At 74.3% G+C, this 56750-nt stretch carries 50 protein-coding genes (2 of these 50 only partly in view); 30 read left to right on the top strand and 20 right to left on the bottom strand.

Annotated features, from left to right (window positions below):
* The 3 genes from ACFVS0_RS04620 to ACFVS0_RS04610 all read right to left on the bottom strand — a co-directional run.
* Positions 1-438, bottom strand: partial view of a hypothetical protein gene (locus tag ACFVS0_RS04620; protein WP_430548711.1) — the 5' portion only. Its footprint begins 204 nt before the window's first position; the window shows 438 of its 642 coding nt (coding positions 1-438); it begins with the start codon at positions 436-438; its stop codon lies off the left edge, out of view.
* A gap of 67 nt (positions 439-505) precedes the next feature.
* Positions 506-1048, bottom strand: a complete 543-nt coding sequence (locus tag ACFVS0_RS04615; RefSeq protein ID WP_430587296.1) for a sugar O-acetyltransferase — start codon at positions 1046-1048, stop codon at positions 506-508.
* A 36-nt stretch (positions 1049-1084) separates the two neighbouring features.
* The gene (locus ACFVS0_RS04610) at positions 1085-1747 is read right to left on the bottom strand and encodes a hypothetical protein (RefSeq protein WP_430587295.1); all 663 of its coding nucleotides are present in this window, start codon (positions 1745-1747) and stop codon (positions 1085-1087) included.
* Between the two features lie 89 nt (positions 1748-1836).
* Here ACFVS0_RS04610 and ACFVS0_RS04605 point away from each other — a divergent pair, with 89 nt between their 5' ends.
* The 3 genes from ACFVS0_RS04605 to ACFVS0_RS04595 all read left to right on the top strand — a co-directional run bounded on the left by ACFVS0_RS04605 (position 1837) and on the right by ACFVS0_RS04595 (position 5681).
* On the top strand, positions 1837-2289 hold the full coding sequence (locus tag ACFVS0_RS04605; RefSeq protein WP_430548714.1) for a MarR family winged helix-turn-helix transcriptional regulator: 453 nt from the start codon (positions 1837-1839) through the stop codon (positions 2287-2289).
* 102 nt (positions 2290-2391) lie between these two features.
* Positions 2392-4074 (top strand): hypothetical protein, encoded by a 1683-nt coding sequence (locus ACFVS0_RS04600; protein ID WP_430564153.1) that lies wholly within the window; start codon positions 2392-2394, stop codon positions 4072-4074.
* Positions 4075-4205: 131 nt separating this feature from the next.
* Complete coding sequence (locus tag ACFVS0_RS04595; protein WP_430587294.1) at positions 4206-5681, top strand: family 20 glycosylhydrolase; 1476 nt, start codon at positions 4206-4208, stop codon at positions 5679-5681.
* Positions 5682-5696: 15 nt separating this feature from the next.
* Here the strand turns inward: ACFVS0_RS04595 and ACFVS0_RS04590 are convergent, their stop codons facing one another.
* The 8 genes from ACFVS0_RS04590 to ACFVS0_RS04555 form a co-directional block, all read right to left on the bottom strand.
* The gene (locus ACFVS0_RS04590; RefSeq protein ID WP_430587293.1) at positions 5697-6362 is read right to left on the bottom strand and encodes a response regulator; all 666 of its coding nucleotides are present in this window, start codon (positions 6360-6362) and stop codon (positions 5697-5699) included.
* On the bottom strand, positions 6359-7552 hold the full coding sequence (locus ACFVS0_RS04585; RefSeq protein ID WP_430587292.1) for a sensor histidine kinase: 1194 nt from the start codon (positions 7550-7552) through the stop codon (positions 6359-6361). Before ACFVS0_RS04585 ends, ACFVS0_RS04590 begins: the two co-directional genes overlap by 4 nt.
* A 73-nt stretch (positions 7553-7625) precedes the next feature.
* The gene (locus ACFVS0_RS04580; protein WP_430587291.1) at positions 7626-8258 is read right to left on the bottom strand and encodes a hypothetical protein; all 633 of its coding nucleotides are present in this window, start codon (positions 8256-8258) and stop codon (positions 7626-7628) included.
* Positions 8255-9151, bottom strand: coding sequence for a hypothetical protein (locus ACFVS0_RS04575; protein WP_430587290.1), 897 nt, complete (start codon positions 9149-9151; stop codon positions 8255-8257). Before ACFVS0_RS04575 ends, ACFVS0_RS04580 begins: the two co-directional genes overlap by 4 nt.
* Positions 9151-9780, bottom strand: a complete 630-nt coding sequence (locus tag ACFVS0_RS04570) for a signal peptidase I (RefSeq protein WP_430548721.1) — start codon at positions 9778-9780, stop codon at positions 9151-9153. The genes ACFVS0_RS04575 and ACFVS0_RS04570 overlap by 1 nt, the downstream gene beginning before the upstream one ends.
* Positions 9777-10844 (bottom strand): hypothetical protein, encoded by a 1068-nt coding sequence (locus tag ACFVS0_RS04565; RefSeq protein ID WP_430587289.1) that lies wholly within the window; start codon positions 10842-10844, stop codon positions 9777-9779. The genes ACFVS0_RS04570 and ACFVS0_RS04565 overlap by 4 nt, the downstream gene beginning before the upstream one ends.
* Before the next feature lie 97 nt (positions 10845-10941).
* Positions 10942-11643 (bottom strand): SipW-dependent-type signal peptide-containing protein, encoded by a 702-nt coding sequence (locus ACFVS0_RS04560; protein ID WP_430587288.1) that lies wholly within the window; start codon positions 11641-11643, stop codon positions 10942-10944.
* Positions 11644-11823: 180 nt separating this feature from the next.
* Positions 11824-13629 carry a dolichyl-phosphate-mannose--protein mannosyltransferase gene (locus ACFVS0_RS04555; RefSeq protein ID WP_430587287.1) on the bottom strand — a complete coding sequence of 602 codons (1806 nt, stop codon included), beginning with the start codon at positions 13627-13629 and terminating at the stop codon, positions 11824-11826.
* A gap of 35 nt (positions 13630-13664) precedes the next feature.
* On the opposite strand from ACFVS0_RS04555, the gene rsmI reads away from it, so the two are divergent.
* Positions 13665-14570: a 16S rRNA (cytidine(1402)-2'-O)-methyltransferase gene (gene rsmI, locus ACFVS0_RS04550; RefSeq protein ID WP_430564144.1), complete on the top strand. Its 906-nt coding sequence runs from the start codon at positions 13665-13667 to the stop codon at positions 14568-14570.
* Between the two features lie 64 nt (positions 14571-14634).
* On the opposite strand, the gene ACFVS0_RS04545 is transcribed toward rsmI, so the two are convergent.
* The 3 genes from ACFVS0_RS04545 to ACFVS0_RS04535 form a co-directional block, all read right to left on the bottom strand.
* Positions 14635-15228, bottom strand: coding sequence for an isochorismatase family protein (locus ACFVS0_RS04545; RefSeq protein WP_430587286.1), 594 nt, complete (start codon positions 15226-15228; stop codon positions 14635-14637).
* Between the two features lie 30 nt (positions 15229-15258).
* Complete coding sequence (locus tag ACFVS0_RS04540) at positions 15259-15480, bottom strand: hypothetical protein (protein ID WP_430548730.1); 222 nt, start codon at positions 15478-15480, stop codon at positions 15259-15261.
* Positions 15481-15588: 108 nt separating this feature from the next.
* Positions 15589-15765: a hypothetical protein gene (locus ACFVS0_RS04535; RefSeq protein WP_430564142.1), complete on the bottom strand. Its 177-nt coding sequence runs from the start codon at positions 15763-15765 to the stop codon at positions 15589-15591.
* Between the two features lie 91 nt (positions 15766-15856).
* Between ACFVS0_RS04535 and ACFVS0_RS04530 the strand changes: the two genes are divergently transcribed.
* The 8 genes from ACFVS0_RS04530 (at position 15857) to ACFVS0_RS04495 (ending at position 26312) form a co-directional block, all read left to right on the top strand.
* Positions 15857-17119, top strand: coding sequence for a PQQ-dependent sugar dehydrogenase (locus ACFVS0_RS04530; protein ID WP_430587285.1), 1263 nt, complete (start codon positions 15857-15859; stop codon positions 17117-17119).
* Positions 17120-17196: 77 nt separating this feature from the next.
* On the top strand, positions 17197-18981 hold the full coding sequence (gene metG, locus ACFVS0_RS04525; protein ID WP_430548733.1) for a methionine--tRNA ligase: 1785 nt from the start codon (positions 17197-17199) through the stop codon (positions 18979-18981).
* Between the two features lies 1 nt (position 18982).
* Positions 18983-19897 (top strand): TatD family hydrolase, encoded by a 915-nt coding sequence (locus tag ACFVS0_RS04520; protein ID WP_430587284.1) that lies wholly within the window; start codon positions 18983-18985, stop codon positions 19895-19897.
* A gap of 169 nt (positions 19898-20066) precedes the next feature.
* The gene (locus ACFVS0_RS04515; RefSeq protein ID WP_430548735.1) at positions 20067-21188 is read left to right on the top strand and encodes a ubiquitin-like domain-containing protein; all 1122 of its coding nucleotides are present in this window, start codon (positions 20067-20069) and stop codon (positions 21186-21188) included.
* 220 nt (positions 21189-21408) lie between these two features.
* Positions 21409-22731 carry a transglycosylase family protein gene (locus ACFVS0_RS04510; protein WP_430548736.1) on the top strand — a complete coding sequence of 441 codons (1323 nt, stop codon included), beginning with the start codon at positions 21409-21411 and terminating at the stop codon, positions 22729-22731.
* A gap of 361 nt (positions 22732-23092) precedes the next feature.
* Positions 23093-24442 carry a G5 domain-containing protein gene (locus tag ACFVS0_RS04505; RefSeq protein ID WP_430587283.1) on the top strand — a complete coding sequence of 450 codons (1350 nt, stop codon included), beginning with the start codon at positions 23093-23095 and terminating at the stop codon, positions 24440-24442.
* 59 nt (positions 24443-24501) lie between these two features.
* Positions 24502-25374, top strand: coding sequence for a 16S rRNA (adenine(1518)-N(6)/adenine(1519)-N(6))-dimethyltransferase RsmA (gene rsmA / locus ACFVS0_RS04500; protein WP_430587282.1), 873 nt, complete (start codon positions 24502-24504; stop codon positions 25372-25374).
* The gene (locus tag ACFVS0_RS04495) at positions 25371-26312 is read left to right on the top strand and encodes a 4-(cytidine 5'-diphospho)-2-C-methyl-D-erythritol kinase (protein WP_430548739.1); all 942 of its coding nucleotides are present in this window, start codon (positions 25371-25373) and stop codon (positions 26310-26312) included. The genes rsmA and ACFVS0_RS04495 overlap by 4 nt, the downstream gene beginning before the upstream one ends.
* Positions 26313-26571: 259 nt before the next feature.
* Here the strand turns inward: ACFVS0_RS04495 and ACFVS0_RS04490 are convergent, their stop codons facing one another.
* Positions 26572-27567, bottom strand: coding sequence for an acetylxylan esterase (locus ACFVS0_RS04490; protein ID WP_430587281.1), 996 nt, complete (start codon positions 27565-27567; stop codon positions 26572-26574).
* A 148-nt stretch (positions 27568-27715) separates the two neighbouring features.
* Here ACFVS0_RS04490 and ACFVS0_RS04485 point away from each other — a divergent pair, with 148 nt between their 5' ends.
* The 16 genes from ACFVS0_RS04485 to ACFVS0_RS04410 all read left to right on the top strand — a co-directional run bounded on the left by ACFVS0_RS04485 (position 27716) and on the right by ACFVS0_RS04410 (position 48277).
* Positions 27716-28963 carry an ROK family protein gene (locus ACFVS0_RS04485; protein WP_430587280.1) on the top strand — a complete coding sequence of 416 codons (1248 nt, stop codon included), beginning with the start codon at positions 27716-27718 and terminating at the stop codon, positions 28961-28963.
* Between the two features lie 135 nt (positions 28964-29098).
* Positions 29099-30460 (top strand): ABC transporter substrate-binding protein, encoded by a 1362-nt coding sequence (locus ACFVS0_RS04480; protein ID WP_430548742.1) that lies wholly within the window; start codon positions 29099-29101, stop codon positions 30458-30460.
* Positions 30461-30464: 4 nt separating this feature from the next.
* A complete protein-coding gene (locus ACFVS0_RS04475) occupies positions 30465-31403 on the top strand; it encodes a carbohydrate ABC transporter permease (RefSeq protein WP_430584587.1) in 939 nt (312 codons plus the stop codon).
* Positions 31403-32323 carry a carbohydrate ABC transporter permease gene (locus ACFVS0_RS04470; protein ID WP_430548744.1) on the top strand — a complete coding sequence of 307 codons (921 nt, stop codon included), beginning with the start codon at positions 31403-31405 and terminating at the stop codon, positions 32321-32323. The genes ACFVS0_RS04475 and ACFVS0_RS04470 overlap by 1 nt, the downstream gene beginning before the upstream one ends.
* Positions 32324-32368: 45 nt before the next feature.
* Complete coding sequence (locus ACFVS0_RS04465) at positions 32369-35434, top strand: alpha-mannosidase (RefSeq protein ID WP_430587279.1); 3066 nt, start codon at positions 32369-32371, stop codon at positions 35432-35434.
* Between the two features lie 81 nt (positions 35435-35515).
* Positions 35516-37399: an ABC-F family ATP-binding cassette domain-containing protein gene (locus ACFVS0_RS04460; protein WP_430587278.1), complete on the top strand. Its 1884-nt coding sequence runs from the start codon at positions 35516-35518 to the stop codon at positions 37397-37399.
* A 7-nt stretch (positions 37400-37406) separates the two neighbouring features.
* Positions 37407-37862, top strand: a complete 456-nt coding sequence (locus ACFVS0_RS04455; protein ID WP_430587277.1) for an Lrp/AsnC family transcriptional regulator — start codon at positions 37407-37409, stop codon at positions 37860-37862.
* A 58-nt stretch (positions 37863-37920) separates the two neighbouring features.
* Positions 37921-39279: an L-lysine 6-transaminase gene (gene lat, locus ACFVS0_RS04450; protein WP_430587276.1), complete on the top strand. Its 1359-nt coding sequence runs from the start codon at positions 37921-37923 to the stop codon at positions 39277-39279.
* A gap of 178 nt (positions 39280-39457) precedes the next feature.
* The gene (locus ACFVS0_RS04445; RefSeq protein ID WP_430587275.1) at positions 39458-40042 is read left to right on the top strand and encodes a hypothetical protein; all 585 of its coding nucleotides are present in this window, start codon (positions 39458-39460) and stop codon (positions 40040-40042) included.
* Between the two features lie 662 nt (positions 40043-40704).
* Entirely contained in the window at positions 40705-42321 is a 1617-nt protein-coding gene (locus ACFVS0_RS04440) for an ABC transporter substrate-binding protein (RefSeq protein ID WP_430562434.1), read from the top strand.
* Between the two features lie 86 nt (positions 42322-42407).
* The gene (locus ACFVS0_RS04435) at positions 42408-43412 is read left to right on the top strand and encodes an ABC transporter permease (RefSeq protein WP_430562433.1); all 1005 of its coding nucleotides are present in this window, start codon (positions 42408-42410) and stop codon (positions 43410-43412) included.
* Positions 43405-44352, top strand: coding sequence for an ABC transporter permease (locus tag ACFVS0_RS04430; protein ID WP_430548765.1), 948 nt, complete (start codon positions 43405-43407; stop codon positions 44350-44352). The genes ACFVS0_RS04435 and ACFVS0_RS04430 overlap by 8 nt, the downstream gene beginning before the upstream one ends.
* Before the next feature lie 5 nt (positions 44353-44357).
* Entirely contained in the window at positions 44358-45410 is a 1053-nt protein-coding gene (locus tag ACFVS0_RS04425) for an ABC transporter ATP-binding protein (protein ID WP_430548766.1), read from the top strand.
* On the top strand, positions 45403-46650 hold the full coding sequence (locus ACFVS0_RS04420) for an ABC transporter ATP-binding protein (protein ID WP_430587274.1): 1248 nt from the start codon (positions 45403-45405) through the stop codon (positions 46648-46650). Before ACFVS0_RS04425 ends, ACFVS0_RS04420 begins: the two co-directional genes overlap by 8 nt.
* 2 nt (positions 46651-46652) lie before the next feature.
* On the top strand, positions 46653-47480 hold the full coding sequence (locus tag ACFVS0_RS04415) for a type 1 glutamine amidotransferase (RefSeq protein WP_430587273.1): 828 nt from the start codon (positions 46653-46655) through the stop codon (positions 47478-47480).
* Entirely contained in the window at positions 47480-48277 is a 798-nt protein-coding gene (locus ACFVS0_RS04410) for a serine hydrolase (protein ID WP_430584595.1), read from the top strand. The genes ACFVS0_RS04415 and ACFVS0_RS04410 overlap by 1 nt, the downstream gene beginning before the upstream one ends.
* Here ACFVS0_RS04410 and ACFVS0_RS04405 read toward each other — a convergent pair.
* The 3 genes from ACFVS0_RS04405 to ACFVS0_RS04395 form a co-directional block, all read right to left on the bottom strand.
* Positions 48255-49526 carry a CynX/NimT family MFS transporter gene (locus tag ACFVS0_RS04405; protein ID WP_430587272.1) on the bottom strand — a complete coding sequence of 424 codons (1272 nt, stop codon included), beginning with the start codon at positions 49524-49526 and terminating at the stop codon, positions 48255-48257. The genes ACFVS0_RS04410 and ACFVS0_RS04405 overlap by 23 nt on opposite strands.
* A 52-nt stretch (positions 49527-49578) precedes the next feature.
* The gene (locus ACFVS0_RS04400) at positions 49579-50082 is read right to left on the bottom strand and encodes a MarR family winged helix-turn-helix transcriptional regulator (protein WP_430587271.1); all 504 of its coding nucleotides are present in this window, start codon (positions 50080-50082) and stop codon (positions 49579-49581) included.
* Between the two features lie 92 nt (positions 50083-50174).
* Positions 50175-51707, bottom strand: coding sequence for an MFS transporter (locus ACFVS0_RS04395; protein ID WP_430587270.1), 1533 nt, complete (start codon positions 51705-51707; stop codon positions 50175-50177).
* Positions 51708-51831: 124 nt separating this feature from the next.
* On the opposite strand from ACFVS0_RS04395, the gene ACFVS0_RS04390 reads away from it, so the two are divergent.
* Positions 51832-52290: a MarR family winged helix-turn-helix transcriptional regulator gene (locus tag ACFVS0_RS04390; protein ID WP_430562429.1), complete on the top strand. Its 459-nt coding sequence runs from the start codon at positions 51832-51834 to the stop codon at positions 52288-52290.
* A gap of 52 nt (positions 52291-52342) precedes the next feature.
* Here the strand turns inward: ACFVS0_RS04390 and ACFVS0_RS04385 are convergent, their stop codons facing one another.
* Both ACFVS0_RS04385 and fdhD read right to left on the bottom strand, forming a co-directional pair.
* On the bottom strand, positions 52343-54670 hold the full coding sequence (locus ACFVS0_RS04385; RefSeq protein WP_430587269.1) for an FdhF/YdeP family oxidoreductase: 2328 nt from the start codon (positions 54668-54670) through the stop codon (positions 52343-52345).
* On the bottom strand, positions 54667-55539 hold the full coding sequence (fdhD, locus tag ACFVS0_RS04380) for a formate dehydrogenase accessory sulfurtransferase FdhD (RefSeq protein WP_430584598.1): 873 nt from the start codon (positions 55537-55539) through the stop codon (positions 54667-54669). The genes ACFVS0_RS04385 and fdhD overlap by 4 nt, the downstream gene beginning before the upstream one ends.
* A gap of 143 nt (positions 55540-55682) precedes the next feature.
* On the opposite strand from fdhD, the gene fdhA reads away from it, so the two are divergent.
* On the top strand, positions 55683-56750 hold the 5' portion of the coding sequence (gene fdhA, locus ACFVS0_RS04375; protein ID WP_430562426.1) for a formaldehyde dehydrogenase, glutathione-independent. It continues 156 nt past the right edge of the window; the window shows 1068 of its 1224 coding nt (coding positions 1-1068); its start codon is at positions 55683-55685; its stop codon lies off the right edge, out of view.

The raw sequence follows: 56750 nt of genomic DNA, 5'->3' as shown, positions 1-56750 counted from the left end.
CCCGCGGTCGCGGGTCGCGACGATCGCGCACGCCGACGAGACGAGGAACGCGACCGAGCCGTACGCGTCGGGCTTCCAGCCCGCGCCGAGCCGTCCCGGGTCCGCGACGGACGCGGCCAGGGCCGCGACCGTGCTCACGTTGAAGCACACCGTGCCGACGAGCTGGACCGCGGCGGCCCACCAGTCCCACCGGTCGGCGGGGTGCGTGCCCCTGCGGGGCGGGCGCCGGCCGCTGAGGCTCAGCTGCACGACGGCGGCGGCGGTGAAGAACACCGACCCGACGACGAACGTGACGCCCGCCCCGACCTCGCCGACCGCGTCGGCGTAGGGCGGGAGCGCCCCGACGAGGAAGCACAGCGACCCGACGGCGAAGCCCCACGCCTCGCGGCGCAGGCGCCGGCGCGAGGTGCTGTCGACGTCCTGGCCCGCCTCGGACACCTCTGCAGCGTAGGAACGGGGGCGGGCGGCCTCAACCGCCCGGCCGCTTTTCACCCCGGTGCGGTCCTCACCAGCGGCGGCGCACCGTCGCCTTGCCGCCGGTGACGAGGCTGCGGGCCGGCACGTCGTCGGCGACGACGGCCCCGGCGGCGATCACGGAGTCCCGGCCGATGGTCACGCCCGGCAGGACGGTGGCCCCGGCCCCGATCCACACGTTCTCCTCGACGACGACCGGGCCGCCGGTGAGCCACACCCTGCGGTCGTCGGTGTCGACCGGGTGGCCCACGGTGATGAACGTGACCTTCGGCGCCACCATGACGCGCTCGGCCAGCCGGATCCCGGCATAGTCGAGGAACGTGCAGTTCTGGTTGACGAACACCCGCTCGGCGAGGTCGAGGTTCAGCCCGTGGTCCGTGTAGAAGGGCGGGTAGATCGTCGTCCTCGACGGCGGCGGACGGCCGAGGATCTGCTCGAACAGCTCCGCCTTGCCCGCCTCGTCGTCGAACGGCAGCACGTTGAGGCGGGAGGTGAGCTCGGTGGCGCGCAGCACCCGCTCGGACATGGTGCGGAACTCGGGGCCGTGGATGCGCAGGAGGAGGTCGCTCGGCATCCCCCGATGGTGCCGGGCGGGTGCGACATCGCCTGCTCACGACCGTCGGGACCCGGGCGCCTCCCAGGGGAGCCGGGTGGTCACCGGCTCGGGCGCGGGCAGCGGCGCGCCGACCGTGCCACGAGCGGCCGGTCGCGGGGCTGCGCCGAGGCGGACGACGGCGGTGCGGTCGTCGATGCGGACGGCGGCGAAGGCGCCGTGCGCCGGCACCTCCGGCGGCACCGGGACGGCGTGCCGTCCGGCCGGCAGGTCCGCGTCGACGAGCGCCACGGCGTGGGGGACCGGGTCGGGCGGGACGGGCACGGCCCAGAGTGCCGTGGCCGTGACGTGCGCGGGGTCGGCCAGCGTGACGTGCAGCTCGCGGGCCTCGGCGTCGTGCTCGACGCCGGGCACCGGGCCGCCGACGATCTGCTCCACCTGGGCGGTGAGCAGCGGCGCCATGCCGCCGAGCCCGCTGTGGAACCGGACGTCGGGGTTGCGACGGAGCAGCTCCGCCTCCAGGAGCTCGCGCTGCCGAGGCGGCACCTGGCCGCCGAAGAGCACGAGGTCGAGGTCGCGGGAGTCGTAGTCCTCGAGCACCCGGTCGAACCGGTTGGTCGCGTTCGCCGCGATGCCGCGGGCGCGCAGCATCGCGACCGTCTCGGTGAGGGCTCGGGCGCTGCGGCCCACCACGAGGACCCGCGTCGTGCTGTCGCTCATCGTCCTGCTCCTTTGTTGGAACGTCCAAGATTGGTACAACCAACATACATCAACCGTGGGTCGTCCCAACATCCCGCTAGGCTCGGGGCATGCGCGAGCCACTCCCTCCCCGCCGCACGCCCGACCGGCAGAAGGATCGGCCGACGTGGCTGCTGGGGCGCGCCGCGGCGCGGTCGTCCGCCTTGCTCGCCGGCGCGTTCGCCGAGCACGGCGACGGTCTGCGTGGCTACCACTACCGGCTCCTGGCCGCGCTCGAGCAGTGGGGGCCGGAGAGTCAGGCCGACCTCGGGCGGGACACCGGCATCGACCGGAGCGACGTCACCGGCGCGCTCCGGGAGCTCGAGGACCGCGGCCTGGTGCGGCGGGAGGCGGACGCGACGAACCGGCGCCGCAAGATCGTGTCGGTCACGCCGTCCGGCCTCGCGGTGCTCCGGGAGCTCGACGGCGTCCTCGACGGCGTGCAGGAGGCGCTCCTCGCGCCGCTCTCCGCCGCCCAGCGGCGGCAGTACGCGGAGATCATGGTGCTGCTCGCCGGCTCCTGACCGGCGCGGCGTCCCGACCGTCCGGCGTGTCCTGCCGCGCGGGTGTGACGAGGTCGTGGAGGCCGTCGACCAGCGGTCGGTGGATGCGCAAAGATGAGGGGCGTGCCCCTCCGGAACGTCCGATTCGTCCTGCCCGTCGTCCTGACCGGTGCACTCGCCCTCACCGGCTGCGCGGCCTCGCCGCCCGGCGAGGCGGCGAGCCCGTCGACGGGCGCCCCGGCCGTCGCGGTGCGCGACCTGTCCACGCACACGGTGCTCCTCGACGCCGCCGACCCGGCCGATCTCGCGCTCACGACGAGCCAGACGGTCTTCGCGCGCTCGGAGGTCGTGGTCCTCGCCGACGCGGACGACGCGGGGGCGCGGGAGGCCCTGGCCGCCGCGGCGGTGGCCCTGCACGCCCCGGCCCTGCTGGCCGACGGCGCCGGGCCGGGCGTCACCGAGGAGATCGAGCGGCTCGGTGCGCGTGCGGCGGTCGTCGTCACGGGTGACCAGGCGGGACCGGGCGACGGCGACGCCGACGGCACGGACGCCTCGGAGGCTCCCGACGGTGACGCCGAGGCCGACCCGGGTGCGGCGGCGCGCCAGGTCGCGGACGCCGCGGGCGTCCAGGCGATCACGGTGAGCCCCGACGTCGTCGGCGGCGAGGACGGCGAGGAGGCCGAGGGCGACGGCGCGGGCCCGACGCTCGAGGACGACGACCTGGAGGATCTCGTCGATCGCCTCGACTCCCTGCTCGGCGGCGGCCCGGGGGCCTCCCCGTCCGCGTCGGGGGGGACCGAGGGTGCGCCGCGGCTGCTGCGCGAGGTGCTGGCGCTGGTCGACCCGCAGGAGGGGCAGGAGGCCGCGATCGCCTCGCTGCGTGCGGCGGGGGCCGTGACGACCGAGGTGCGCGGCGGTGACCTCGCGTCCCGGCGCGTCGTCGAGACCGTGGACCGGGCGCAGGCGCTCACCGTCGTGGGGGTGGGGCGGTCGTTCGGCGACGCCGGCACGTTCGCCTGGCGCGTGGCGGCCGCGGAGCGCGCCGCGCTGCTGCCCACCGGCTCGCAGCACCTGCTGCCGGCGCGGTATGTCGCCGTCGACGCGACGGTCTGGGACGACCCGGCCGCCGCCGTCGCCCGCGCACAGGCCGCGGCCGCCGCGTACGCGCCGGGCGAGGACGCGCCGGACGACGCTGCGGACGACCCCGTGGTCCCGACGCTCGTGCTGCCGGTCAGCGCGACCGCGAGCGGCCCGGGCGAGGACGGCGACTGGGTGACGCAGGAGGACGTGGAGTCCCTGCGCCCGCTGGTCGACGCGGCGCGGGACGCCGGGGTGTACGTGCTGCTCGACGTCGGCGCCGGCACCGCGCCGGTGGTCGAGCAGGTGCGGGCGGCCGAGGCGCTGCTGCGGACGCCCGGGGTGGGGGTCGCCCTGCACCCTGAGGCCCGGGTCGGCGACGGCGCCGCGACGACGTCCCACCAGATGACGGCGGCCGAGGTCGGCGAGGTGACCACCTACCTGGCCGACCTGGTGTCGCGGGAGGGCCTTCCGCCGGCCCTGCTGGTCGTGCACCAGACGCGACCGGAGTCCGTGCCCGACCGGTCCCTGCTGCGTTCGGTGCCCCAGGTGGAGACGCTCGTCCTCGCCGACCTGACCGGCGGCGCCACCACCGGGGAGTGGGTGTGGAACCAGGTGAGCGCCGACCTGCCCGACGGCGTGCACCTCGGGTGGTCGGGTCCGGCGTCCGGGGTGACGGGGCCGGTCGTGCCGTCCGATCCCGCGCCGGTGCTGATCGCCACCTCCTGACGGGCCGCGGTCGTCGCGCGGCGTCGTTGACAGGGGTTCGGCCGATTCGGCAGGATCGCTAACGTAACGTTTCGATCCTCCGTCGGCGCCGACCGGGTGCCGTCGGCCCGCGCCCCTGGAGACCGATCATCGTGCTGTCCCTGATCCCGTGGCCCACCGTCGTCGACGGGCAGGACGCCGCCCCGCTCGCCCTGGACGTCGCCCGTCTCGTCGTGCCGGACGACGCCCTCGCCGTCGTCGCGGCCGAGCAGCTCGAGGCGGTGGGCGTGCGTGTCGTCGATACGGCGCCGGGCCAGGAGCCCGCCGAGGCGGACGGCGCCACGCCTGTCGTGCTGCGGCTCGACGCCGCCGCCGGGCCCGAGGGCTCCGACAACCCCGAGCGGTACACGCTGCGGGTCACGACGGCGGGCGTCGAGGCCACCGCGCCCGAGCCGGTCGGCCTGCTGCACGCGGTGCGCACGCTGCGCCAGCTCGTCCCCGCCGCGGGCGAGGCGGGTGCTGCGCGCGAGGTCCCCGCCGTCGTCGTGCACGACGCCCCCCGGTACGGCTGGCGCGGGCTGTCGTTCGACGTCGTGCGGCACTGGTTCGGGCCCGAGGACATCCGCGCCGTCGTCGACCTGGTCGGCGCGTTCAAGCTGCGCGTGCTGCACCTGCACCTCACCGACGACCAGGGCTGGCGGATCGAGACGCCGTCGCGCCCCGAGCTGGAGAAGGCGTCCGACAGCCAGGTGGGGGGCGGCACGGCCGGGTTCCTCACGGTGGACGACTTCCGCGAGCTGCAGGAGTACGCGGCGGCGCGGTTCGTGACGATCGTGCCCGAGTTCGACATGCCCGGGCACATCAACGCGGCCACGCAGGTGTACGGGGCGCTGACGAAGGACGGCCTGCCCACCGAGCCGTACGACGGCATCGAGGTCGGCTTCTCCCGGCTCTGGTTCGACAACCCGGCCACCGAGCCGTTCCTGCGCGACGTCATCGGCGACGTCGCCGCCATGACGCGCGGCGACTGGGTGCACGTCGGCGGCGACGAGGTGCACACGATGGAGGTCGAGGAGTTCGCGAAGTTCGTCGAGCTCGCCGCCCGGATCGTGCGCGAGCACGGCAAGACGCCGATCTTCTGGCAGGAGGGCGCGCGCGGCCCCGTCGAGCCGGGCACGCTGCTGCAGTACTGGGAGCCGAAGGGCGAGGAGTTCGCGCGCTTCGTCGCGGCGGCGCAGGCGGGCGCGCGGTTCATCATGTCCCCCGGGAACCACGCCTACCTCGACATGAAGTACACGCCGGAGCACGAGCTCGGCCTGCACTGGGCGGGGTACGTCGAGCTGCGCGACTCCTACGACTGGGAGCCGACCGCCGTCATCGACGGGCTGCCCGCCGACGCCGTCGAGGGCGTCGAGGCCGCCGTCTGGACCGAGACGATCACCACCCGCGACGAGCTGTTCTCCATGCTGCTGCCGCGCCTCGGCGCCGTCGCCGAGGTCGCCTGGACCGCTCCCGAGCGCAAGGACTGGGACGGGTTCCGCGCCCGCACCGCGGCGCAGGCGCCCGCCTGGCGTGCCGGCGGGTGGGCGTTCCACCAGACCCCGCAGGTCGACTGGCCGACCGTCTGAGCGAGGGGAGCGCGGTCAGGCCCCGGGGCGCACGGACTGCCGGAGGAACTCGAGCACCGCGGCGACGCGGTTGTTGGCCCCGTCCGGCAGGTCCAGCCGCTTGTAGACGCTGGTGAGGTGGGCCTCGACCGCCTTCGGCGTGATGCCGAGCTCGGCGGCCACCCGGCCGTTCCCGCGTCCCTCCGCGACGAGCTGCAGCACCCGGAACTGCGCCACGGACAGCAGCGCCAGGGGCGTGTCCGACCGCGGCACCGAGCGGCTCACCAGGGCCGGGTCGATCACGACCCGGCCCTTCCCCACCGCGGTCACGGCCCGCACGAGCTCGCCGGGCTGGGCCGACGACCGCTTGGACAGGTAGCTCCACGCGGTCGGGGCGGCGGCGCTGATCGAGCGCACCAGGGCGAGGAGGTTGTGGCTGGACACGAGCAGGATCCGCAGCGCGGGGTCCCGCTCCTGGAGGGCACGCCCGAGGGCGATGCCGTTGCCGTCCTCGAGCTCGATGTCGAGGAGGGCGACGTCGGCCTCGGCCGGCCGGATGACGTCGAGCGCCGCGCGCTGGCCCGCCGCGTCGGCCACGACCTCGATGCCGGGCTGCCCGCGCAACAGGGCCAGGACCAGGCCGCGCACCATCGCCTCGTCCTCGACGACGGCCACGCGCAGCGTGCGGGGGGCGGCGCTCATCGTCGGCTCTCCGCCCCGGGCGACGCGACGACGAGCACCGGCAGCCTGGCGGCCAGCCTGGCCCCTCCCGCGGGTGACGGGCCGAGCGTGAGCTCCCCGCCCCGACCCTGCACCCGTGCCCGCAGGCGCGCGATCCCCGAGAGCTCCGGCTCGCCGTCGATCCCGACGCCGTCGTCGTCGACGGTGACGAGCGCGGTGCCCCAGCCGTCGGCGCTCTGGTCACCGCGGACCACGACGTCGATGACACCGGCCCGCCCGTGCCGCACGGCGTTGTTGACCCCCTCCTCGACGATGGAGAACAGCATCACCCGGTCCGCGGGGGGCAGGTCGTACCCGGCGAGCAGCGCGTCGGCGACGCCCTCGTAGCGCACGTCCATCCGGACCGTCGGCGGCAGCCGGTCCGCGAGGAGCAGCAGCGCCGCGGACAGGGCGAAGTCGCCCGCCAGGGGGTACAGGGTGTGGGCCACCGTGCGCACCTCGGACTCGCGGAACTCGTCCAGCGCCTCGGAGACCGCCTCGACGGAGCGCGCCGCGCTCTCCTGTCCGGCGCGCCGCAGCTCGTCGCGGACCGTCTCCAGCTCCCGGATCGCCAGGACGAGGCGCTGCTGCAGGCCCCCGTGCAGCTCCCGGGAGACCTCGCGCCGCACCCGCAGCTCCTCCTTCTCGGCCTCGATGCGCGCGAGCTCGGTGCGCTGCGTCTCCTCCAGGTGGCGACGCTCCTCGTCCCGGATGCGGCGACGGGTGCCCACGTAGTAGAGCGCGATCGAGATCGCGAAGGACGCCTCGAGGGTGGCCAGCACGGTCTCGACGACGAGGAACTCGGTGGACGCGCCCTGCGGCAGGCCGAGGTACACCGCTCCGGTGCGGGTGGCCCCGATCCCGAGGCTCAGGCCGACGACGAGGGCGATACGCGCCCCGCGCGACCAGTGCAGGATGTGCAGCCTGAGCAGCAGCGCCGCCGCGAGCGCGCTCGCGACGACGACTCCACCGACGAGGAGGGCGGTGACGCGGACGACGAACACTAGCTCGGGCTGCCCGAACACCGGCGCACCGGTGCTGTCGACGGGCGCGATGCCCTCCATCTCCCAGAGCGCGAGCTCGGCGGCCGGGACGACAGCGATCAGCGCGACGCCGGTCATCGCGATGAGCGCGAAGGCACGACGCTCGTCCCGCTCCGCGTCTCGGACCACCCCTCATCGTCGACAGGGGGGACGCCTTCAGGCAACCGGAGCGGCTGCCGTCCGTCCTGCGTGCACGGCCTGGTCAGGCGCGCACGGCGTGGATCACCAGGTTGTCCCGCGCGGCTCCGGTGCTGCCTGCGCGCTGCAGGCACGTGAGCACGACGAGGCGCGCCTCGCCGTCCGGGCGGTGGCCCCAGACGTCGGGGGAGGCCGCGGCGTCGGCCTTGCTCAGCACCTCGGTGCTCTCCACGAGGTAGGTGACGCCGTCGACCCGCAGCTCGTCACCGGGGGAGACCGTGACGACGGGGTCGTGCGCCCCCGGCTCGAAGAACGCGTTGCCGGGCGCGCGCCCGTCGCGCACGGCGTGCACGGCCACGAGCCGGGGCCGGCTGCCCTCGGCCGAGGTCCGCCCCGGGTCCCGGACCTCGAACGCCTCGGTGAGCGTGGGCGGGTCGAGCGCCCCGCCCGTGGCGGACATCGAGGTGAGGGGGACGTCGAGGTCCTGGGCCGGTGCCTGGAACCGGCCGCCCGTCGCGCGCAGGTCCGCGCCCGCGACGTCGGGCCGGGCGTCGAGGCGGACGCACCGGCCGTCGAGGTCGCGCTGGGCGGCGGCGCACGTGTCGCCGCCCTGCAGCCCGAGCCAGGTCACGGTCGCCGCGCCGCCGAGCGACAGCGCGAGGACCGCGACCAGCAGGGCCCGCACCCCTCGTCTCACTCGGGCACCTCGCGGGACGTCGCCCGGTGGCGGCGCAGGGCCCGGGCGGCGCCCGCCGCGGTGAGCGCGAGCAGCGCGCCCGCGAGGAGCAGCCAGGGCGGGTCGGCCGGGAGAGCGGCACCGCCCGTGCGGGCGACGAGCCCGCTGGTGCCGGCGTCGCCGGTGGCCGTGCGGGTCGTCCCGGTGCCGCCGGTGGCCGTGCTGCGGTCCGCGGTGCCCGACCCCGGTCCGTCGTCGCCGGGGACCGCGCGGGGACCGTCGTCGCCCGGTGCGTCCTCGCCCGGTGCGTCGGGGTCGGGGGTGTCGCCGAGGATGCGGAGCAGGAGGTCGAACGTGAAGACGCGCTCGCCCACGAAGGCGCGGTTGCCGCTCGTCGCCTCCACCGGGAAGGCGTAGTCGACGGGGATGTCGACGGTGGCGCCCCGGTCCAGGGCGACCTCGTGGATCACCGTCCGACGGCCCTCCAGCTGCGTGGCGGGGACCCCGTTGACGGTCAGGTCGTCGTAGAACGAGTCGTCGGCCCAGCTCGCGTCGCCGGCGTCGCGGAAGGCGACGGCGTCGACGACGCTCGCCGTGAGCGTGCCGGCGGTCGGACCGTCGTTGCGCACCCGCAGCACCGCCCGGCCGGAGTCGCCCGGGACGACGACGACCTCGCCGAGCAGCGAGCCGTCGACGAGGATCGCGTCGCCCGGCGTCACGGCGCCGGTCAGGCGGACGAGGGGCGTGCCGTCGGTGTCGTGCTCCGGGGTGACCGGGCTCGCCGCGTCCGCCCGCACGATCGTGGCCGGGGCGGTCGCGGAGGCCGCGACCACGGCGGAGGCCGACGGGGCGACGGCCCCGGTGGCGGCGAGCACCACGGCGAGGGCGAGGGCCCGGGTGCGGTTCCTGGTCATCACGATGCTCCCTGTTCTCGGTCGGTGGTCCGCTCCGCGCGACGGCGGGTGCCCCGCGAGCGGTCGGGCGTCACGACCGCGACGACGCCGTAGAGGATGAGGCCGACGGCGGCGACCTTCACCGCCGTGGGCGCCCACGACGCGTTCGTCACGTGGCCGACCAGCGGGATCGAGTACACGACGCGGCCCTGCACCTGGTCGGCGACGATCGGGTCGTCGTCGGCGCCGTTGGCGTCGCCGCGGGTGATGAAGCCGGCAGCCCCGTCGCCGCCCCACGTGATCCCGACGACCCGGTGGGTCACCAGGGTGGGGTCGCCGGAGACGGGCTGGAAGGTCAGGACGTCGCCCACCTGGACGTCCGCCGGGTCGACCGGGCGCACCACCACGACGTCGCCGGGGGAGAGCGCCGGCTCCATCGAGCCGGTCAGCACCGTGAGCGGGGTGGCGCCCATGGCCTTGGGGACGACCACGGCGGCCCCGGCCAGCGCGAGCAGGGCGACCATGACGGCGCCGAGCAGGACGGACGCGATCCTCCCGAGGACGCGCCGCGGGCGCCCGGCGGGGCGCGACCGGAGTGCGGGGGACGACGTCGTGCCGACGGCCGGGGCCTGCCCCGTGCTGGTGGTCATGACGTCCTCCCCTCGAGCCAGGCGCGCACGTCGTCCAGCGCGATCCCCTGGGCCTCGGCCCACTCCTCGACCTCGGCGGGAAGCTCGTCCGGGTCGACGGCGGCCTCGTCGAGACCGGCCCGGTCGAGCAGGTCGAGCAGGTCGTCGGCCCACTCGGGCTCCGGCTCGGCGTCAGCCTCGCCGGCGTCCGACGGTCCGTCGTCGGACGTCTCGGTGGGCTCGGGCTCGGTGGGCTCGGGCTCGGCGGGAGAGGTCTCCGCAGGCTCGGGCTCCGCGTCGGGTTCCGTGCTCGGCTCGGGTTCCGGGGCGGTGTCGTCCGGCGCCTCGGCCGGGTCGGCCTGCTCGGTGCCGGCCGTCGCGTCGGAGGAGTCGGGCTCGGCCTCGTCGTCCGACCGGGCGGCGTCGTCCTCCCGGGCGCGCGGGGCCGCGTCGACCTCGACCTCCAGGGAGCCGCTCACGACGGGGGGCGCGGGAACCGCCGCGGAGTCGCTCCACAGGCGCTCGCGGTCGTCCACCGACTCGCCCGCCCGGACCTGCCACAGGTCCGCGACGAGGTCGCCGTCCTCCAGCCGGAGGCCCTGGTAGGCGTTCCCCGCCCACTGGTCCATCGTCACGGTGAGCGTCACGGTGAGCGCGCCGGCGGCGTCGTGCGGGAGCTCGACGGGGACGTCGGGCGCGCCGTCGAAGCGGAACGCGCCCTCGGCGTCGAGCGTCCCGGTCGCCACCTCCACGCCGTCCTGCTCGACCACGGCCGAGATCTCGAGGACCTCGAGGAGCGTGCTGTCGCGCCAGGCGGGGACCGCGAGCCGCAGGACCGCGTCGAGGTTGTCCCCGCGCATCGCCGTGCCGAGGTCGTAGGCCGCCGTGAGCTCGCCGTTCGGCTCGATCGTGCCGGGGTCCGGGGACCCGTCCGCGGCGTCGAGCGTGACGTCGAGGTCGCCGGCCGCGAGGGTCGCGGCGGGGACGGGCGCCTCCGACCGCCAGGCCGCGGTGGTGGTGCCGGTCGACCCGAGGAGCAGGGCGCCGGCGAGGGCGCCGGCGGCGAGGCTGGCTGCGCGCTTCATGGGGAGCCTCCTTCAGAGGGTCTGCAGCGGGTGCCGCCGACGCGCTCCCGGGCCGCGGTGGTCGCCGGGCCCGGGAGGCGTCAGGTGGCGGGTGCCGTCAGCGGATCTGCTCCAGCATCACGTTCATGTCCTGCAGGACGGCTTCGGTGCCCGTCAGGTCCTGCCGGTCGATCGCGCGCGGCAGGTTCCCGAGGACGAACACCCGCAGCTCCTGCATGCCCGACCCCGGGAAGTGCAGGTCGGCGGCCTCGGACACGTCGTGGGCGCCGCTCACGACGTTCCCGTTCTGGTCGGTCACGAAGAACTTCAGGCCCAGCCCCTGGGCGAGCTCGCCGTCGAGGGAGGCGCCGTGGACGGAGAGCCGGGCCTCCATGTTGTCGCCCTCGGCGTAGGCCGTCACCCGCGTCTGCCCGAGGACGAAGTCGCCGGGCACCGCCTGCCACGTGCCGAGGTCGATCTGGTGACCGACGACCTGGCCCGTGGCGGAGCCGGTGGCGTCAGGGTCGAGGGTCTGGAACTCGGTCGTGACGCCGATCGGGAGCGACTGCTCCTGCCCGAGCCAGCTGACGTCCCAGCTCAGCGCCGGGCCGACCTCGCTCGTGAGGTCCTGGGCGTCGCCGCGATCGGGCGACACGTCGAACCACTGCGTCTCCTCCGCCTGCACCTTCAGGTGGCCGGCGCGGATGACGCCCCCGGCGACCTGTCCCTGGTCGTGCCAGAGGGCGAAGGTGCCCCCCGCGCCGAGCAGCAGAGCGGCACCTGCGACACCGGCGACGATCCCCTTGGTCCTCGTGTTCATGATGGCCTCACCCTTCGTGCGGTCGCGTTGCGTATCGCGCGAGGATGCTCGCCGTGGAGGTCTTCTCCGTCGTCCGGTGACTCGCCGTCGCAACGGTCCCCAGTCTTCGGCGGCGCACGGGAGTGGTCTGACCACTGCTAGGGGAAACCCCAGTGCGGGGGTGGGTGAGAGCCGGAACTCCTAGATCCAGGACTCCAGCCGCATGACGTTCTGCCAGTAGGAGTACGGCACCTGCATGCCCGTCCACAGCGGGTAGAAGATCGCCGACACGGCGAGGATCACCACGAGCACGGCGACGATCGTCGCCACGGCGAGCGAGCGCTCGCGCCGTCGTCCCTCCGTGCGCTCCAGCGCCACGACCATGGGGTAGACGAGCGTCAGCACCACGAACGGCGTGAAGACGATCGAGTAGAAGGTGAAGATCGTCCGGTCGCTGAACGGCGGCGCGTAGGCGAACCAGGGCAGCCAGCCGGCGGCGGTGCCGCTCAGGACGGCGAGGGCGCGCCAGTCGCGCAGCCGGATCCCCAGCCAGATCGTCGCGACGAGGGCGATCGCGCCGAGGAGCCACAGCAGCGGGTTCCCGAGCGACGTGACGGCGCGGGCGCACGCCTCCGCGGCGTCGGCGGGGCACGTGCCCTGGCCGGGGGCCTCCTTCTCCCAGAAGAACGACGTCGGCCGCCACTGCACGATCCAGCCCAGGGGGTGCGAGGCGTACGGGTGGTCGGAGGAGAGCCCGGTGTGGAAGTCCCACATCTGCTGGTGGTAGTGGAGCAGGCTGCGCAGCGGGTCGGGCAGCCAGGTGACGCCCTCGCCGGGGTGCTCCGCCGCCCACTGCCGCAGGTAGGCGCCCTGGTTCACGAACCACGACGACCACGACGCGACGTAGACCACGATCGCGGTGGGCACGATCGTGAGGAACGCGGGCACGGCGTCCACGACGAGGGAGTCCTCCCACCAGCGGCCGACGCCGGCGGCGCGGCGGGCCGCGAGGTCCCACAGCACGGTGAGGATGCCGAAGACGGCGACGAACCACAGGCCCGACCACTTGGTGCCGCAGGCGAGGCCGAGGCTGACGCCCGCGGCGAGGCGCCACCAGCGGAAGCCCAGCCGCGGACCGTAGCGCGCCACGGTGCCGCCGGCGTCGAGGATCTCGGCGACCCGGCCCGCGAGCCGGCGTCTGGCCTGCTCGCGGTCCATGACGAGGCAGCCGAACGCGATCAGCACCCAGAACATGAGGAACTGGTCGAGCAGGGCCGTGCGGGAGTGCACGATGGCCTCGCCGTCGACGGCGAGCAGCAGGCCCGCGACCACCCCCATCGTGGTCGACGAGAACAGCCGGCGGGCGATCCGGACCAGCAGGAACACGGCGAGGATCCCGACGACCGCGCTGGACAGCCGCCACGCGAAGGAGCTGGTGGCGCCGCCGCCCGCGTCCATGCCGAGCCAGATCATCCACTTGCCGATCGGCGGGTGGACGACGTAGGCGGCCTTGTCGAGGTAGGTGAGGACGTCGCCGGCCTCGAACGCCGGGTTCGGCTCGTCGGGCCACTGCGCCTCGAAACCGAGGCGGCCGAGGGTGAACGCGTCCTTGACGTAGTAGGTCTCGTCGAACACGAGCTTGTGCGGCTGCCCCAGCTGCCACAGCCGGGTGGCCGCCGCCAGCAGCGTGACGACGATCGTGCCGAACCAGCCCCAGAACCGGTCGCGGCGGCGCAGGTCGAGACGGACGCGCCGCGCGCCGAGCAGCCGATCCAGCAGCTTCGCCTGCGTGGTGCGACCGTCGCCGTCCGCGGGCATCGGGGACGGCGGCGCCGGGGTGCCGGGGAACGCCGGCGGCGGGGCCCCGTGCGCCGGGGGCTCCGGCGTGCCGTCGGCCGCGGGCGTCCCGTCCGGGGCCTCGGCCGCGCGGTGGCGCGCGTGGCTCGGTGGCGTGCCCGCGGGCGCGGGATCGCCGGTGGCGGTGGCGTCGGCGTCGGGGGCGGTCACCGGGTCATCGTAGGGGGCGTGCGACGCTGGTCACCATGACCCCCGAGCCCTCCGCCGCGCCGTCTCCCGACACCCGTCCAGCCCCGCACTCCGAGGCCGGGGCGGTCGTGCTCGCGGCGACGCCCATCGGGAACGCGGAGGATGCGTCGCCGCGGCTGCGCCGGCTGCTCGCGGAGGCCGACGTCGTCGCGGCCGAGGACACGCGCCGCCTGCACGCCCTGGCCGCGCGACTGGGCGTGACCGTGGCCGGGCGCGTGACGTCGTACCACGAGCACAACGAGGAGGCCCGCGCCGACGAGCTGCTCGACGTCGTCGCGGACGGCGGCACCGTGCTCGTGGTGTCGGACGCCGGCATGCCCGCGGTGTCCGACCCGGGCTACCGCGTCGTGGCCCGCGCCGTGGAGCGGGACCTGCGCGTGACGGCGGCCCCCGGTCCGTCGGCGGTGCTCACCGCGCTCGCCCTGTCCGGGCTGCCCACCGACCGGTTCACCTTCGAGGGGTTCGTGCCGCGCAAGGCGGGGGAGCGGTCGCGGTGGCTCGGCGCGCTCGCCGCGGAGCCGCGCACGATGGTCTTCTTCGAGGCGCCGCACCGGATCACCGACACGCTGCACGCCATGGCCGACGCGTTCGGCCCCGCCCGGCCCGCCGCCGTCTGCCGTGAGCTGACCAAGACGTACGAGGAGGTGCTCCGCGGCCCGCTCGCGGACGTCGTCGCCGAGGCCGACGCCCGCGCCGCGGGCGGCGAGGGGCTGCGCGGCGAGATCTGCGTCGTCGTCGGAGGCGCGCCCGCGGGTGCGGCTCCCAGCGTCGAGGACCTCGTGCCCGAGGTCCTGGCCCGCGTCCGCGCGGGGGAGCGGCTCAAGGCCGCCGTCGCCGACGTCGCCACCGCGGCCGGGGTGCCCAAGCGCGACCTCTACGCGGCCGCCCTCGCCGCGAAGTAGCTGCCGAGCATGCAGTTGCGCACGTCCTGAGCGCTCAGAACGTGCACGGGTGCATGTTCGGCCGTCAGGCGGCGGTCGAGGGGGTGAGCTCGACGCCGGCGGCGGCGAGCTCGGCGCGGGCCTGCTCGCCCTGCTCGGGGCTGACGGGGATGGTGAGGTCGGTGAGCACGCGCGTCGCCAGGCCCAGGCCGACGGCGTCGAGGGCGGTGCGCTTGACGCAGTGCGACTCGACGAGTCCGACGACGTCGACCGCCTCGACGCGGGCGTCGCGCAGCGCCTGCTCCAGCGTGCGGCCGTCGGCGTCCGTGCCCTCGAAGCCGGAGTAGCCGTGGGCGTACTGGCCCTTCTTCACGGACACGTCCGGGCGCAGGCCCGCGAGGGCGGGGTGCAGCTCGGCGTTCGGCGTGCCGGCGAGGCCGTGCGGCGGCCAGGAGTCGACGAAGTCGGGGTGGTCGCTGAAGTGGTCGCCCGGGTCCACGTGCCAGTCCTGCGTGGTCACGACGATCTCGTACCGGTCGCGGTGCGCGGCCGCGTAGGCCGCGACGTCCGCGGCGACCTGGTTCCCGCCGTCGACGGCGAGCTCGCCGCCCTCGCAGAACGTGGGCTGGACGTCGACGACGATCAGGGCGCGGACGGAGGCGGGCACGGCATCGCTCATGCCACCCAGCCTGCCACGGTGCGCGGCGGATCAGGGACCGTCGCCGCCGCCACCACCGCCGTCGAAGAATCCCCCGCCGTCCAGGTAGCCCATGCCGAACGCGTCCGCGGAGCGACGGTTGCGCATGTCCATCTTGTCGGGCTCGAGCCGGGGGTCCGCGGCCCAGGAGGGCGGGCGGCGCTCGGAGGGATCGAGGCGCGGCAGCTTCTCGCGGCGGTGGAACGTGGCCCTGAGCCTTGCGCTGAGATTCATGACGACCCCTCCGTCGGAACCGCAGTCCGAAAACCGTTCGTCAAGAGTAGGTCGCGAGTCGGTCGGGTGTCGACGACGGTCACCCGGGGCACCAGCGCCCGGGCCGCGTCAGCAGTAGCCGCCGCCCGCGGAGTCGGGGCAGTAGAGCGGCTGGACGGCCATGGTGCCGGCAGCGGGCCGTCCGCGCTCCTCCGCAACAGAGAGGGGCGGGAGGCCCGGCCGCGCGGCGGGACGGGTCCGGCCGCCACGACGGAACAGGCGTCGCAGGCGTTCGGTGATCGACATCGCAGTCCCCCTTGACCGGTTCTTGGGGGAGAGCATGCCAGTCCGGCGGCTCGGTGTCGACGGTGGCGGCCGCGCGCAGCAGGATGGGGTCATGAGGCGCCATCCGACCCGCCGCCCGGGGGCCGCCGCCCCCGTCGCGGCGCTCGTGCTCCTGCTCGCGGCCTGCGGCGGCCCGGGCGACGACCCGGACCCGGCGACGCGGTCGTCGTCCCCGGAACCGACGGCGAGCGACACCCCTGCGGGGACCTCCGCGGCACCGGCGGCCACGCCCGACGTCTCGGTCGAGACCGTCGTCGACGGTCTCGACGTGCCCTGGGGGCTCGCCGCGCTGCCGGACGGCGCGCTGCTGATCAGCCTGCGCGACGAGGCCCGCCTGGTGGTCGTGGACCCCGACGCCGGCACGACGACGGACGTCACCGGTCCCGGTGCGGACGCGCTCGCCGCGCAGACCACCCCCGACGGCGAGGGCGGGCTGCTCGGCGTCGCGCGCGACCCGGGCTCGGGCGACGTGTTCGTCTACCGCACCGGCGCCGACGACAACGCCGTGCTGCGCGGCGCGCTGGACGGGACGGAGCTCGGCGGGCTCACGACCGTCCTCGACGGGATCCCGCGCGCCGGGCACCACGACGGCGGCGGGCTGGCGTTCGGCCCCGACGGCTTCCTCTACGTCGGCACCGGTGACGCGGGGGACGGGGAGGCGTCCCAGGACGCCGCGTCGCTCGCGGGCAAGATCCTGCGCGTCACGACCGACGGGGATCCGGCGCCCGGCAACCCCGACCCCGGCTCGCCGGTCTGGACCTTCGGCCACCGCAACGTGCAGGGCCTCGGCTGGGACGCCTCGGGCCGGATGTTCGCGAGCGAGTTCGGGCAGAACACGTGGGACGAGCTCAACCAGATCGAGGCGGGCGGCAACTACGGCTGGCCCGACGTCGAGGGGCCGGGCCTCGAAGGGCAGCCGCAGGCGGGCGACGGCACCGTCGCGCCGGTCGCCTGGTGGCCCACCTCCGACGCGTCGCCGTCCGGCCTGGCCGTGACCGACGACGCCGTGTACCTCGCCGGGCTGCGCGGCGAGCGGCTGTGGCGCGTGCCCTTCGGGAGCACGGCCTCGGGAGCGGACGAGGAGGACCCGAGCCCGGGGGCGAGCAAGGGCGCGGTCGACGCCGACGGGAGCGCCCGACCGCTCGGGGAGCCCCAGGCCCTGCTCGCGGGCGAGCTGGGCCGGCTGCGCAACGTGGCGCCCGTCGAGCCCGGGGGTGGGGACGCCGGTGGCCTGTGGGTGCTGACCAACAACACCGACGGCCGCGGCTCGCCGCGGGACGGCGACGACCGCCTGGTGCGGGTCACCTTCGGCTGACGGGCGGAGGCAGCGGGCCGGAGCCGGGGTGCGGACGGCTCGGGACGCCCCGTCGCGCGGGCCCTAGAATCGCCCGCATGACCCACATCCTCTCGGCCGTGGCGTGGCCCTACGCCAACGGCCCGCGGCACATCGGCCACGTCGCCGGCTTCGGCGTTCCCTCCGACGTCTTCAGCCGGCACATGCGGATGGCGGGTCACGACGTGCTGATGGTCTCCGGCACGGACGAGCACGGGACGCCGATCCTCGTGCAGGCGGAGCAGGAGGGCGTGACGCCGCAGCAGCTCGCGGACCGCTACAACCGCGTCATCGTCGAGGACCTCACGTCGCTCGGGCTGTCCTACGACCTGTTCACCCGCACGACGACGCGCAACCACTACGCCGTCGTGCAGGAGATGTTCCGCACGGTGTACAAGAACGGCTACATGGTCGAGAAGACCACGATGGGCGCGATCTCCCCGTCCACCGGCCGCACGCTGCCCGACCGGTTCATCGAGGGCACGTGCCCCATCTGCGGGTACGACGGCGCGCGCGGCGACCAGTGCGACAACTGCGGCAACCAGCTCGACCCGATCGACCTGATCAACCCCCGCAGCCGCATCAACGGCGAGACGCCGAAGTTCGTCGAGTCGAACCACTTCTTCCTCGACCTGCCGGCGCTCGCGGACGCGCTGGGCGACTGGCTGCGCACCCGCACCGGCTGGCGCCCGAACGTGCTGAACTTCAGCCTCAACCTGCTCGACGACATCCGGCCGCGCGCCATGACGCGCGACATCGACTGGGGCATCCCGGTGCCGCTCGAGGGCTGGGAGGAGAACCCGACCAAGCGGCTGTACGTGTGGTTCGACGCCGTCATCGGGTACCTCTCGGCGTCGATCGAGTGGGCGCGGCGCACGGGCGACCCGGAGGCGTGGCGCGCGTTCTGGAACGAGGAGACGGCCCGCTCCTTCTACTTCATGGGCAAGGACAACATCACGTTCCACTCCCAGATCTGGCCGGCCGAGCTGCTGGCCTACGACGGGAAGGGCTCGCGCGGCGGTGCGCCGGGCCCGTACGGGACGCTGCAGCTGCCCACCGAGGTGGTCAGCTCGGAGTTCCTCAACGTCGAGGGGCAGAAGTTCTCCAGCTCGCGCGGCGTCGTCATCTACGTCCGCGACATGCTGGCGCGCTACCAGCCGGACGCGTTCCGCTACTACGTGGCGGCCGCGGGCCCGGAGAGCCAGGACGTCGACTTCACGTGGGACAGCTTCCTGCGCCGCACCAACGACGAGCTCGTGGCGGGCTGGGGCAACCTCGTGAACCGCACCGCGAGCATGGTGCACAAGAACTTCGGGCAGGTCCCGACGCCGGGCGAGCTGGCCGACGTCGACCGCGGCGTCCTCAAGTCGACGTCCGCGGCGTTCGGCACGGTCGGCGGGCTCATCGAGTCCAACCGGCAGCGGGCGGCGGTCGCGGAGGCCATGCGCGTGGTCGGCGACGTCAACCGGTACGTGTCGGAGACGGAGCCCTGGAAGCTCAAGACGGACCCGGACCGCCTCGCGACCGTGCTGCACACGGTCACGCAGGCCGTGAGCGACTGCAACACGCTGCTCAGCCCGTTCCTGCCGCACTCCGCCCAGCAGGTGCACGAGACCATGGGCGGCACCGGCACCTTCGCGCCCCAGCCGCGCATCGACGAGGTCACCGACCTCGACGACGAGACCCGGCAGTACCCGGTCATCACGGGCGACTACGACTTCCCCTCGTGGGAGTCGCGTCCCGTGACGCCGGGCACCGAGATCGCGAAGCCCACCCCCGTGTTCACCAAGCTCGACGACTCGATCGTCGAGGAGGAGCTCGAGCGGCTGCGCGAGAAGGCCTGAGGTGGGGCGCAAGCGCGAGCGCGGGTTCCCGGCGGAGCCCGCGCCCCTGCCGGTGCCCGTCGCCGACAACCACACGCACCTCGACGCGATCGCCGGGATCCTTCCCGACGGCGCGCCCGTCCCGACCGCTGCCGAGCACCTCGCCCGCGCGGCGGCGGCCGGCGTGGACCGGGTCGTGCAGGTGGGCTGCGACCTGCCGGGCATCGACTGGACCGTCGACCTGCTGGCGGCGGGTCACCCGGGCGTGCTCGCGGCCGTCGCGATCCACCCCAACGAGGCCGTGCTGCACGCCGGCGTCCGCGAGGTCGGCCCGGACGGGCTCGAGCCCGACCCGGCGCCCCACCACGGGGTGCCGCTCGACGATGCGCTCGACCGGGTCGCGGAGGTCGCGCGTTCGCACGATCGCGTGCGCGCGATCGGGGAGACGGGCATGGACCTGTTCCGCACCGGCCCCCTGGGCGAGGCCGTGCAGCGTAACGCGTTCCGCGCCCACGTCGCGCTGGCGAAGGAGCTCGGCCTGGCGCTGCAGATCCACGACCGCGACGCGCACGCGCAGGTGATCGACGTCCTGCTCGCCGACGGCGCCCCCGAGCGCACCGTCTTCCACTGCTACTCGGGCGACGAGGAGATGGCCGCGCTCGCGGCGGAGCACGGCTGGTTCCTCTCGTTCGCCGGCCCGGTGACGTACCCGAGGAACGACCACCTGCGGGCGGCGTTGCGCGCCGTGCCCCTCGAGCTGGTGCTGGTCGAGACGGACGCGCCGTACCTGCCGCCGCACCCGTACCGCGGGCAGCCGAACGCCCCGTACGTCGCGGCGCACACCGTGCGCGCGATGGCGGACGTCCTCGGGCGCCCGCTGGACGAGGTGTGCCGGACGCTCTCGGCGACGTCCGAGCGCGTGTACGGCGCGTGGTGAGCCCCCGGGTGAGCGGTTCGTGAGCGGTCGAGGGCTTCCCCCCTGGTCACGGTTCCGTTACGGTCTGGTGCTCGTGCGGAGGTCGAGGACGGAGCGCGCGTCGGACACGGCGACGGTCCCGTCGTCGACCCCACGCCGCGGGGCCCTCTCGGGCCCCGCGCGTCACGTCGTGCACGGCACGGTGGTCCTGGCGCTGGTGGGCGGCACGGTCGCGGTCACGCAGGTGCACAAGACGATGACGATCGACTACGACGGCCACGTCGCGACCGTCGGCTCCTACGGTGCGTCGGTGGCCGACGTGCTGCGCTACCACCACATCCCGCTCGGCCCGGACGACCTGGTGCAGCCCGCGGCGTCGTCGCCCGCGGCGGACGGCGGCCAGGTCGTGGTCCGCTCGAGCCGTGAGGTGACGGTCGAGATCGACGGGGAGGTCACCACCTTCCCGACGACGGCGCACACGGTCGGCGAGCTCCTGGCGGCGCTCGGCCCCCGGGGGTCGGACGCCGTGACGTCGGCGTCGCGCACCGCTCCGCTGGACCGGACCCCTGTGCGGGTGTCGACCACGAAGACCGTGCAGGTGGCGGTGGACGGCCTGGTGCTGCCGATCCGCACGGCGCAGTCGACGGTCCGCGACGTGCTCGCGACCGCGGGCATCACGCTCGGCGAGCACGACCGCACGTCCGTGCCGCTCGGCGCGGCGGCCGTCGACGGGATGGTCGTCATGGTGAGCCGCGGGAACACGGACGCCGACCGGAAGACCGAGGTCATCCCGTTCGAGACGGAGCGCGTCGAGTCCGACGAGCTGCCGAAGGGGTACGAGGTGGTGCGCACGGCCGGCGTGCCGGGGGAGCGCGTCACGACCTACGAGGTGCGCACCCTGGACGGCGCCGAGGTGGAGCGCACCGTGGTCGACCGCGAGGTCACGCGCAAGCCGGTGGACGAGGTCGTCGTGGTGGGCACGCTCGAGGTCTCCACGGCCAACCCCGACCCGGGTTCCGCGAAGGCGATCGGCAAGGCGATGGCCGCCGAGCGCGGCTGGGGCGCCGACCAGTACACCTGCCTCGAGAAGCTGTGGGACAAGGAGTCGGGCTGGCGCTGGAACGCCGAGAACCCGTCCAGCGGCGCGTACGGCATCCCGCAGTCCCTCCCCGGCTCGAAGATGGCGACCGCCGGGTCGGACTGGCGCACCAACCCGTCGACGCAGATCGAGTGGGGCCTGGGCTACATCTCCGGGCGGTACGGCACCCCCTGCGGGGCCTGGAGCCACTCCGTGTCGGTGGGCTGGTACTGACCGCTGCCGGTCGAGCCCGCCGACACCGGGGTCGTGGTCCCGACACGCTCGGGCGACGTGTGAGACAGGTCACCCCGGTCGTGGCGACTTATCGGACAGCAGGGGACAGACGCGGGCATCCGTACCATAACCAGGCTTGGCCGATGGTCACGATCCGGTTACGGTCTTCGGAGCCACCGGATCGACCACGACCCCGACAGCCAGTCGGGACCCCGCCGTCGTGACCGGACCGCACGACGACTGGACCTGTGTGAACCCCTCGAACGAGACTCCCCACTCCTCGGCCGAGTCGATGCCCGAGGCTGGGCCCGACGCAGCGGCCGCCTCCGCGACGACCGCCACGCGCCGTCGCCGTCGGCTCCCGCTCATCGCGGGTCTCGCCGCCGGCGCGCTCGTCGTCGCGGGCGGTGCGGCCACGGCCTACGAGAGCGCGCGCAAGAGCGTGACGCTCGACATCGACGGCGCGACGCGCACCGTCTCGACCTTCTCCGGCTCCGTCGCCGGCCTGCTGGACGCCCAGGGCGTCGAGGTGGGCGAGCGCGACGCCGTCACCCCGTCCGTCGACGCCGCCCTGCGCGACGGCTCGCAGGTCGTGGTCCGCTCCGGGCACGAGCTCACGGTGGACGTCGACGGCGAGCAGGACGACGTGTGGGTCACGGCGCTGGACGCCGAGGAGGCCCTGCGCGGCCTCGACGCCCGCGGCTCCGACGTCTCCCTCGTCGCCTCCCGCTCCGGCGACCGCGCGTCGCTGCCGCTGCAGCTCGACGCCGACCAGCCGGTCGCCGTCGTCGCGGACGGCACCACCACGGTGGTCGACGACGGCTCCGTCGGCCTGGAGGCGATCCTCCAGGGTCTCGGCCTGACCGCCGACGACGACGACCACGTCTTCGTCGAGCGTCAGACCGCCAAGACCGACGGCGACCCGGCGGTGCGCATCGTCATCGAGCGAGTCGAGACGAAGAAGGTCACCAAGAAGGTCGCGGTGGACCACAAGGCGCGTACCGAGAAGGACGCCGACCGCTTCGCCGACCTGGGCACCAAGGTCGCCCAGGAGGGCAAGGACGGCGAGCGCACCCTCACGTACCGCGTGACCACGGTCGACGGCGACGTCGTCGCCAAGAAGAAGCTCTCGGACAAGGTGACGACCAAGCCGGTCACGGAGGTCGTCGTCGAGGGCACCAAGGCGCGCCCGGAGCCGGAGCCCGAGCCGGAGCCGAAGGAGAGCTCCTCCGGCAGCTCGTCCTCGTCGTCGAGCTCCTCGGGCTCGTCGTCCGGTTCGACGTCGAAGGCCACCGGCTCGGCGCCCGCGGGGGTGTGGGCCGACCTCGCCCAGTGCGAGTCGGGCGGCAACCCGGCGACGAACACCGGGAACGGCTACTACGGCCTGTACCAGTTCTCCGCGCAGACCTGGCACGCGATGGGCGGCTCCGGTCTCCCGTCGGAGAACTCGGCCGCCGAGCAGACGCGCCTCGCCAAGAAGCTGCAGGCGCAGTCCGGCTGGGGCCAGTGGCCCGGGTGCGCGGCCAAGCTCGGCCTGCTCTGACCTGACGTCCGTCGGGCCTCGTGCCCGCCGGCGTCGACCGACCGCCCGGGACGGCACCGCCGTCCCGGGCGGTCGTGCGTCGGGGCCCTGCGCGCGCCGGGCGGGCTGTGGGTCTCGTCACGACGCCGCCGACAGATTAGGTCTCCGATAACGAATCGGTTACGGTCGGGTGTCCCGCGTGCGAGCCGTGCTCGACAGGTGTATGTGACGCGGGCCCTGAACCGCCGGATCGGTGGGTCGGAACTCGGCGCCCTCGGGCGCGGGGGCCGGGAGCGAGGCGCGAGCGCGCCGCCCCGGTGCGTGACGGGCCGCCGGCCCGCCCCCGACCACCGTGCCCGGACAGCACGACGACTGGACTCTCGTGACCCGCTCCCCCCAGACCTCTCCCGTGCCCGCCGTGCCGGACGCCGACACCGTCGCGCCCTCCACGACCCGCCCCCGCCGCCGCTGGCCGTTCCTGGCCGCCGCGACCGTCGCCGCGGTCGCCGTCGCCGGTGGCGCCGTCGCCTACGCCGACGCCCGCAAGACCGTCACGCTCGACGTGGACGGCGACGTGAAGACCGTGACGTCCTACTCCGGCTCCGTCGACGACCTGCTCACCTCCCAGGGTGTCGTCGTCGGCGACCGCGACCTCGTGACCCCGGCGGCCGGCGCCACGCTCGAGGACGGCTCCGACGTCGTCGTGCGCTCCGGCAAGGAGCTCAGCCTGCAGGTGGACGGCAAGGACACCGACGCCTGGGTCACCGCGCTCGACGCCGACGAGGCGCTCGACAGCCTCACCGCTCGCGGCGGCGACGTGCGCATCGTCGCCTCCCGTGACGGCGAGCGCGCCTCGCTGCCGGTGGACGTCGACACGGACGGCCCGGTGGCCGTGGTGCACGACGGCACGACCGACGTGGTCGAGGACGCGGAGGACGTCGAGGCCGTGCTGGCCGAGGCCGACGTGGAGCTCGGGAAGAACGACCGGGTGCACGTCACCGACGCCGCCAACGCCGAGGTGAAGAAGCACGTCGCCGCGGCCGTCGCGGACCAGCAGAAGCAGGCCGAGAAGCAGGCCACGAAGGACGGCGCGCAGACCGAGCAGGTCGCCGCCGAGGCCGCTGCCCCCGCGCCGCAGGTGGCCGTCGTCGTGCAGCGCGTCGAGACCAAGAAGGTCACGACCACCAAGGCCGTCGACCACAAGACGACGACCAAGAAGTCCGGCGACCGGTACTCCGACGTCGACGCGAAGGTCGTGAAGAAGGGCAAGGACGGCGAGCGCACGATCGTCCACCGGGTCACGACGGTCGACGGCAAGGTCGTGAAGAAGACCAAGGTCTCGGACGAGGTCACCACCAAGCCCGTGACCCGCGTGCTGGTGAAGGGCACCAAGGAGCGCCCGGAGCCCGAGCCGAAGACGCCGTCCTACTCCGGCTCGACCCGGTCGATCGGCAAGCAGATGGCCGCGGCGCGCGGCTGGTCCGGCGAGCAGTGGTCCTGCCTCGAGTCGCTCTGGACCAAGGAGTCGGGGTGGAACGCCTCGGCGGCCAACCCGTCGTCCGGCGCGTACGGCATCCCGCAGTCGCTGCCGGGCTCGAAGATGGCGTCGGCCGGCTCCGACTGGCAGACCAACCCCGCCACGCAGATCGAGTGGGGTCTCGGCTACATCGCCGACGTCTACGGCACGCCGTGCGGCGCGTGGGGCCACTCGCAGTCGGTGGGCTGGTACTGAGCCGGCTCCCCGGCCGTCCCTGAGTCGTCGGCCGCGGGCCGACGAATAGACTCGCCCCCATGACGAACACCCCTGGCGCCCTGCTCGGCCCTGCGGAGATCCGCGAGCTGGCAGGGCGCCTCGGCGTCCGCCCCACCAAGCAGCTCGGGCAGAACTTCGTGCACGACGGCGGCACGGTGCGCAAGATCGTGCGCGCCGCCGGTCTGCAGCCGGGGGAGCGCGTCGTCGAGATCGGCCCCGGGCTGGGGTCGCTGACCCTCGGGCTGCTGGAGGCCGGAGCGTCCGTCGTCGCGGTCGAGATCGACCCGGTGCTGGCGGGCCAGATCGTCGAGACCGTGCACCGGCACGCGCCCGGCGCCGACTTCGAGGTGGTGCCCGCCGACGCGCTCGAGGTCACCGAGCTGCCGGGGGAGCCGCCGACGGCGCTCGTCGCGAACCTCCCGTACAACGTCGCCGTCCCGGTGCTGCTCACGTTCCTGCAGCGGTTCCCGAGCCTGGAGCGCGTGCTCGTCATGGTCCAGGCCGAGGTGGCCGACCGCCTCGCGGCGGGGCCCGGGTCGCGGACCTACGGGGTGCCGTCGGTCAAGGCGGCCTGGTACGCCGACACGCGCCGGTCGCTCAACGTCAGCCGGCACGTGTTCTGGCCGGAGCCCAACGTGGACTCCGCTCTCGTGGCGCTGGAGAAGCGCGAGCCCCCTGTCACGACCGCGACGCGCGAGCAGGTCTTCGCCGTCGTCGACGCCGCGTTCGCCCAGCGTCGCAAGACGCTGCGCGCCGCCCTGTCCGGCACGTTCGGGTCCGGTGTCGCCGCAGAGGAGGCGCTGCGCGCCGCGGGCGTCGACCCCGGGCTGCGCGGCGAGCGGCTCGAGGTCACGGACTTCGCGCGGATCGCCGAGCAGCTTCCGGTCGCGGCGGGCACGGTGGACGCGTGACGCATCTTGCCGCCGCCCCGTCGCCGTCCGTCCGCGTCCGCGCGCCCGGCAAGGTCAACCTGTCGCTGCGCGTCGGCGCGCGCCAGGCCGACGGCTACCACCCGTTGTCGACGATCTTCCAGGCCGTGGCCCTCTACGAGGAGGTGACCGCCACGCAGGTGCCGGAGGGTGCCGGCGTGACGATCACCGTGGACGGCCCGCAGGCCGAGCTCGTGCCCGTCGACGGCACGAACCTCGCCTGGCGCGCCGCCGAGGCGCTGGCGGCCCAGGTCGGCGTCGCGCCGGACGTGGCGCTGCACCTGGCCAAGGGCGTGCCCGTCGCCGGGGGCATGGCGGGCGGGTCCGCGGACGCGGCGGCCACCCTGGTGGCGTGCGACGCGCTGTGGCAGACCGGCCTGAGCCGCGACGACCTCGCGTCGCTCGCCGCGGAGCTCGGCTCGGACGTCCCCTTCGCCCTCCTCGGGCACACCGCCGTCGGGACCGGTCGCGGTCACCTGCTGACTCCCGCCATGGCCCGCGGCGAGTTCCACTGGGTGTTCGCGGCCCAGGCCGAGGGCCTGTCCACCCCCGCCGTCTACGGCCGCTTCGACGAGCTGGCCGGCCCGGACGGGGCCGCCGACGAGCCGGGGCTCGACGAGGACACCGGTCTGATGCAGGCGCTGCGCGCCGGCGACGCGCACGCCCTCGGGCGGGCCCTGCACAACGACCTCCAGGCCGCGGCGCTCTCGCTGCGCCCCGAGCTGGAGCGCACCATCGCCGTCGCGGACGAGGCGGGCGCGCTGGGCGCGTTCGTCTCCGGCTCCGGGCCGACCGTCGCCGCGCTCGCCCGGTCGCGCCAGCACGCGCTGGCCGTCGCCGCGTCCTGGACGGCCGAGGGTGCCGCCGACTCCGTGTGGTGCACCTCGGGCCCCGCGCACGGCGCCCGCCTCCTCCCGTGACGCCGAGGTAGCTCCACCTCTGCCGAGGTAGTTCCACCTCTGCCGAGGTAGTCCGCATCCCGGCGAGGTAGCTGGCCCTTGGTGGTCATCATGGGCGATATCTCCCTGATGCCCGGACTACCTCGGCACCTCTCGTGCTACCTCGCGGAGACCCGAGCTACCTCGGCACGTCTGGTGCTACCTCGCCGAGACCCGGACTACCTCGGCAGGTCTCGTGCTACCTCGCGGGGGCCCGGGCTACCTGGGCGGTCGGGGGCGGTCAGACGTGCTTGGCCAGCCAGGCGAGGGTCGGGGCGAAGCGGTAGCCCTGGCCGCCCTCGTGGCGGTTGTAGGGGTACACGTCGATCGCCGTGTCCGGCGCCGTCTCGCCCAGCGCGCCCCACTGGTTGTACGCGGCGTACACGGTCGACGGCGGGCAGACGTCGTCGCGCAGGGCGGTCGAGAACAGCGCGGCCGCGCGGGCGCGGCGGGCGAACGAGACGCCGTCGAGGTAGGAGAACGTGCGCCAGACGGCGTCCTCGTGCTCGCGGTGCACGGACAGGTACTGCGTGATCTCGCCGTACGGGAACGCGTCGGAGATCTGCACGGCGCGGCGGTAGTGGCACAGGAACGGCACGTTCGGCACGGCGGCGGCGACGTCGGGCACCAGGCCGGCGACGGCGATCGCGATGCCGCCGCCCTGGCTCGTGCCGGCGACGGCGACGCGCGCGGGGTCGATCCCCTCCACGCGGCGCACGGCGTCGACGGCCCGCACGCCGTCGGTGAAGACGCGCCGGTAGTAGTGCTCGTGCGGGTCGAGGACGCCGCGCGTCATGAAGCCGGGGGAGGCCGGGCCGCTGCCCACCGGGTCCGGGGTGTCGCCGCCGTGGCCCCAGCCGGAGCCCTGGCCGCGGGTGTCCATGACGAGGTGCGCGTAGCCCGCGGCGGCGGGGCCCAGGTGGTCGTGCGCCAGCCCGCGCCCGCCGCCGTAGCCGACGAACTCGACGACGGCGGGCAGCGGTCCGTCGGCCGCGGCGTCGTGGCGCGCGGGCCGGGTCAGCCACGCCTTGACCGGCTGCCCGTCGAAGCCCGGGAACGTCACGTCGTCCACCACGAGCTCCGTGAGGCCGGTGTCCGCCCGCTCCAGCGTCGGGCCGTCGTCGTGCGCGCGGGACTCGACGAGGGTCTGCGACCAGAACGCGTCGAAGTCGGCGGGCTCGTCGATCTCGGGCACGTACGCCTCGAGCTCGGCGACGGGCAGGTCGAACTGGGCCATCGGGTTCCTCCGGGGACTTCCTGCGGGACCTCCCGCAGCGGTGCGGTGTCGGGCTGCACTGTAGCCGGGACGGCCGGGGCCGAGGGAGAACGATTCCGTTCCCGGACGTCTACGCTGCAACCACTCGGACGGGCGAGGTGAGGACACGGTGCGACGCGGGACCAACCTGCCGCGGGTGGGCGACTTCAACCAGATGGTCGTGCTCGACCAGGTGCGGCGGGCGTCCGGCGGCACGAGCCGGACCGAGCTCGCGGCGAGCTCCGGGCTGTCCCTCCAGGCGGTGTCGAACATCGTGGCGCGGCTCATCGCGCTGGGGTACGTCGTCGAGGGGGAGCGCCGGGCCGAGGGCCGGGGCAAGCCCCGCACCATGCTCTACCTCGAGCCGCAGGGCGCGTTCGCGCTCGGCGTGCACATCGACCCGGTGGTGGTGACGTCGGTGCTCGTGGATCTCGACGGCCGCACCGTGGAGAAGGTCGTCGAGCCGACGCCGGCCGGACCGGGGGCGGTGGCCGAGGCCGTCGCCGCGGCGGCCGCCGCGATGCTCGAGCGGGCCGGCGTCGACCGCTCCGCCGTCCTCGGGCTGGGGGTGGCGGCGCCGGGGCCGGTGGACCTCGCCGCCGGCACGGTGATCCGCCCGCCGCTCCTGGACGGCTGGGAGGAGGTGCCGGTGCGCGACCTGCTGGCCGCCGCGACGGGGTTCGACGTCGTGCTGGACAAGGACGTCTCGGCGGCGATGGTGGCGGAGCTGTGGCGCGGCAACCGGATGCTGCGCGGCACGTCCCTCTTCTTCTACACGGGCTTCGGCGTCGCCGTCGCGGTGGCGCACGACGGCGAGCTCCTCGCGGGGTCGTCGCGCAACGCCGGTGAGGTCGGCCACCTGGTGGTCGACAACGACGGCCCGCTGTGCGGTTGCGGCCAGCGGGGGTGCATCGGCGTCTCCGCCGCCCCCGCGACGCTGGTGGCCGAGGCCGTCGCGGGCGGCGTGCTCCCCCCGGGCACCCCGGCGTCGACGCCGGCCGAGCTCGACGCGGCCCTCACGACGCTGTGCCGGGCCGCCGCGGACGGCGACGCGGTCGCCGCGGGGATCCTCGCGACGTCCGCGCGGCGGGTCGCGCGCGGGATCACCGTGGTGGCCGACCTCGTGGACGCGGAGGTCGTCGTCTTCGGCGGCCCGGCGTGGGCGCGGCTGGCCCCCCACTACCTGCCCGTCGTGCGGCGGGAGCTCACGGTGCAGGCGACGTTGCGCGAGGTGCACGCCGTCGAGGTGCTGGGATCCGCCGTCGGCGACCACGTCGGCGCGGTGGGGGCGGCGAGCCTGGTGCTCGACGGGCTGTTCACGCCGCGTCCCTCCGGGCTCGTCGGCGGGGGCGCGGCGCGCGCTCTCGTGCGCCCGTAGCCCGCGGGCGCCCCACCGAGGACCGACCTCGAACCGCCGGGCCGGCATGCTTGACAGCAATAACTCAATTCGCTTGAGTTATTCGTGTCAGCCGGCCCGGCGTCGTCGGGCCACTCATGTGGGCAAAGGAGCAGCATGCGACTGGCACGACACCTCGCCGCGGGGACCGCGGTCACGGCGCTCGTCCTCACCCTCGGAGCCTGCGGCTCGGGGGGCGGCGAGGGCAGCAGCGGGGACGCGACGATCAAGATCGCGTACCAGAAGTTCGGGAACTTCACCCAGGCCGACGAGCTGTTCAAGGACGTCAAGGCCGAGTACGAGAAGGAGAACCCGGACGTCACGATCGAGCTCGTGCCGATCGAGGCCAGCCAGAACGACTACTTCACGAAGCTCGCGCTCATGAACCGCGCGCCCGGGACGGCGCCCGACCTCATGTACGAGGACACGTTCATGATCAAGTCGGACGTCGAGGCGGGGTACCTGCTGCCGATGGACGACTACCTCGCCGAGTGGGACGACTGGGGCCAGTTCGTCGACCAGGCCAAGCAGGCCGGGCTGGGCGACGACGGCAAGACCTACGGCGTCCCCATGGGCACGGACACGCGCGGGCTGTGGTTCAACAAGGAGGTGCTCGCGAAGGCGGGGCTGCCCGAGGACTGGGCCCCGAAGACCTGGGACGAGCTCCTCGAGGCCGCCCGGGCGATCAAGAAGGCGGACCCGGAGGTCATCCCGCTCAACGTCTACTCGGGCAAGCCGATGGGCGAGGGCTCCACCATGCAGGGCTTCGAGATGCTGCTGTACGGCACGGGCGGCACGCTCTACGACACCGGCGCGTCGAAGTGGATCGTCGGGTCGCAGGAGTTCGTCGACTCGCTCGACTTCATCAAGACGATCTACACCGAGGGACTCGCGCCGACGCCGCAGCAGGCGCTCGACCCGAACGTCGGCAACACGGTCTCGGCCGAGTGGCTCCCGAAGGGCAAGCTCGGCATCTCCCTCGACGGGTCCTGGATGCCCGGCACCTGGCTCGAGGCGGGCACGGCGCCCTGGCCCGAGTGGACCGACGTCATGGGCACGGCCGCGATGCCCACCCAGGACGGCCAGGCCCCCGGCGCGGTGAGCATGTCGGGCGGCTGGACGATGGCGATCGGCTCCGGGTCGAAGAACCCCGACGTGGCGTTCGACGTCATCACCCACGCGCTCGACAAGGAGAACTCGCTGCGGTACGCGATCGACAACAGCCAGATCGCGGTGCGCACCGACGTCGCCGAGGAGCCCTCGTACTCCGAGGCGAACCCGACGGTGCCGTTCTTCTCCGACCTCGTCGAGGTGACGAACTTCCGCCCGGCCACGTCCGACTACGCGCAGATCTCCAACGCGATCCAGGTGGCGATGGAGTCGGTCATGACCGGGCAGCAGACCCCGGAGGAGGCCGCGGCCGTGTACGACAAGGCCGTGATCGCCCAGGTCGGCGAAGAGAACACGACGAACGGCTGACGACGTGACCGCCACCCTCGCCCCCGCCCCCGTCGGCGGGCCGGGGGCGGGGCCGTCGCCGGTGCGGCGCGCGCACGCGCGCCGCACCGCCGGCCGCCTCGTCCCGATGCTGCCCGCCGTCGCCCTGCTCGCGCTGTTCATGCTCGGCCCCGTCGTGTGGTCGTTCTACGGGTCGTTCACCAACGCGGCCCTCACCGGCCCGAACGCCCTCGCCCCCGAGTGGGTCGGACTGGACAACTACGTCGCGCTGCTCGCCGACCCCGACTTCCCGAAGGCCCTGTGGCTCACGGTGCTGTTCGTCATCGCATCCGCGGTGATCGGGCAGAACGTGGCCGGCCTCGGCCTCGCGATGCTCATGCGCTCCGCGCTCAAGCCCGTGCGGGCGGTCGTCTCGACGCTCGTCGTGACGGCGTGGGTGCTGCCCGAGATCGTCGCCGCCTTCGCCGCCTACGCGTTCTTCCACGCCGACGGCACGCTCAACTCGCTGCTGGCGGGCGTGGGGGTCACCGGCCCCGACTGGCTCTTCGAGTACCCGATGCTCGCCGTCATCCTCGCCAACGTCTGGCGGGGCACGGCGTTCTCGATGATGGTCTACTCCGCCGCGATCGCGGAGGTGCCGCCGGAGATCACCGAGGCCGCGACGGTCGACGGGGCGAACGCTGCCCAGCGCCTGGTGTGGGTCACGCTGCCCACGATCCGGCGCAGCATCTCGACCAACCTCATGCTCACGACGCTGCAGACGCTGTCCGTGTTCACCCTCATCTACGTGATGACGGGCGGCGGCCCCGGCACCGACAGCTCCACGCTGCCGATCCTCGCCTACCAGGAGGCGTTCAAGTTCGCCCAGGTCGGCTACGGCACGGCGATCGCGACCGTGATGCTGGTGATCGGCGCCGTCTTCTCCGTCGTGTACATCCGCAGCCTGAAGCCGGAGGTCGACTGATGGCCCAGACCGCAGCCCCCGCGTCCGTCCCTTCCCCCGTGCCCGACGTCGCCGGCGCGCCCCCCGCACGACGGCGGGCGACGCCGTCGGTCGCCGCCCCCGGGCCGCGCGCCGCGCGCGTGCTGTCGAACGTCGTGCTGGTCGTCGTGGGGCTGTGCTTCCTGCTGCCGCTCGGCTGGATCGTGCTGGCGTCGCTGGACCCGAGCGCCACGCTCGCCGTCCGGCTGCCCGAGACGTTCACGCTCGAGAACTTCACGGCCGTCATGACCCCCGAGCAGACGTGGGTGCCGCTGGCGAACGCGTTCGTGCTGTCCGCGGGCACCGGGCTCATCACCGTGGTCGCGTCCGTGCTGGCGGCGTACCCGCTGTCGCGCTACCGGATGCGCTTCAACAAGCCGTTCCTGTACGCCGTGCTGTTCGGCACCTGCCTGCCGATCACGGCGATGATGGTGCCGGTCTACTCGCTGTTCGTGCGGCTCAACCTGCTCGACTCGCTGGCCGGCACCACCTTCTTCATGGCCGCGACGTCGCTGCCGATGGCGATCTGGATGACCAAGAACTTCATGGACTCCGTGCCGATCTCCCTCGAGGAGGCGGCGTGGACCGACGGTGCGTCGGCAATGACCACGCTGCGCACCATCGTGCTGCCGCTCATGCGGCCCGGCATCGCCGTCGTCTTCATCTTCGTGTTCATCCAGGCGTGGGGGAACTTCTTCGTCCCCTTCGTGCTGCTGCTGACCCCGGAGAAGCAGCCGGCGGCCGTGAGCATCTTCGCGTTCTTCGGCCAGTACGGCTCGGTCGCCTACGGCCAGCTCGCGGCCTACTCGATGCTCTACGCCCTGCCCGCCGTCGGCCTGTACGTGCTCGTCTCGCGGCTGTCCGGCGGCTCGTTCGCGCTCGCCGGCGCCGTCAAGGGCTGACCGAGCCCCGTTCCACCGCCCGCACCGTCACCAGGAGCCTGATCCATGCACGACACCACCGCCCGCACCACCGCGCGCCTCGAGCGGTTCACCCGCGACTGGCTGGAGCCCGCCGTCCTGCGCGAGACCCGGCCGCTCGACGTCGCGGCGTGGACCGTCGGCGGGGAGCCCGTGCCCTTCGCCGACGCGGTCGCGGCGACGTACGCGCCGTTCGCCCTCGGGAGCCCCTGGGGGCGGCCGTGGGACACGACGTGGTTCCACGTGACCGGAGCCGTCCCGGCCGAGTGGTCCGGCGACGCGGCGCCCGCGGGCACGCGTGTCGAGCTCGTCGTCGACCTGGGCTTCACCGGCGCCGGCCCGGGCTTCCAGGCCGAGGGCACCGCCTGGACCCCGGACGGCCGGATCGTCAAGGCCGTCGAGCCGCGCAACCAGCACGTGCCGCTCGTCGAGGGGCAGGCGCTCGACGCCGACGGCCGCGTCGACCTCTACGTCGAGGCCGCCGCCAACCCCGACGTGCCGGGAGGCGCCTGGACCCGGCCCACGCCGATGGGCGCCTGGGAGACGTCCGGGCCCGACCCGATCTACGCGCTGCGGACGATGCACGTCGCGCTCGTCGACGAGACGGCCTGGGAGCTGCTGCAGGACGTGCGCGCCCTGCACGGCCTGGTGCGGGTGCTGCCCGGCACGAGCCCCCGCGCGGCCGAGGTGCTGCGCGCGCTGGAGGACATGCTCGACGCCGTCGACCCCGACGACGTCGCCGGCACCGCCGCCGCGGGTCGTGCGGCCCTCGCGCCGGCCCTGGCCGCCCCGGCCACGGCGTCGGCGCACCGCGTGCACGCCGTCGGCCACGCCCACATCGACTCCGCGTGGCTGTGGCCCACCCGCGAGACGGTTCGCAAGTGCGCGCGCACGTTCTCCAACGTGCTGTCGCTCATGGACGAGGACCCGGACGTGCGGTTCGCGTGCTCGTCGGCGCAGCAGTACTCGTGGGTCCAGGAGCACTTCCCGGAGCTGTTCGAGCGGATCCGCGAGCGCGTGCGCGAGGGCCGGTTCGTGCCCGTGGGCGGCATGTGGGTGGAGTCCGACACGAACATGCCGGGCGGCGAGGCGCTGGCCCGCCAGCTCGTGGCCGGCAAGCGGTACTTCATCGAGGAGCTGGGCGTGGAGCCGAAGGAGGTCTGGCTGCCGGACTCCTTCGGGTACACGGCCGCCCTGCCGCAGCTCGCCCGGCTGGCGGGCAGCGACAACTTCCTCACGCAGAAGATCTCGTGGAACGACACCAACCGGATGCCGCACCACACGTTCTGGTGGGAGGGCATCGACGGGTCGCGCGTCTTCACGCACTTCCCGCCGGTCGACACGTACAACTCCGACCTGTCGGCGGAGGAGCTCGACCGCGCCGAGCGGCAGTACGCCGAGAAGGGCCGCGCCAACACGTCGCTCGTGCCGTTCGGCTACGGCGACGGCGGCGGCGGCCCCACCCGCGAGATGGTCGCGGCCGCGCGGCGCACCCACGACCTGGAGGGGTCGCCGCGGGTGGAGCTGTCCGACTCGCAGACCTTCTTCGACGCGGCCCGGGCGGAGTACGCGGACCCGGCCACGTGGACGGGGGAGATGTACCTCGAGTACCACCGCGGCACCTACACGTCGCAGGCCCGCACCAAGCGCGGCAACCGGCGCAGCGAGCACCTGCTGCGCGAGGCCGAGCTGTGGGCCGCGACCGCGGCCGTGCGGACCGGCGCCGACTACCCGGCCGAGCGGCTGCAGCGGCTCTGGCGCACGGTGCTGCTGCAGCAGTTCCACGACATCCTGCCGGGGTCGTCCATCGCCTGGGTGCACCGCGAGGCCGAGCGGAACTACGCCGAGGTCGCCCGTGAGCTCGAGGAGATCGTCGCCGAGGCGCTGCGGGCGCTGGTCGGGGAGGGTGACCGGACGGTGGCCGTGAACGCCGGGCCGTTCGCGCGCGACGGCGTCGCCGCGCTCGGCGCCGCGGCCCTCGACGCCCCGCGCGGCGCGGGCACCGTGGCACCGGTGGCCGACGGCGACGGCTGGGTGCTGGAGAACGACCTGGTGCGCGTCGTGGTCGACCCGGACGGGCACGTCGTCTCGGCGGTCGACCGGGCGAGCGGACGCGAGGCGGTGCTGCCCGGCGCGAAGGCGAACCTGCTCCAGCTGCACCGCGACGTCCCCAACGAGTGGGAGGCGTGGGACATCGACGAGCACTACCGGCGCGCCACCACCGACCTCGTCGCGGGGGTGAAGGCCGAGGTGGCCGAGGGTGCGTCCGGGCCGGTCGTGCGCGTGCAGCGGGAGTTCGGCTCCTCGCGCGTCGAGCAGGACCTCGCGCTCCCCGTCGACGGGCGCGGGCTGCGCATCACGACCCGCGTCGACTGGCACGAGCGGCAGAAGCTGCTCAAGCTCGCGTTCCCGCTCGACGTGCGGGCCGAGCGCGCGACGTCGGAGATCCAGTTCGGGCACGTGCACCGGCCCACGCACGTCAACACCTCCTGGGACCACGCGCGGTTCGAGACCGTCGCGCACCGGTGGGTGCACGTGGGGGAGCCCGGCTTCGGCGTGGCCGTCGCGAACGACTCGACCTACGGGCACGACATCACCCGCACCCGGGCCGACGACGCGACCGACGCGCAGGGCGCCCGCGGTACCACCGTGCGCCTCTCGCTGCTGCGCGCGCCGAAGTTCCCCGACCCCGACGCGGACCAGGGCGAGCACGAGCTGACCTGCGAGCTGGTCGTCGGCGCCGGCATCGACGACGCCGTGCGCCACGGCTACGCGCTCAACCTGCCCGAGCGCGTCGTCACCGGCGACCACGGCGTCGAGCCGCTGGTCACAGTCGACGACGACGCGGTCGTCGTCGAGGCGGTCAAGCTGGCCGAGGACGGCAGCGGCGACGTCGTCGTGCGGCTCTACGAGAGCCGGGGCGGGCGTGCGCGGGCGCGCGTCGCGCCGGCGTTCGCGCACGCGTCCGTCGAGGTGACCGACCTGCTCGAGCGCCCGCTGGCGGGCGCGGCCGGCGCCCCCGCGCGCGACGGCGACGCCGTGCTGCTGGAGATGACGCCGTTCCAGGTGGTCACGCTGCGCGTGCGGCGCTGACCGCGCGGCGCGCGATCCGTCGCGGTGTCCGGCCGCACACCGTGACGGATCGCGTGCCCGCTTGGCGACTACCCTCGTCGGGTGGCACATCTCCTCGGCGCGGACGGCATCGCGCTGACCATCGGCACCCGCACCCTCCTGCGCGACGTCTCGCTCGGGCTCGACGACGGCGACCGCATCGGCGTCGTCGGCCCCAACGGGGCCGGCAAGTCGACCCTGCTGCGTCTGCTCGCGGGCACGCAGGCCCCCGACGCCGGGCGCGTCACCCGGGTGGGCGGCTCGCGCCTCGGCATGCTTGTCCAGCGCGACGTGGACGACGACGCGGCGACGATCCGCGACCTCGTGCACGGCGACGACGCGACGCACGAGTGGGCGTCCGACGCGCGCATCCGCAACGTGCACGCCGGCCTGCTGGCCGACCTCGACCTCGACCAGCCGGCGTCCACCCTCTCCGGCGGGCAGCGGCGTCGCGTGGCGCTCGCGGCCCTGCTCGTCGAGGACCCGGACGTCCTGCTCCTCGACGAGCCCACCAACCACCTCGACGTCGAGGGCGTCGCCTGGCTGGCCGAGCACCTCGCCGCCCGCTACGGCCGGCCGGGCGCCACGGGCGCGCTCGTCGTCGTCACCCACGACCGCTGGTTCCTCGACGCGGTCTGCTCCCGCACGTGGGAGGTGCGGGGCGACGGCTCCGGCGGCGTCGACGGGTACGACGGCGGGTACGCGGCCTACATCCTGGCGCGCGCCGAGCGCGCCCGGCAGGCCGCCACCGCGGCCGAGAAGCGCAACAACCTGCTGCGCAAGGAGCTCGCCTGGCTCAAGCGCGGCGCGCCCGCCCGCACCTCCAAGCCGAAGTTCCGCCTCGACGCCGCGGCCGCGCTCATCGACGACGAGCCGCCGCCGCGCGACACCCTCGAGCTCACCCAGATGGCCACCCGCCGCCTGGGCAAGGACGTGCTCGACCTCGAGGACGTCACCGTCACCGTCCCCGCGCGGGACGGCCACGAGGCCGGGCCGCGCGACGCGGCCGGGCGGCGCGTGCTGCTCGACGACGTCACGTGGCGCCTCGGCCCCGGCGACCGGTACGGCGTCGTCGGCGTGAACGGCGCGGGCAAGACGACGCTGCTCTCGCTGCTCGCCGGGCGGCGCGAGCCCGACTCCGGTCGGGTGCGGCGCGGCAAGACGGTGCACGTCGCGGAGCTCACCCAGGACGTCGGCGAGCTCGACGACGTCGGGCACCTCACCGCCGTGCAGGTCGTGGACCGCGAGAAGCGCACCGTCGTCGTCGACGGCAAGGAGCTCACCGCCGGGCAGCTCACCGAGCGTCTCGGCTTCACCCGCGAGCGGGCGCACACCATCGTGCGCGACCTGTCCGGAGGCGAGCGGCGGCGCCTCCAGCTGCTGCGACTGCTCGTCTCGGAGCCGAACGTGCTGCTGCTCGACGAGCCCACGAACGACCTGGACACCGACACCCTCGCCGCCGTCGAGGACCTGCTCGACGGGTGGCCCGGCACGCTGATCGTCGTCTCCCACGACCGATACCTGCTGGAGCGGGTGTGCGACCGGCAGTGGGCGCTGCTCGGCGACGGCGCGCTGCGGGACCTGCCGGGCGGCGTGGAGCAGTACCTCCAGCTGCGCCGGGCGGGCACCTCGGGCCCGTCGGCGGACGCCGCCTCACCGGGCGCCCCGCCGGCCGCGGCCGGGACCGCCGGTTCCGCGGCGCGACCTGCGACGACGCCGCCCGGGGCCTCCGCGGCGGAGGTGCGGGCCGCCAAGAAGGAAATCTCACGGATTGAGCGGAGGTTGGCTCGGATTGCGGACGAGGAGAACACTCTGCACGAGCAGATCGCCGCCGACCCGACGGACTACACCGCGGTGGCGGCCCTCGACGAGCGCCTCCGGGAGCTCGGCGCCGAGAAGGAGGAGCTCGAGATGGCCTGGTTGGAGTCCGCCGAGGTGGCCGGATGATCGCCCCATGAACGACCACGTGCTGGACGACGTCGACCGAGCGCTCGTGCGCGCGCTGCGCGAGGACGGGCGTGCGACGCTGGCGGCGCTCGCGGGCGTGACGGGGCTGTCGCAGTCCGCCGTGCAGGCGCGGGTGCGCAAGCTGGAGGCGCGGCGGGTGATCACCGGCTACCGCGCCGTCGTCGACCCCGACGCCGTCGGGCTGCCGATCGCGGCGTACGTCGAGATCACGCCGCTGGACCAGTCGCAGGCCGACGACGCCCCCGAGCGGCTGCGCGACGTCCCGGGCATCGAGGCCTGCTGGTCCGTCGCGGGCAACGCGAACTATCTGCTGCTGGTGCGGGTGTCCTCGCCGTCGGCGCTCGAGGACCTGCTCGGCGTCATCCGGCGGGAGGCGAGCGTGTCCACGCGCTCCACCGTGGTGCTCCGGACGTACTTCGAGGGACGACCGCTGGCACACTGACAAGATTTCTTACGGTCATGCTCTGGTTCGGCAGGAAGTTCTCCTCTACCGTCAGGGTATGACCGAGACAATCTCTCAGCGCACAGCCTCCAGCGTCGGCGGCTCGATCGAGGCCACCGCCGTCCTCGAGTCGCTGCGCGAGCACCTGCTCGTCGACGGCTTCGACCTCGTGCTCGACCTCGACCGCTCGCACGGCTCGACCCTCGTCGACGCCCGCGACGGCCGCGAGTGGACCGACCTGTTCACCTTCTTCGCCTCCAACCCCCTGGGGATGAACCACCCCGCCCTGTTCCGCGACCCGCTGTTCCGCGAGGAGCTCACCCGCGCCGCGATCAACAAGCCGTCCAACTCCGACGTCTACACCGTCGAGCTCGCCCGGTTCGTCGACACCTTCGCCCGCGTGCTCGGCGACCCTGCGCTGCCGCACCTCTTCTTCGTCGACGGCGGCGCCCTCGCCGTCGAGAACGCGCTCAAGGTCGCGTTCGACTGGAAGTCGCGGCACAACGAGGCGCACGGCCGCTCGCCGGAGCTGGGCACCCGGGTGCTGCACCTGCAGCACGCCTTCCACGGCCGCTCCGGCTACACCATGTCCCTCACCAACACCGAGCCCGGCAAGGTCGCCCGCTTCCCCAAGTTCGACTGGCCGCGCATCTCCTCGCCGTACCCCGGGCACGACGCCGACGGCACCCCGCGCGACGTCGAGGCCCTCGAGGCGCAGGCGCTCGCCGAGGCACGCGCCGCCTTCGAGGCCCACCCGCACGACATCGCCTGCTTCGTCGCCGAGCCCGTCCAGGGGGAGGGCGGCGACCACCACCTGCGCGCCGAGTTCCTCCAGGCGATGCAGGCCCTGTGCCGCGAGCACGACGCCCTGTTCATCCTCGACGAGGTGCAGACCGGCGTCGGCATGACCGGCACCGCCTGGGCCTACCAGCAGCTCGGCGTGCAGCCCGACGTCGTCGCCTTCGGCAAGAAGGCCCAGGTGTGCGGTGTCATGGCCGGCGGCCGCGTCGACGAGATCGACGACAACGTCTTCCACGTGTCCTCGCGCATCAACTCCACCTGGGGCGGCAACCTCGCCGACATGGTCCGCTCGCGCCGCATCCTCGAGGTGATCGAGGCCGAGGGGCTGATCGAGCGCGCCGCGCGCGTCGGTGCGGGACTGCTGTCGCGGCTCGAAGCGCTGGCGGCCGCGCACCCCGGCGTCGTCACCGACCCCCGCGGCCGTGGCCTCATGTGCGCCGTCTCCCTGCCGTCGCGGGACGTGCGCGACGCCGTCCTCGCCGGCCTGCACGCCGAGGGGTTCCTGATCCTCGGGTGCGGGGAGCGGTCCGTGCGGTTCCGGCCGGCGCTGACCGTCGACGAGTCGGTGCTGGATGCCGCCGTCGCGGCTCTCGGTCGTGTGGTGGCGCGAGTCTGATCGTCGGCCGACACCATGCTCCGGTTGACGGCCGGGCGGGGGTTCGCGCGCACGGTAGCGTTCACGGGCGCCAGGGCGCCCTCCACTTCGGGACGTCTACTACCGTGCGCGCGAACCCCCGCCCGGCCTTCTATTCGCGTCCTGGTCGTCGTGGCCGGCGTCGTGACAGGCTCGGGCCGTGAGCGGTCATCGGGTGGTGGTGGACGACGGCGAGCCGGGCCTGGTGCTGACGGTGCTGCCGGGCCTGGGGTACACGGCGGAGGGGCCGGTGCTGGCGCGGCCCTCCGCGGCGCTGCGCGCGGCCGGGTGGACGGTGCGGAGCGTGGTGTGGGGCGAGCGCCCGGACTTCGACGTGGCGCGGCGGGCGTACGCCGACGTGCTGCGTGACGGCGTCGCCGCCGCGCCGGACGCGGTGCACCTGGTGCTGGCGAAGTCGCTCGGCACGCTGGCGCTGCCCGTCGCCGTCGAGCTGGGGCTGCCCGGCGCGTGGCTGACGCCGCTGCTCACGACCGACCGGGCGCCGGAGGTGCGTGCCGCTTGCGTGGGCCTGGGCGCGTCGGGCGTGCCGGCGCTGCTGGTGGGCGGCACCGCAGACGCGCTCTGGGACGGCGCGCTGGCCGCGGCGTCCGGGGTGCGCGTGCTCGAGGTGGACGGCGGCGACCACTCGCTCGAGGTCGACGGCGACCCCGGCCTGACGGCAGCGACGCTGGACGCCGTGACGGCCGCCGTCGTGGACCTGGCCGGAGCCGCCGTCGCCCGCTGACCGGCCCGGCGTCGTGGCCGAGTTGCGCCTCAACGTACGGGCCGCTCGGTCGTGCACCACCCATGAGCCTGCCCCTGACGGCCCGGGGTGAGGCCGACCCACCCGGACTGCTGTCCAAGGGCTCAGTCGGCGACGACGAGGCCACCCGGCGGGTGCATGGTCGTCACGCAGTCGACGACCGTCCGGGGCAGGTCCGTGATCGGCAGCCCGTCGCGCTCCACCCGGCGCTCCGGCAGGCCTCGACGGCGCGCCGCAGCTCGGCACGGTCGTGATGGCGTGCGATCAGCACGGCGCGGGCGTCATCGTCCACGGTCGGGAGCGTGCGCCCTGTCGAGGGCAGGGTCGGCGCGGCAGTTCTGTCCCACCGCGGCAGTTCGAACTACCGCCGTGGGCTGGAGCTGCCGTCGTGACGAGCCGGGTCAGCAGCGCGACACGCGGTCGATCGTTACCCATCCTTAACAGTGATTTTCACCACGGGAGGCCATGATGGCGATATGTTCCACGGCAACGTCGTCGTGCCCGCTCTGTCGGGGGCGGCGACCGTGCACGACGACGTGAGCACGGCAGGGCAACGGCGCCTTGAGCGACCAGGACGTGGGGAGAAGCCGGTGACGATGGGGCGAAGGGCTGCAGCGGCAGCCACGGCGACAGCGGTAGCGCTGGTGCTGGCGAGCTGTTCGGGCGGCGGCGGCGGCGACGACGACGGCACGGACGGCGGCGGGGGAGGCGGCGGCAGCGACCCGGACGCGACGCTGCACCTGTCGCTCTCGCAGGACGTCGAGACGCTGCTGCCGATGGACTCGAACGTCGGGGACAACATCTCGGTGCTCGACGTCGTCTACGACGGGCTGGTCCGGTACGACCCGAAGACCACCGAGCCGTACAACTACGTGGCCGAGAGCGTCGAGACCGAGGACAACACGGTCTGGACCATCACGATCAAGCCGGACCTGACGTTCCAGAACGGCGAGCCGGTGGACGCGGACGCGTTCGCCCGCGCGTGGAACTACGCTGCGTACGGCCCGAACGCCATGGCGAACAACTACTTCTTCGAGCGCATCACCGGCTACGAGGAGATGCAGGGCGAGACCGACGACGACGGGAACGTCACCAAGGAGCCCGAGGCCGACACGCTGTCGGGCCTGAAGGTCGTCGACCCGCAGACGCTCGAGGTCACGCTGACGGGCCCGTTCGCCGGCTTCGGGACCATGCTCGGCTACACCGGGTTCTTCCCGATCGCTCAGGCGTGCCTCGACGACATCGAGGCCTGCGCCGTCCAGCCGATCGGCAACGGCCCGTTCCAGGTCGAGAAGTGGGACCAGGGCGTGAACCTCACCGCCCAGCGCTGGGACGACTACACGCTCGAGGAGACGCCCGAGTACGGCACCATCGAGTGGACCGAGTACACGGGTGAGGACAACTGGCCGGACTTCCAGGCCGGCAACCTCGACTTCGCGGTGCCGCCGCCCGCCGAGCAGCAGGCCGCGGCGAACGACCCCGACCTGCAGGAGCGGTACGTCGAGGGTCCGGGCGCCGCGCTGACCTACATGGCCTTCCCGCTCTACGAGGACGGGCCGTGGGATGACGTCGAGTTCCGCAAGGCGATCTCGCTCGCCGTCGACCGGCAGGGCATCATCGACGCCCTCCTGCCCGGCCAGCGCGTGCCCGCCGACAGCTGGGTGGTGCCCGACGTCGTGCCCGGCGGCACCGGCGGCACGTGCGAGTGGTGCACCTTCGACCCGGACGCCGCCAAGGCGGCGCTGGAGAAGGCCGGCGGCTGGCCCGACGGCGAGAAGCTGACCATCCACCTCGGGCAGGACGCCACCGAGCAGGAGCTGTTCAAGGCGGTCGGCGACTCGATCCAGGAGACCCTCGGCATCCCGTACGAGCTCGACGCGACACCGGACTACTTCGCCCGGCGCGCGGCCCGCGACTTCGACGGCCCGTTCCGCGCCAACTGGTTCCCGGACTACCCGCTGAACGAGAACTACCTCGCCCCCGTGTACGGCAGCGGTGACGAGAAGAACGGCAACGTGGAGTTCGGGTACTACAGCGCGGACTTCGAGGCGGCGATCCAGGCCGGCGACGAGGCCGCGACGCTCGACGAGGCGATCACCCAGTACCAGGAGGCGGAGAAGATCCTCGCGGCCGACTTCCCGACGATCCCGCTCTTCGTCGCGCAGAACACCGACTACTACAGCGAGAACGTGTCGAACGTCGTGCTCGACCCGTTCAGCGGTGAGCCCAAGCTGCGCCTCCTCGAGGTCACGAACGGCTAGTCACCACGTCGTCGGTCGGGCCTGTCGGGACCGCGTCACAGGGTCCCGACAGGCTTGACCGGCATCACCACCAGAAAGTTCTGTGAATGGGCCGCTACATCCTGCGCCGCTCCCTCCTGGGGGTGGCGACCCTGCTGCTCGTGATGTTCGTGCTGCACCTGCTCACGACGTTCGCGATCCAGCTCAACGGCAACCCCGCCCTGGCGTTCTTCGGCGACAAGGTGCCGACCGCGTCGCAGCTCGCCGCGGTCGAGGCGCGCTACGGCCTCGACGACCCCTGCTACGACCAGACCGGCAACCCGTGCCTGGGCCCGTTCGTGGAGCGGCTCGGGCAGTACGCGCAGGGTGACTTCGGCACCAACCTGCGGGGCCGCGAGGTGACGGACATCGTCGCGACCGCCGCCCCGAACACGCTCAAGCTGTTCCTCGTGGTGACGATCGTGTGGTTCGTGCTCGGGATGGGGCTCGGCACGATGGCGGCGCGCCGGCGCGACCGGTCCGCGGACCACGGCATCCGGCTCACGTCGGTGCTCATCGACGCGTTCCCCATCTTCGTGCTGCTGCTCGTGTACCGGTACGTGTTCGCGGTGCCGCTGAACGGCTGGGCCGAGGACACGTTCGGTGCGGACAGCCTGCCCGCCCTGTGGTTCAGGCCGTCGTTCGACGACGACCACCCGTGGGCGACCCTGCTCGTGCCCGGCATCCTGCTCGGCCTGGCCGGGTCGGCGGCGTTCATCCGCCTGGTCCGGGCGAGCCAGCTCGAGTCGTACGCGGGTGACCACGTGCGCACGGCGCGCTCGCGCGGACTGAACGAGCGGCACGTCGTGACCCACCACGTGGTGCGCAACTCCGCGGTGCCGGTCGTGACCGCCGTCGGCCTGACGTTCACCGAGGCGCTCGCGGGCGCCGTCGTCACCGAGGGGATGATGAACATCTACGGCATGGGTGGGGTGCTCTGGGAGGCCGTCCGCGCCGCGGACGTGGCGCTCATCCTCGGCATCGTGACGATCCTCGCCGCGGTGACGGTCGTCGTGATGCTGGTCGTCGACATCGCCTACGCCGCCCTGGACCCGAGGATCCGTTATGCCTGACCGCACCGCACCCGAACCCACGGCGGCCACCACCACCCCGGACGCGCCGGCGGTCGACGCGTCGACGTCGCTCGGCGGGGACGCCTGGCGCCGTCTGCGCCGCCGGCCCGACGTGATCGCCGCGGCCGTCGTCGTGGTCTTCTTCGCCGTGATGGCGGCCTTCCCCCGGCTGTTCACCAGCACCAACCCGCAGAGCTGCGTCATCGGGAACTCGAAGATCCGCCCGCAGGGCCTCGGGTCGGAGCACCCGCTCGGCACCGACGTGCACGGGTGCGACCTGCTCGCCCAGCTCGTGCACGGCGCCCGTCCGTCGCTGACGCTGGCGTTCGTGGTGGTGGGCGCGTCCCTCGTCATCGGCGTCACGCTGGGCCTGCTGGCCGGGTACTACCTCGGGTGGGTGGACACGGTGGTGTCCCGCACGATCGAGGTGTTCCTCGTGATCCCGCTGCTGCTCGCCGCCCTGCTGCTCCTCACGCTGTTCCGCAAGGTGAGCGTGGGCGGCGGCACGTTCGACGTCATCCTCCTGCCGGCGGTGGTGCTGACCCTGTTCGGCTGGATGGCCTACGCGCGCTACGTGCGCGCGGCCACCCTCGAGGCCAAGAACCTCGACTACGTGACGGCGGCGCGCGCGCTGGGCGCCTCCGACCTGCGCGTCATGGTGCGGCACGTGCTGCCCAACGCGATCGGCCCGGTCACGGCGCTCGTGCCGACGGCGATCGCGGGCGTGATCAGCACCGAGGCGGTGCTGGCGTTCCTCGGCATCGGGGTGCGGCCGCCCGCCATCAGCTGGGGGATCATGATCACGAACGGTGCGGACTGGGTGACCGGCGGGTACGCGTACCTGCTCCTGTACCCGCTCGGGTGCCTGGTCCTCACGGTCCTGGCGCTCGTCGCCCTCGGCGACGCCCTGCGCGACGCCCTCGACCCGAGGCTCCGGTGACCGACGTGACGGAAACCCTGATCACACCGACCGACACCGAGCGGTCCGCCGGCGACGTGCTGCTCGAGGTGGAGGACCTGGCGGTCGAGTTCCGGTCCGACGACGGCGCGGTGCGCGCCGTCGACGGGCTCGGCTACCGGGTGGAGGCGGGCCGCACCCTGGCACTGGTGGGCGAGTCCGGCTGCGGCAAGTCGGTGAGCTCGCTGGCCGTGATGGGGCTGCTGCCCCCGACGGCGCGCGTCGTGCGGGGCACCGCGCGCTACCGCGGCACCGACCTGCTCGCCCTGTCGCCCGCCCAGCACCGGGCGCACTGCGGCACGCACGTCGCGATGGTCTTCCAGGACGCGCTGGCCGCGCTCAACCCGGTGCACACGGTGGGCTACCAGCTCACCGAGTCCCTGCGGGCGCGCACCGGGACGTCGCGGCGGGAGGCCCGGCGGCGCGCCGTCGAGCTGCTGGACCTCGTGAAGGTGCCGAACGCGGCGCAGCGGGTCGACGAGTACCCGCACCAGTTCTCCGGCGGCATGCGGCAGCGCGTGATGATCGCGTCCGCGCTGGCCCTCGACCCGGACGTGCTCATCGCCGACGAGCCGACGACGGCGCTCGACGTCACCGTGCAGGCGCAGGTGCTGCGGCTGCTCGCGGAGATCCAGGCGGAGCGGCAGATGGGGCTCGTGCTGATCACCCACGACCTCGGCGTCGTCGCGGGCGTCGCCGACGACGTCACCGTGATGTACGCGGGCCGGGCCGTCGAGCACGCGCCCGTGCGCGACCTGTACGCCGCGCCCGCGCACCCCTACACGCGGGCCCTGCTGCGCTCCGTGCCGCGGCTCGACACCCGCGCCGGCGACGAGCACGCCGTCGGCGGCCGGCTGCCCGTCGTGCCCGGCCGGCCCCCGGCACCGGGTCGCGTCCCGCCGGGCTGCTCGTTCCACCCGCGGTGCGACCTCGCGCAGGACGTCTGCCGCACCGACGAGCCGTCGCTCGACGACGTCGCCCCCGGGCGGACGTCGGCCTGCCACTTCGCCGCCGAGCTCCTGGGAGGCGCCCGTGCCTGACACCGTCACGACCGACCCCGCCGCCGCACCCGCGACGTCCGACGACGTCGTCCTCGAGGTGCGCGACCTGGCCAAGTCGTACCCGGTGCGCCGCGGCGTCGTCCTCAAGCGCACGGTCGGCCAGGTGCAGGCCGTGGACGGCGTCTCGCTGGCGCTGCGCCGCGGGCGCACGCTCGGCCTCGTGGGGGAGTCCGGCTCCGGGAAGTCCACGCTGGCGCGCGTCCTGGTCGGCATCGAGAAGCCGACGCGCGGGCAGGTGCTGGTCGACGGCGAGGACGTCTCGACGATGTCGCGCGCCGCCCGCCGCGAGCTGCGGCGCAACGTCCAGATGGTCTTCCAGGACCCGTACACGTCGCTCAACCCCCGCATGTCGGTGGGGGAGATCGTCGCCGAGCCGTTCCGCATCCACCGCGACGCCGTCCCGGCCGGCGGCCGGCGACGCGCGGTGGCCGAGCTGCTCGAGCTCGTCGGCCTCGACCCCGACCACGCCCACCGCTACCCGCACCAGTTCTCCGGCGGGCAGCGGCAGCGCGTCGGGATCGCCCGGGCGCTCGCGGTCAAGCCGCGGGTGCTCGTGTGCGACGAGCCCGTCTCCGCCCTCGACGTGTCGGTGCAGGGCCAGGTCATCAACCTGCTGGAGGACCTCCAGGACGAGCTGGGGCTCGCCTACCTGTTCATCGCGCACGACCTCGCCGTGGTGCAGCACATCGCCGACGAGGTCGCGGTCATGTACCTGGGCCGCGTCGTCGAGGAGGGCGACCGGCCCGCGGTGTATGACGACGCCCACCACCCGTACACGCGGGCGCTGCTGTCCGCGGTGCCCGTGCCCGACCCCACCGTCCGGCGCGACGACGAGCTGATGCTCGAGGGCGACCCGCCCTCGCCCGCCGACCCGCCGTCCGGCTGCCGCTTCCACACGCGCTGTTGGCTCGCCCACCGGCTCGCCGCGCAGGAGGGGGCCGTGCCGCCGGACGGTGACGACGGCGCGGACGCCGTGCCCGCGCGGTGCCGCACGGAGGACCCGGTGCTCGTGCCGCTCGGCCGGCTCGACGGCGAGGGCGACGTCGGCGCTCGTGGGGCGACGCCGCCGACGGCGCCGACGGTACCGACCGTGCCGCACGCCGCCGCGTGCCACTTCGCCCGGGAGGCGGCCGCGCTCGGCGGGCGCCCGACGGCGGGTGCCGCCGCCGTGCCCGAGACCGTCCCCGAAGGCCCCGTCCTCGAGAGCAGGGAGCGCTGACCGTGACCGACCGCCGACCGACCGTCGTCCTCGTCCAGAACTCGCCGCACAGCGGCCCGGGCCGCCTGCCGGGCTGGTTGGAGGCGGACGGCGCCACCGCCGTCGTCGTGCAGGGCGCGGACCTCGTGGAGCAGGTCCCGTCGCTCGCGGGCGGGGGAGCCGCGCCCGACGGGGTGGCCGGTCTCGTGCTGCTGGGCGGCGGCCTGCTGCCCGACGAGGACGAGCGGGCGCCGTGGCTGCCGCACGAGCGCGCGCTCGTCGCCGAGGCCCTGGACGCCGGCGTCCCCGTGCTGGGCATCTGCCTGGGCGGGCAGGTGCTCGCGCACGTCACGGGCGGCACCGTGACGGGCCGGTCGGGGGAGACGGAGAAGGGGCTGTGCCCCGTGCGCCTCCTCGACGACGCGGCCGACGACGCGCTGCTGGGACCGCTCGGCGGGCTGGCCGAGAACGGTGAGGTCCGCATGGTCGAGAGCCACGTCGACTCGATCACGGGGCTGCCGCCGCGGGCCGTGCACCTCGCGATGAGCGACGCGTGCGGTGTCCAGGCGTTCCGCGTGGGCGACGTCGCGTGGGGGCTCCAGTTCCACCCCGAGGCGGCGCCGGAGCGCATCGGCACCTGGGACGTCGACGAGCTCGCCGAGCTCGGCTTCGACCGCGACGAGCTGCTGGCCGCCGCCCTCGAGCGCGCCCCCGAGAACGAGAAGCAGGCCCGTGCGCTCGCGGCCGCGTTCGCCGCCGTGGTCCACGACCGCCGTGAGCACGGGACACGCCCACGACACGCCGAGGACCAGGGCCGGGACCACGCCCACCACGTCTCGGGGGTGCGCTGATGCCGAGCACAGGCACGCACTCCGACGGCGTCCCCGTCGTCGCCTACCAGGTGCGGCGCGCGGGGGGCGAGGTGCTCGCCGAGCGCGACGCGGACGCCCCGTTCTACGCGGCGTCGACCGTCAAGCTGGCCGTGCTGGTCGCGGCGGCCCGTGCGCTGGACGCCGGGGAGCTCACGCTCGACGAGGAGGTGGCCAGCACCGACACCTTCCGCTCCCAGGTGCCGGGCGAGCCCGACTACCGCATCGAGCCCGACGACCTCGACCCGGGCATGCCGCCGCCCGGCACGTCCATGCCCGTGGGGCTGGTGGTGGAGCGGATGATCGTCGTGTCGTCCAACGAGGCCACCAACATGGTGATCGACCTCGTCGGCCTCGACGCCTGCAACCGCGTCCTGGCGGACGTCGGGGCCGCCGCGAGCGTCGTCGGGCGCAAGTACAGCGACCTGGCCGCCGAGGCCCGCGGCGACTCGCACCGCACCACGCCGGCCGACCTGGCGGCGCTGATGTCCGCGGTCGTCACCGGGCAGCTCGCCGGGCCGGAGCGCACGCTCTGGATGATCGACCTGCTCGCGCGCCAGACCGACCGGCAGCTCACCGCCGCGGTGCCCGAGGGCGTGCCGTACGGCTCCAAGTCGGGCTGGGTGGACGGCATCCGGCACGACGTCGCGTTCGTCGGCACGCCCGGCCCGGGCGCCCTGGTCGTCGCGGTGTGCACCCGCGGCTACGACGAGTCGCACGCGGAGGAGGCGCTGCGGGCGCTCGGCGCCCTCGCGGTCACCCTGACGGAGGACCGCTAGGCGGGTCGGCGGGCCGGGCCGACGCCACCCACATCGCCGTGGCCATCGTGGCGAGCACCCCCGCGACGAGGGCCAGCGGCGTCGTCCAGCCGTGGGACGCCTCGTGCACGGCGCCCATCGTCGTGGGGGCGAGCACCGCGCACCCGTAGCCCGCCGTCTGCACCACCGCCGACGACCGGCGCGCCACCGCGACGCCCGGGCTGCGCTGCGCCACGAGCGTGAAGATGACGGTGAAGTTGCCGCCCTGGGCGGCGCCCGCCAGCCCCACCCACAGCCACCACAGCCCGGGCGCGAGGAGCAGCCCCAGCGGCAGGGAGATCCACATCGCCGCCATGAGGACCGCGACCGCGCGCGCCGACAGGCCGCGCGAGAACGCCGCCGGCACGAGGAACGACCCCAGCACCGCGCACAGCTGGAACGGGGCCGCCGCGCTGCCCGCGCCGGCGGCGGTCATGCCGAGCCGGTCGTGCAGGATCTCGGGCAGCCACGCCGTCACTGCGTAGTAGCCGAAGGCCTGCCCCGCGAACGCCACAGACAGGAGGACGACGAGCCGCCGGACGGCGGACCGGGCGTGCGCGTCGAGGGCGTCGAGCTCCGCGCGCGCCGACGGCGGCCGGACGCGGGCGCCGCCGTCCCCCCGCGGGGCCGAGGCCCGTCCCCGGGCGGCGAGCCGTCGCCCTGCGGGCACCCACGCCGCGAGCGCGACCACCGCGAGGACGCCCCAGCCCGCCAGCGCCCACTGCCAGCCGAACGCCGTCGCGAGGGGCACGGTGAGCATCGTGGTGAACGTCGACCCGAGGTTCATCGTCGCGCTGTACGCGCCCGTGACCGCGGCGGCCCGACGGCGGAAGTCGCGGGTGATGACCACCGGCACCGCGACGTTGCCGATCGTGATCGCGACACCGAGCACCGCGCTGCCGGCGAGCGCCGTCGGCACGGAGCCCGCCGAGCGCAGCAGGGTGCCCGCGAGGATCCCCGCCATCGAGGCGCCGAGCGCGAGCTCCGGTCCCAGCCGCGCCACCAGCACCGACGCCAGCGGCGTGCAGAGCGCGAAGCAGAGCACCGGGACCGAGGTGAGCAGGCCCGCACCCGCGGGCGTGAGCTGGAGGGCCGCGGCGACGTCGTCGACCACGGGCGGCAGCGACGTGATGGGGGCCCGCAGGTTGAGCGCGACGAGCAGCAGCGCCGCCAGCAGGAGGCCGGCGCGGGCGCCGTCGTCGCGGGCGGAGGGGGAGGGGTAGGACGTCACGCGGCGGGCATCTCCGGGCGGGGCGGCGTGGTGGGCACGGTGGGCACGCGGGTCACTCGTCGAACTGGGCGACGACGGTGCGCAGCAGCGCGGCGAGCTGCGGGCGCACCGCGGCGGGCAGCGCGTCGAGCACGCGGGCCTCGACGTCGAGCAGGTCGCTCATCGCCGCGTCGACCCGCTGCCGGCCCGCGGCGGTGAGCTGCACGAGCACGCCGCGTCGGTCGGACGGCGCGCGGTGGCGTTCCACCAGCCCGCGCCCCTCGAGCCGGTCGATGCGGTTGGTCATGGTGCCGCTCGTCACGAGGGTCTGGGCGACGAGGACGCCGGGGGACAGGCGGTAGGGCTCGCCCGCGCGCCGCAGCGCGGACAGCACGTCGAACTCCCACGTCTCCAGGTCGTGCCGGGCGAACGCGCCGCGCCGCGCGCGGTCCAGGTGCCGCGCCAGCCGGCTGACGCGCGAGAACACCGTCAGCGGCTCGACGTCCAGGTCCGGGCGCTCGCGGCGCCACGCGTCGACGATCCGGTCGACCTCGTCGGACCGTGCCTCCACATCCATGCGCCGAGACTACTCCCGGTCTCTCGACGTCAAGAATCTTGACGCGTGTGATCTGTGCCGAGGTAGTTCGCACTACCTCGGCGAGCTTCGCACTACCTCGCCTGAGGCTTCGGGCGCAGGGTGAGGGCCGCGACGACGGCGACGACGGCGACGACGGCCGCGGCGACGAGGAACGCGGCGTGCACGCCCGCGACGTAGGCGTCCTCGGCGGTCCGCGCCGCGACGGCGTCCAGCCCGGCGGGCACGGAGCCCTGCACGAGGCCCTGGTGGTCGCCGTCGTCGAGGCCGAGCCCGGCGGTGCCGGCGTGGACGTGGGCGGCGACGACGGCGGACATCACGGCGGTGCCGAGGGCGCCGCCGATCTGGATGCAGGTGGACTGGAACCCGCCGGCCACCCCCGCCAGGTGCACCGGCGCGGACCCGACGATCGCCTCGGCGCCCGCGGTGATGGTCATGCCGGTGCCCATCGCGAGGATGACGAACGCGGCCGCCATCACCCCGTACGGCGAGGTGGCCGTCGCGCCGAGCAGCACCAGCAGCCCCACGGCGGTGAGGCCGAGGCTCAGGGTGCCGGTGGCGCGGGTGCCGATCCGCGCCACGAGCAGGGCGCCGACCGGGGCCGACACGATCGACACGGCGGACATCGGGAGCAGCATGAGGCCGGCGTCGAGCGCGGAGGCGCCCCGCAGGTTGATGAAGAACATGGGCAGCAGGAACGTGGCGCCCATGAGGACGAAGAAGTTGGCGGCGATCATCAGCCCGCCGGTCCCGACCGTCGTCCCGCGGAAGAGGGACAGCGGCAGCAGGGCGTCGCCCGTGCGCGCCTCGGTGCGCCCCTCCAGGACGACGAAGCCGACGATGACGAGCACGCCGAGGCAGAGCAGTGCGAGGGTGCGGGGGTCGCCCCAGCCCCAGGCCTCGGACTGCACGATGGCGAAGACGGTGGCGACCAGGCCGAGCGCCAGCACGACGACGCCGCGCAGGTCGAACCGGCCCGTGGCGGGGAAGCTGGTGCGCGGGAGCAGGCACAGCCCGTAGACGAGGCCGACCGCGGCCACCGGGATGTTGACGAAGAACACCGACTGCCAGCCGGCGGCCGCCTCGAGCGCGCCGGCCAGCGTGGGGCCGACGGCGATCGCGATGGAGGAGACGCCGCCCCAGATCCCGACGGCCATGCCGAAGCGCTCGCGCGGGAACGTGGCCCGCAGCATCGCGAGGGTCTGCGGCATGAGGACGCCGGCCGCGACGCCCTGGACCACGCGGAACGCGATGAGCCCGGCGGCGGTGGTCGACAGCCCGATGGCGGTCGACGCGACGGTGAACAGCACGAGCCCGGCCAGGTAGAGGGTGCGGTGGCCGTACCGGTCGCCGAGCTTGCCCGCCAGGATCAGCGTGACGGCCAGCCCGAGCAGGTAGCTGTGCGTGACCCACTGCAGCTGGACGAACGTGGTCCCCACGTCGGCGGCGATCGCGGGGTTGACGATCGAGACGACGGTGGCGTCCAGGCCCACGAGGAACAGGCCGAAGGCGACCCCCACGAGCGTCAGCCCGGGGCGGCCGCGCAGCGGGCGACGTGCCGTCGGGGACGCGGTGGCGTCGGGGGCGAGGGTGGGGGCGCTGCTCACGGTGGCTCCTCGGAGGTGGTCGCGCGCCGCCGGGCGGCGGGCGGCTCGGGCAGAGAGATGCCCGGGCGGACCCGGGCAGAATGATTATGAAACTATAACTATCGAGACCGCCTAGGATCGGGCCATGCCCGACGAGACGATCGTCACGCCCGGCCTCGCCGACCTCGCCGACGCCGTCGTCGAGGTGGCCCGCCACCTGGACGTCCGCTCCCCGGAGCTGCGCGGCATCGTCCCGCTGACCGGCACCGAGGTGGCCGTGATCCGCGAGGTCCACCGCACGGCCCGCCCGACGCCGTCGCGCATCGCCGTCGCGACCGGGCTCGCGCGCAGCAACGTCAGCACCGCGCTGCGCACCCTCGAGGCGCGCGGGCTCGTGGTGCGCGAGCATGCCGACGGCGACCGGCGGACCGTCCGGCTGGTCGCGACCCCGCTGGCCGACGAGCACCTCGCCCGCATCCGCGACTTCTGGAGCCGCCGGCTCGGGGGCGTGCCCGACGACGTGCGCGACGCCGCGCTCGACGCGCTGCCGGCCCTCGGCGCGCTCGCGGAGGCCCTCGTCGAGCCCCGCGCGCAGGAACCCTGAACTACCTCGGCGGGGCCTGAACTACCTCGGCACGGTGCGAGCCACGTCGGCGTCAGGCGGGCTCGAGCCGGACGACGACCGCCTTGGACACGGGCGTGCGGCTCGTCTCCGCGGTCGCGCCCAGCGGCACGAGCACGTTCGCCTCGGGGAAGTAGGCGGCGGCGCACCCGCGCGCCGTCGGGTAGGCGACGACGCGCTGGCCGCGCAGCACGCGGTCGATGCCGTCGTGGTACTCGCCGTGCACGTCGACCGTCGCGCCGTCGGCGATGCCGAGCTCCGCGAGGTCGTCGGGGTTGACCAGCACGACGGAGCGGCCGCCCTTGATGCCGCGGTACCGGTCGTCGCGGCGGTAGATCGTGGTGTTGAACTGGTCGTGCGAGCGGATCGTCTGCAGCAGCAGGCGGCCGGGCGGGCACTCGACGGGGGCGAGCTCGTTGACGGTGAGGTGGGCCCGCCCGTCGTGGGTGGGGAAGGTGCGCGAGTCGCGCGGGCCGTGCGGCAGGCGGAAGCCGTTCGGGCGCCGCAGCTGGGCGTTGTAGTCCTCGCAGCCCGGCACGACGCGCGCGATGTGCTCGCGGATCACGTCGTAGTCCCGCTCCATCGCCGCCCAGTCCACGGGGCGGTCCGAGCCCGGGCCGCCGGGGCGGGCGCCGAGCACGGCGCGCGCCAGCCGCGTGACGATCGAGACCTCCGACAGCAGGCCCGGCGCGACCGGCTCGACCTTGCCGCGCGACGCGTGCACCGCGCAGACCGTGTCCTCCACCGACACGAACTGTTCCCCCGACGCCTGCCGGTCGACGTCGGTGCGCCCCAGCGTGGGCAGGATGAGCGCCTCCCGGCCGACGACGGCGTGCGACCGGTTGAGCTTCGTCGAGATCTGCACGGTGAGGTCGGCGCGGCGCACCGCCTCCTCGGCGGCGCCCGTGTCGGAGATCGCCCCGACGAGGTTGCCCCCCAGGGCCACGAGCGCTTTCACGCGCCCTGCGGCCATCGCCTCGACCGTGCCGACCGCGTCGAGGCCGTGCTGCCGGGGGACCCTGAGCCCGAACTCGGCGTCGAGCGCGTCCAGGAAGATGTCCGGCATCTGCTCCCAGATGCCCATCGTGCGGTCGCCCTGCACGTTGGAGTGGCCGCGGATGGGGGAGGCGCCCGCGCCGGGCCGGCCGATGTTCCCGCGCAGGAGCAGCAGGTTGACGATCTCCTTGATGGTCGGCACGGCCTTGGTGTGCTGCGTCAGGCCCATCGCCCACGTGACGATGACGCGCTCGGCGCGCAGGTAGCGGTCGGCGAGCTCGTCGATCTCGGTGCCCGTGAGGCCGGTCGCGGCCAGGACGGCGTCCTCGTCGAGGTCCGCCAGGTGCGCCCTGAGCTCCTCGAGCCCCGACGTGTGCGCGGCGAGGAACTCGTGGTCCAGCACCGTGCCGGGCGCGGCCGCCTCGGCGTCGAGCACCCGCTTCGACACCGCCTGCAGCAGGGCCATGTCGCCGCCCAGCCGGATCTGCAGGAACTGGTCGGCGAGCCCCGTGCCGCGACCCGCCAGGCCGCGCACCGTCTGGGGGTTCTTGTACCGCTTGAGCCCGGCCTCGGGCAGCGGGTTCACGGCGACGATGCTCGCCCCGTTCTCCTTGGCCTCCTCCAGGGCGGTGAGCATGCGCGGGTGGTTGGTGCCGGGGTTCTGCCCCATGATCACGATGAGGTCGGCCAGCGCGAAGTCGTCGTAGGTGATCGTCGCCTTCCCGACGCCGATCGTCTCGCCCAGGGCGGCGCCGGTGGACTCGTGGCACATGTTGGAGCAGTCGGGCAGGTTGTTCGTGCCGAACGCGCGCACGAACAGCTGGTAGACGAACGCGGCCTCGTTGGACGTGCGCCCGCTGGTGTAGAACGACGCCTCGTCGGGGGAGCCGAGGGCGTTCAGCCGGTCCGCGAGGATCGCGAACGCCTCGTCCCAGGTGACCGGGACGTAGTGGTCGGACCCGGCCGCCTTGTGCACCGGCTCGACGAGCCGCCCCTGCTGCCCGAGCCAGTGCTCGGTCCGGGTGAGCAGGTCCGAGACCGGGTGCTCGGCCCAGAACGACGGCTCGACGACGAGCGGCGTCGCCTCCCACGTCACGGCCTTCGCGCCGTTCTCGCAGAACTCGGCGGGCTTGCGCCGGTCCGGGTCCGGCCAGGCGCAGCTCATGCAGTCGAAGCCCTCGCGGTGGTTCATCGACAGCAGCAGGCGCGCGGTGCGCGTGGGCCCCATGTCGCGCAGCGCCGGGACCAGCGCGTGCACGATGCCGGGCACGCCGGCCGCCCAGTCCTTCGGCGGTCGGACCTCCTCCGGCTGCGGCTCCAGCGGCTCGCCCTCGTCCCGGACGTCCTCCGGCTGCTGCGTGGTCATGCGGCGTCCCCCCTCCGGTCGCGGTGCCCGCCGTCCTCGACGACGCGGTGGTCGCCGGCGTAGACGACGAGGGTCGGGTCGCGCACGAAGCCGACGAGCGTGAGCCCCGCGGAGTCCGCGAGCTCCGCGGCGAGCGACGACGGCGCGGAGACGGCGGCGAGCACCGGCACCCCCGCCATGACGGCCTTCTGCGTGAGCTCGAAGCTGGCCCGCCCCGACACCACGAGCACCGTGCCGCGCAGCGGCAGCATCCCCGCCGCGGCGGCCCAGCCGACCACCTTGTCGACCGCGTTGTGCCGGCCGACGTCCTCGCGCACCACCAGGGCCTCGCCGGTCGCGGCGTCGAACAGTCCTGCCGCGTGCAGCCCCCCGGTGCGGGCGAAGACGTCCTGCGCCGCGCGCAGCCGGTCGGGCAGGGCGGCCAGCAGGGCGGCCTCGACCCGGACGGCGTCGTCGGCGACGTCGAACGCGCTGCGGGTGAACACCGCGTCGATCGACGCCTTGCCGCACAGACCGCAGGCGCTGGAGGTGAAGAACTCGCGCGCGAGCGCCGGGTCGGGCGGCCGCACGCCCGTGGCGAGGGCGACGTCGAGCACGTTGTAGGCGTTCTCGCCCGGGGCCTCCTGGCCGGCACCCGCGCAGTAGCGCGCGCCGGCGACCTGCGCGCCGTCGGTCACCACGCCCTCCGAGACGAGGAAGCCGGTCGCGAGCTCGACGTCGTGCCCCGGGGTGCGCATCGTCACCGCGTACGAGCGCCCGCCCACGCGGATCTCCAGCGGCTCCTCGCCGGCGAGCAGGTCCTCGCGGCGCGCGGTGCGGCCGCCGATGGTGACGCGCCTGACGCGGCGTCGGACGGTGACGCGGGTCATACCCGCAGGCCTAGCAGACCCCCGCGCCGGGCACAACGGCAGCGCGTCGGGGCGACCCGCGCTCGACCTGCCGAGGACGCGCGACGCGCCTACGGTCGGAGGACCGGCTCAGACCGGGCCGGACGTGTTCAAGGAGGAGCACCATGGCAGACACGAATCGCGCGGTCGCGTACAAGGGGCCGGGCGAGGTCGAGGTCATCGACATCGACTACCCGACGTTCGAGCTCAAGGACGGCCCCGGGGTGAACCCGGCGAACGTCGGCCGGCAGGTACCGCACGGCGCGATCGTCAGGACCGTCGCGACCAACATCTGCGGGTCGGACCAGCACATGGTCCGCGGCCGCACGACCGCGCCGAAGGATCTGGTGCTGGGCCACGAGATCACCGGCGAGGTCGTCGAGGTGGGACCCGGCGTCGAGTTCGTCAAGGTGGGCGACCTCGTCTCCGTCCCGTTCAACATCGCGTGCGGGCGCTGCAAGAACTGCAAGGAGCGCAAGACCGGCATCTGCCTCAACGTGAACCCGGACCGCCCGGGCAGCGCGTACGGGTACGTCGACATGGGCGGCTGGGTCGGCGGGCAGGCGAACTACGTGCTGGTCCCGTACGCCGACTGGAACCTGCTGGTCTTCCCGGACAAGGACCAGGCGCTCGAGAAGATCATGGACCTGACGATGCTGTCCGACATCTTCCCGACCGGCTTCCACGGTGCCGTGACCGCGGGCGTCGGGGTGGGGTCGACGGTGTACGTCGCCGGGGCCGGCCCGGTGGGCCTCGCGGCCGCGACCGGCGCCCAGCTGCTGGGCGCGGCCGTCGTCGTCGTGGGGGACATGAACGCCGACAGGCTCGCGCAGGCCCGCTCGTTCGGCTGCGAGACCGTGGACCTGACGAAGGGCGGGCCGGCCGAGCAGATCGAGCAGATCCTGGGCGTGCCCGAGGTCGACTGCGCGATCGACGCCGTCGGCTTCGAGGCCAAGGGGCACGGGTCGGACTCCGGGCACGAGGCCCCGGCGACGGTGCTGAACTCGCTGATGGAGATCACCGCCGCGGGCGGCGCGCTGGGCATCCCGGGGCTGTACGTCACGGGCGACCCGGGGGGCATCGACGAGGCCGCGAAGAAGGGGTCGCTCTCGCTCAGCCTGGGCACGGGGTGGGCGAAGTCGCTGGCGTTCACCACCGGCCAGTGTCCGGTGATGAAGTACCACCGCGGGCTG

Origin of the sequence: Isoptericola sp. NPDC058082, from assembly GCF_042885055.1 — a bacterium.
Taxonomy (GTDB): Bacteria; Actinomycetota; Actinomycetes; order Actinomycetales; family Cellulomonadaceae; genus Isoptericola.
Note: the sequence above shows the minus strand (reverse complement) of the source record. Positions and strands in the feature narration are given on the sequence as shown.

What these genes read in the sequence shown, in the direction of transcription:
- ACFVS0_RS04615 (WP_430587296.1), bottom strand. Translation starts at nt 1,048, where the DNA reads ATGCCGAGCGACCTCCTCCTGCGCATCCACGGCCCCGAGTTCCGCACC.
- ACFVS0_RS04610 (WP_430587295.1), bottom strand. Translation starts at nt 1,747, where the DNA reads ATGAGCGACAGCACGACGCGGGTCCTCGTGGTGGGCCGCAGCGCCCGA.
- ACFVS0_RS04605 (WP_430548714.1), top strand. Translation starts at nt 1,837, where the DNA reads ATGCGCGAGCCACTCCCTCCCCGCCGCACGCCCGACCGGCAGAAGGAT.
- ACFVS0_RS04590 (WP_430587293.1), bottom strand. Translation starts at nt 6,362, where the DNA reads ATGAGCGCCGCCCCCCGCACGCTGCGCGTGGCCGTCGTCGAGGACGAG.
- ACFVS0_RS04575 (WP_430587290.1), bottom strand. Translation starts at nt 9,151, where the DNA reads ATGACCAGGAACCGCACCCGGGCCCTCGCCCTCGCCGTGGTGCTCGCC.
- ACFVS0_RS04570 (WP_430548721.1), bottom strand. Translation starts at nt 9,780, where the DNA reads ATGACCACCAGCACGGGGCAGGCCCCGGCCGTCGGCACGACGTCGTCC.
- ACFVS0_RS04565 (WP_430587289.1), bottom strand. Translation starts at nt 10,844, where the DNA reads ATGAAGCGCGCAGCCAGCCTCGCCGCCGGCGCCCTCGCCGGCGCCCTG.
- ACFVS0_RS04560 (WP_430587288.1), bottom strand. Translation starts at nt 11,643, where the DNA reads ATGAACACGAGGACCAAGGGGATCGTCGCCGGTGTCGCAGGTGCCGCT.
- rsmI (WP_430564144.1), top strand. Translation starts at nt 13,665, where the DNA reads ATGACCCCCGAGCCCTCCGCCGCGCCGTCTCCCGACACCCGTCCAGCC.
- ACFVS0_RS04545 (WP_430587286.1), bottom strand. Translation starts at nt 15,228, where the DNA reads ATGAGCGATGCCGTGCCCGCCTCCGTCCGCGCCCTGATCGTCGTCGAC.
- ACFVS0_RS04540 (WP_430548730.1), bottom strand. Translation starts at nt 15,480, where the DNA reads ATGAATCTCAGCGCAAGGCTCAGGGCCACGTTCCACCGCCGCGAGAAG.
- ACFVS0_RS04535 (WP_430564142.1), bottom strand. Translation starts at nt 15,765, where the DNA reads ATGTCGATCACCGAACGCCTGCGACGCCTGTTCCGTCGTGGCGGCCGG.
- ACFVS0_RS04530 (WP_430587285.1), top strand. Translation starts at nt 15,857, where the DNA reads ATGAGGCGCCATCCGACCCGCCGCCCGGGGGCCGCCGCCCCCGTCGCG.
- metG (WP_430548733.1), top strand. Translation starts at nt 17,197, where the DNA reads ATGACCCACATCCTCTCGGCCGTGGCGTGGCCCTACGCCAACGGCCCG.
- rsmA (WP_430587282.1), top strand. Translation starts at nt 24,502, where the DNA reads ATGACGAACACCCCTGGCGCCCTGCTCGGCCCTGCGGAGATCCGCGAG.
- ACFVS0_RS04490 (WP_430587281.1), bottom strand. Translation starts at nt 27,567, where the DNA reads ATGGCCCAGTTCGACCTGCCCGTCGCCGAGCTCGAGGCGTACGTGCCC.
- ACFVS0_RS04480 (WP_430548742.1), top strand. Translation starts at nt 29,099, where the DNA reads ATGCGACTGGCACGACACCTCGCCGCGGGGACCGCGGTCACGGCGCTC.
- ACFVS0_RS04470 (WP_430548744.1), top strand. Translation starts at nt 31,403, where the DNA reads ATGGCCCAGACCGCAGCCCCCGCGTCCGTCCCTTCCCCCGTGCCCGAC.
- ACFVS0_RS04465 (WP_430587279.1), top strand. Translation starts at nt 32,369, where the DNA reads ATGCACGACACCACCGCCCGCACCACCGCGCGCCTCGAGCGGTTCACC.
- ACFVS0_RS04455 (WP_430587277.1), top strand. Translation starts at nt 37,407, where the DNA reads ATGAACGACCACGTGCTGGACGACGTCGACCGAGCGCTCGTGCGCGCG.
- lat (WP_430587276.1), top strand. Translation starts at nt 37,921, where the DNA reads ATGACCGAGACAATCTCTCAGCGCACAGCCTCCAGCGTCGGCGGCTCG.
- ACFVS0_RS04435 (WP_430562433.1), top strand. Translation starts at nt 42,408, where the DNA reads ATGGGCCGCTACATCCTGCGCCGCTCCCTCCTGGGGGTGGCGACCCTG.
- ACFVS0_RS04430 (WP_430548765.1), top strand. Translation starts at nt 43,405, where the DNA reads ATGCCTGACCGCACCGCACCCGAACCCACGGCGGCCACCACCACCCCG.
- ACFVS0_RS04410 (WP_430584595.1), top strand. Translation starts at nt 47,480, where the DNA reads ATGCCGAGCACAGGCACGCACTCCGACGGCGTCCCCGTCGTCGCCTAC.
- ACFVS0_RS04400 (WP_430587271.1), bottom strand. Translation starts at nt 50,082, where the DNA reads ATGGATGTGGAGGCACGGTCCGACGAGGTCGACCGGATCGTCGACGCG.
- ACFVS0_RS04390 (WP_430562429.1), top strand. Translation starts at nt 51,832, where the DNA reads ATGCCCGACGAGACGATCGTCACGCCCGGCCTCGCCGACCTCGCCGAC.
- ACFVS0_RS04385 (WP_430587269.1), bottom strand. Translation starts at nt 54,670, where the DNA reads ATGACCACGCAGCAGCCGGAGGACGTCCGGGACGAGGGCGAGCCGCTG.
- fdhD (WP_430584598.1), bottom strand. Translation starts at nt 55,539, where the DNA reads ATGACCCGCGTCACCGTCCGACGCCGCGTCAGGCGCGTCACCATCGGC.